Here is a 56,103-nt window from a genome sequence, read left to right on the forward strand (position 1 = left end):
TTTGCTGACGGCAGAAATGAAAAGACCGGGAATTATCCCGGCCTTCAGCATCTGACGCCTTAGGGGCGAAAACAATCAGCGACTACGGAAGACAATGCGGCCTTTGCTCAGGTCGTACGGGGTCAGCTCAACAGTCACTTTGTCGCCCGTCAGAATGCGGATGTAGTTTTTACGCATTTTACCGGAGATATGCGCGGTTACCACGTGACCGTTTTCCAGTTCTACGCGGAACATAGTGTTAGGCAACGTTTCAAGTACGGTGCCCTGCATTTCAATATTGTCTTCTTTGGCCATCTAGTCCTCTGGGGTATCACTACCGTAGTTTTGAACCGGCAAGATAATGCCGAAGTTCATCATGTAAGTAAAGTTTTACGTATCTACCCTGAATCATTCACCTTGCCGCAAGGCGCATAGTCAGCGCAGCGGCTACGGAAATATGACGGGTATGAATCGCCGAAGTAGTTTTGGCGCATTGCCCGGGACACACACGGCCATGCCGCGTGACAGGCGCAAACGTAAAGGGGAGTGACAGAACGATGGGCGTTATCTGACTCTTATTATTCCCAAACGGCGGCGGGGCAACAGGCAGAAGCTACTCTACCGCGCAATTATACCATCCTGACGCAAAATGTGCTGAAAACATTTTATTATCCGCCAGGAAATAGCATCCGCGGCACCCAAAATCGCTCGGGCAGTCGGTAGCCGCGTAATACCGACAGATAGTCCAGATAATCGCGGCGGGGAATATCCACTGCGCCTAATGACGCGGTATGGTTGTTCAGTACCTGGCAGTCAATTAATTTACCGCCGCTGTGCGCAAAGTCCTGGCAAAATACCAGCAGCGCGGTTTTGGAGGCATTTTCTGCCCGGCTAAACATCGATTCGCCGCAAAACAGCGCTCCCTGCGCTACGCCGTACATTCCTCCCACCAGGGTATTCTCCTGCCAGACTTCAATGGAGTGGGCATGACCCAGCTCATGCAGCTGGTGATAGGCGCGAACGATACTGCTGGTTATCCAGGTGCCTTCGTCACGATCGCTGGCGCAGCCCTCAATCACTTCGCCAAAGGCGTGGTTGAGCGTGACCCGGTAGGGCGAACGCTGATGAAAGCGCTTCATGCTGCGGCTAAGATGGAAGTGCTCTGGCCAAAGTACCGCCCGGGGGTCGGGCGACCACCAGAGGATCGGGTCGCCAGGGGAAAACCAGGGAAAAATACCACGCTGATAGGCCATCAGCAGCCGCGCGGGGCTCAGATCGCCGCCGAGCGCCAGCAGGCCATTAGGTTCTCGCAAGGCGCCTTCCGGAGAGGGGAAGGCGATAGAGTGCCGGGAGAGCTGAACCAGACGCATTTTAACCTCAATACGCATCAGCAAAAATTAGATAATAGAATAGCCTACAGACGCTGTTTAAACTGGAAGTACCGGCCCTGTTTAGCGAGCAGCTCCGCGTGACTACCTTGCTCAATTATCTGGCCGTTGTCCATGACTATTATCTGATTAAAACCCGCCAGGCCCCGCAGGCGATGGGTCACCATCAGCACGGTTTTGTCGCGCATGACATCTGCCAGCAGATGCAGGATCTGGCTTTCGGTGGCCGCATCCAGACCTTCTGTCGGTTCATCGAGCAGCATCAGCGGCGCATCGTGGAGCAGCGCGCGGGCAATGGCCAGTCGGCGCAGTTCGCCGCCGGAGAGCTGACGCCCGCCTTCGCCCAGCCAGCCGTTAAGACCACCATCTTGCAGCAGTTTTTCGAGGCCCACCTTCTCAAGGGTAGCGCTGAGATGAGCGTCATCCGCTTCAGGCGCCGCCAGCAGCAGGTTGTCGCGCAGGGTGGCGCTGAACAGGTGCACGCGCTGCGGCACTACGCTCATTGCCTGCCGCAGAGTGGCTTCGCTGAGGCCGGAGAGCGGCTGATTGTTGAGCAGAATCTCTCCCTGTGACGGGTCCCAGGCGCGGGTAAGCAACTGCAACAGCGTCGATTTTCCGCAGCCGGTCCGGCCAAGAATGGCGATGTGCTCTCCGGCGGCAATCTGCAGGGAAATATTCTCCAGGGCAGGGGAGGGCTGCTGAGGATAGCGGAAGGTGACCTCCTGAAGCGTTAGGGCCACCTGCGCTGGCGGACTGGCTTCATCTTCGACAAAGGTGACCTCCGGCTGCTGGTCGGTAATCTGCGAGATCCGCCGCGCGGAGGCCATCACCTGGCCTAAATGCTGGAAAGCGCCAGTGACTGGCGCCAGGGCTTCAAAAGCCGCCAGCGCGCAGAATACGAATAGCGCGATCAGCGCCCCGGGCTGACTATTGCCGCCGACGCCGTCTGAGGCCAGCCAGAGCATGGCCACCACGGCGATGCCACCGATTAACAGCATTACCGCCTGCGAAACCGCGGTCAGCTCGGCCTGGCGCCGCTGTGCATCCTGCCAGCTCAGCTCGGTCTTTTCCATTTGTGCGCGGTAGCGGTCGCTGGCGTTAAATACCATCAGCTCCGCCTGACCCTGCAGCCAGGCGGTGAGCTGTTGGCGATACTGGCCGCGCAGCTGCGTCATACTTTCGCCGGCTGGCTTACCTGCGCGATAGAACAGCGGCGGCATAACCAGCAGAGTCGCCAGCATGATACCGCCGAGCGTCAGCGCGAGGGGGACGTCGAGCAGACTTAATCCGCAGGTGACGACCACAATCACCACCAGCGCGCCGACCAGCGGCGAAATGACCCGCAGGTAGAGATGATCCAGGGTGTCAACGTCGGCCACCACCCGGTTGAGCAGCTCACCCTGGCGAAAGCGCGCCAGCCCCGCCGGAGAGAGGGGGAGCAGTTTGCTGAAGGTGAAAACGCGCAGGTGCTGCAGCACGCGAAAGGTAGCGTCGTGGCTGACCAGGCGCTCAAAGTAGCGCCCGGCGGTACGGATAATTGCCGCGCCGCGAACGCCCGCGGCAGGCAGCATATAGTTAAAACTGTAGATCCCGGCGACGCCCACCACCGCTGAAGCGGAGAGGAACCAGCCGGAGAGCGTCAGCAGGCCGATGCTGGCCAGCAGGGTCACAATGGCCAGCACGACGCCAAGCAGCAGCATCCATTTATGGCGCTTATAGAGCGCCAGATAGGGTAAAAGTGCGCGCATTTAAATCTCCTCCTGACGATGGGCCAGCAGCGCCGAGAAGACCCCACCAGCACGGGCCAGCGTGGCGTAGTCGCCTTGTTCGATAATCTGTCCGTCCTGCATCACCCAGACGTCGTCCCAGTCGGCCAGCCCCTCAAGCTGATGGGTGACCAGCAGCGTGGTTTGCTCACTGGAAGCGTGGATCAGGGCCTGCATGACTCGCTGTTCGCTATGGGCGTCAAGGCTGGCGGCAGGTTCATCCAGCAGCAGCAGGCGGCACGGCACCAACAGCGCGCGGGCGACCGCGATACGCTGCGCCTGGCCTACCGACAGACGCCCCGCCTGATCGCCTACGGCGGTATGGATCCCCTGCGGCAGCAGGGCGATAAACTCGCTGACCCAGGCCTTGTCCAGCGCCAGCCTAAGCTGTGCTTCGCTAGCTTCGGGCCACGCCAGCAGCACGTTTTCCCGCAGCGTGGCGGCAGGTAACTGCGGATTCTGTCCTACCCAGCTCAGCAGGCGGCGCCAGCGCTCAGCGTCCAGCTCGCGCAGCTCTACGCCGTTGACCATCAGCGACCCCTCATAGGGCAGAAAGCCGAGCAGTGTATTCAGCAAAGAGCTTTTCCCGGATCCGCTCTGGCCGACCAGCACCACGCGAGCGCCGGCGGGCAGCGCAAAATTAAGCGGCCCCGCCAGAACTTTACCTTCCGGAGATTTGATCACCAGGTCGCGCGCTTCCACGCTAATCAGATCGTTGTCATTTAACGTTTTCTCGCCACGCTCTACCTGGGTCAGCGGCGTTTCCATAAACGTTTTCAGGCTGTCTGCGGCGCCCACGGCCTGAGCTTTGGCATGGTAGAAGGTACCCAGGTCACGTAACGGCTGGAAAAATTCCGGGGCGAGGATCAGCGTCAGGAATCCGGCCATCAGCGTGACGCCCGCGCCATAGTGGCCGAAGTTCAGCTCGCCAAGGTAAGAAAAGCCAAAATACACCGCTACCAGCGCAATGGAGAGGGAGGTGAAAAACTCCAGAACCCCGGAGGAGAGGAAGGCCAGACGCAGGACTTCCATGGTGCGTTGGCGAAAATCCTGCGAGGCGTCGCGAATATTATCGGTTTCTGCCTGACCGCGATGAAAAATACGCAGGGTTTCCATGCCGCGCAGGCGGTCGAGGAAGTGGCCGCTGAGGCGGGCCAGCGCCTGGAAGTTACGCCGGTTGGCGTCGGCGGCGCCCATCCCGACCAGCGCCATGAAAAGCGGGATCAGCGGGGCGGTGCCGAGAAGGATCAGCGCGGCGGCCCAGTTAATCGGAAAAATAGTAATAACGATCAGCAGCGGTACGCAGGCCGCCAGCGTCATCTGGGGCAGGTAGCGGGCATAATAGTCGTGCATGTCGTCGATTTGCTCAAGAATAAGCGTTGCCCAGCTGCCGGCCGGTTTGCCCTGGATCCACGCCGGGCCTGCCTGCTGGAGGCGGTCAAGAACCTGGCGGCGAATTTCATAGCGAATATGCTGCCCGGCCTGAAAGCCGACCCGCTCACGCAGCCAGACCACCCAGGCGCGTAGTACAAAGATCAGCACCAGCAGCGTGAGCGGCAGCAGCAGGGCGGTCGCTGGAATATTCTCCATCACCATCCGGTGCAGGATCCGCGCCAGGAACCAGGCCTGCGCCACGATCAGCAGACCGCTCGCCACGCCAAGCAGGCGGGAAATCATCAACCAGCGACGGGAGATAATGCTTTGCTGTTTTAACCAGCGGGTTAACTCTTGTTGACGGGTTTTATTCATTGCGCGCTTTGCAGGTGTCGTTATCGGAGTATTGGGCACGGCAATGTTACATCGCAGCAAAAATAAAGGCGACTTTTCGTCGCCTTCTTTACCTTTGTTACTGACTTGTAAAGATTATTTGCAAGCGTCAGCCAAACCGTCGAGGTAACGCTCCGCATCCAGCGCCGCCATGCAGCCGGTGCCCGCAGAAGTGATGGCCTGACGATAGATATGGTCCATGACATCGCCGGCGGCGAACACGCCCGGGATGCTGGTCTGGGTCGCATTGCCGTGGATACCGGACTGCACTTTGATGTAGCCGTTCTCCAGCTCCAGCTGGCCCTCAAAGATGGCGGTGTTCGGGCTGTGGCCGATGGCGACAAATAAACCAGCCACTTCCAGGGACTCGACATTGTCGCTGTTTTTGGTATCGCGCAGGCGCAGGCCGCTGACGCCCATCTGGTCGCCGGTCACCTCTTCGAGGGTACGATCGGTATGCAGCACGATGTTGCCGCTTGCCACTTTATCCATCAGGCGTTTGATGAGGATTTTTTCCGCACGGAAGGAATCGCGACGGTGGATCAGGTGTACCTCAGAGGCGATATTCGACAGATACAGAGCCTCTTCCACTGCGGTGTTGCCGCCGCCGATCACCGCCACTTTCTGGTTGCGATAGAAGAATCCGTCGCAGGTAGCGCACGCGGAAACGCCGCGGCCTTTGAAGGCTTCTTCGGAAGGCAGGCCCAGGTAACGGGCGGAAGCGCCGGTGGCGATGATCAGCGCGTCACAGGTGTACTCGCCGCTGTCGCCTGTCAGACGGAACGGGCGGTTTTGCAAATCGACGCGGCTGATATGGTCGAAAATGATCTCGGTTTCAAATTTTGCGGCATGCTCGTGCATGCGCTCCATCAGCAGCGGACCGGTGAGATCGTTCGGATCGCCTGGCCAGTTTTCCACTTCCGTCGTGGTGGTCAGCTGACCGCCTTTTTCCATCCCGGTGATCAGCACCGGCTGCAGGTTGGCGCGTGCGGCATAGACCGCCGCGGTGTATCCCGCAGGTCCAGAACCAAGGATAAGCAGTTTACTGTGTTTGGCTGTGCCCATGAGATCCCCATAATAATTGGCATACATTGTGCTGGGATTGTAGGGAATTTGTTGTCGTAAAAAAAGAGCACAGCGATTTTGTTAACGATGTGTGCAATAGAAGCTGCCAATGAATTGGTGATTTTCCCGGCAAGGAATATAACTATTTCTACTGTCGGCGGGACAATTATAAGACGAAAAAATGAGAATCAACCAGGGCGGATGATGAATATCTGGCATCTTGTACTAAAAATCGATGTTTTGCTTTGACAATCACCTGTGCTTTTGCGAAAACATTCAAGGAAGAAGAAAAGCAGTATTTAGCGTGCGGCGAATTTTCATGCACGCAAATGCCATTTTTATCCGGGTTAACGAAATCTACGCATGGTGTGGACAGACGCCATGCGTGATGTCGGTGACTGCCGTCAGGCAACGGGCTTCTCACGTACCCCTGGGTTACCCAATGTCGTACGGGTGATAACAGGATGGGCTCTGGCAGTGAAGGCTCAGAGCCGGAACAGGAGTAGGGAAGGAATACAGAGAGACAATAATAATGGTAGATAGCAAGAAGCGCCCTGGCAAAGATCTCGACCGCATTGATCGTAACATCCTGAATGAATTGCAGAAAGATGGGCGAATTTCTAACGTCGAGCTTTCTAAACGGGTGGGACTTTCTCCGACGCCTTGCCTTGAGCGTGTGCGTCGTCTTGAAAGACAGGGTTTTATTCAGGGCTATACGGCGCTGCTCAACCCGCATTATCTGGATGCATCACTTCTGGTATTTGTTGAGATTACTCTGAATCGTGGCGCACCGGATGTGTTTGAGCAATTTAACGCCGCAGTGCAAAAACTTGAAGAAATTCAAGAGTGTCATCTGGTTTCCGGTGATTTCGACTATCTGTTGAAAACCCGTGTACCGGATATGTCAGCGTATCGTAAATTACTGGGCGAGACCTTGCTGCGCCTGCCGGGCGTTAACGACACCCGTACCTACGTGGTAATGGAAGAAGTCAAGCAAAGTAATCGTCTGGTTATTAAGACGCGCTAACACGGAACAGGTGCAAACTCGACGTAGTTTGATTACACTCCTGTTAATCCATACAGCAACAGTGCCGGGGAGACCCGGCGCTGTTGTCCGTTTTAGCAGCAGGCAGGAAACAGCCTGATACCTGGAGAGCCTTTCTTGAGCCAGGAATACACCGAAGACAAAGAAGTCAAACTAACCAAACTCAGCAGCGGGCGCCGACTCCTTGAGGCGATGCTCATCCTTTGCTCCCTCTTCGCCATCTGGCTGATGGCGGCACTACTGAGCTTTAACCCCTCGGACCCCAGCTGGTCGCAAACGGCATGGCATGAGCCTATTCATAATTTAGGCGGCGCCCCCGGCGCGTGGCTTGCCGATACCCTCTTTTTCATTTTTGGCGTCATGGCCTACACCATCCCGGTGATCATCATCGGCGGATGCTGGTTTGCCTGGCGGCATCAGGAAAACGACGAATACATTGATTATTTTGCCGTTTCCCTTCGCCTCATCGGTGCGTTAGCCCTGATCCTGACCTCCTGTGGTCTGGCGGCGATTAACGCCGATGATATCTGGTACTTCGCCTCCGGCGGGGTGATCGGCAGCCTGCTGAGCACCACGCTGCAACCCCTACTGCACAGCAGCGGCGGCACCATCGCCCTGTTGTGTATCTGGGCGGCCGGGCTGACGCTGTTCACCGGCTGGTCGTGGGTCAGCATTGCGGAAAAGCTGGGCGGCGGCATCCTGTCCGTTCTCACCTTTGCCAGCAACCGTACCCGTCGGGATGATACCTGGGTCGATGAAGGCGAATACGAAGACGACGAGGAAGAGTACGACGACGAAGAGGCGGCCAGGCCGCAGGAATCGCGTCGCGCCCGTATCTTACGCAGCGCGCTGGCGCGGCGTAAGCGTCTGGCCGAGAAGTTTACCAACCCTATGGGGCGTAAAACCGACGCTGCGCTTTTCTCCGGCAAACGGATGGATGACGGCGAAGAGGTGGTGCAATACAGCGCCAGCGGGGCGCCTGTTGCCGCCGACGATGTACTGTTTTCCGGCGCCAGCGCCGCGCGTCCCGCAGAGGATGATGTGCTGTTCTCCGGCGCCAGCGCCGTGCGCCCGGGCGATTTCGACCCTTACGATCCGTTGTTGAATGGCCACAGTATCGCTGAGCCGGTAAGCGCAGCGGCGGCGGCTACTGCCGCGCCGCAGGCGTGGGCAGAATCACCGGTGGGCCATCACGGCGCTGCGCCAGCTTATCAGCCGGAAGCCAGCTATCCGCCGCAGCAGGCGTATCAGCCTGAACCCGCTCCGTTCCAGCAGGCTGCTTATCAGCCGCCAGCGGGGCAAACCGCACCGCAGGCGTATCAGCCTGAGCCAGCGCCGTATCAACAGCCGGTTTACGATCCGCGTGCCGGTCAACCTGCGCCGCAGGCCTATCAGCCTGAGCCAGCGCCGTATCAGCAGCCGGCTTACGATCCGNATGCCGGTCAACCTGCGCCGCAGGCCTATCAGCCTGAGCCAGCGCCGTATCAGCAGCCGGCTTACGATCCGNATGCCGGTCAACCTGCNCCGCAGGCCTATCAGCCTGAGCCAGCGCCGTATCAGCAGCCGGCTTACGATCCGTATGCCGGTCAACCTGCGCCGCAGGCCTATCAGCCTGAGCCAGCGCCGTATCAGCAGCCAACTTACGATCCCTATGCCGGTCAGCCTGCGCCTCAGACCTATCAGCAGCCGGCTTACGATCCGAATGCCGGTCAGCCCGCGCCGCAGACCTACCAGCAGCCGGCTTACGACCCGCATGCCGGCCAGCCCGCGCCGCAGCCGTATCAGCCGGAGCCAGCGGCGTATCAGCCGCAAAGCGCGCCAGTTCCCCCACCGGAGCCAGAGCCCGAGGTTGTGCAGGAGGAAGTGAAACGTCCGCCGCTCTATTATTTCGAGGAAGTGGAAGAGAAGCGGGCGCGCGAACGCGAGCTGTTGGCCTCGTGGTATCAGCCAATTCCTGAGCCGGAAAGTCCGATTGCCACTAAACCGCTGACGCCGCCGACCACTGCGTCCAAACCGCCAGTGGAGACAACCGTAGTCTCTGCGGTAGCGGCTGGGGTGCATCAGGCTACCGCCGCCAGCGGCGGCGCGGCGGCAGCAACCTCGTCCACTGCCGCATCCGCTGCGGCTACGCCATTGTTCAGCCCGGCGTCCAGCGGCCCACGGGTTCAGGTGAAAGAGGGCATCGGTCCAAAACTACCGCGGCCCAATCGCGTGCGTGTTCCTACGCGTCGGGAACTGGCCTCCTACGGCATCAAGCTACCGTCGCAGCGGGAGGCGGAACAGCGCGCGCGGCAGGCGGAGCGCGATCCGCATTATGATGATGAGCTGCTCTCGGATGAGGAAGCGGATGCTATGGAGCAGGATGAACTGGCTCGCCAGTTCGCCGCCACCCAGCAGCAGCGCTACGGTCATCGCTGGGAAGACGATAACGCGACTGATGACGATGAGGCCGACGCCGCGGCGGAAGCGGAGCTGGCGCGTCAGTTTGCCGCTACCCAGCAGCAGCGGTACGCTACCGAGCAGCCGCCGGGCGCCAACCCGTTCTCGCCGGCAGATTATGAATTCTCGCCGATGAAAACGTTGGTCAATGACGGCCCGAGCGAACCGCTGTTTACGCCGACGCCGGAAGTCCAGCCGCAGCAGCCGGCCCAGCGCTATCAACAACCGGCGGCCGCTCCGCAGCAGGGTTATCAAGCTGCGCAGCATCAGCCGATACACCATCAGCCTGTGCCGCCGCAGCCGCAGTCCTATCCGACTGCGTCGCAGCCCGTGCAGCCGCAACAACCGGTTGCCCCTCAGGGGCATCAGCCTGCCGCCCCTGCGCCGCAGGAGAGCCTGATCCACCCGCTGCTGATGCGCAATGGCGATAGTCGACCGCTGCAAAAGCCGACCACGCCACTGCCGTCGCTGGATCTGCTTACCCCGCCGCCGAGTGAAGTCGAGCCGGTGGATACCTTTGCTCTCGAGCAGATGGCACGCCTGGTGGAAGCGCGACTCGCCGATTTCCGCATTAAAGCGGATGTGGTGAACTACTCACCGGGGCCGGTGATCACCCGCTTCGAACTGAATCTGGCGCCTGGCGTTAAGGCCGCACGGATCTCTAACCTGTCACGGGACCTGGCGCGATCGCTGTCAACGGTCGCCGTGCGCGTGGTGGAGGTGATCCCGGGCAAACCGTATGTCGGGCTTGAGCTGCCGAATAAAAAACGCCAGACCGTCTACCTGCGTGAAGTGCTCGACAACGCCAAGTTCCGTGATAACCCATCTCCGCTCACCGTGGTGCTGGGCAAAGACATCGCTGGCGATCCGGTAGTAGCCGATCTGGCGAAAATGCCGCATCTGCTGGTGGCCGGTACCACCGGTTCCGGTAAGTCTGTTGGCGTCAACGCCATGATCCTCAGCATGCTCTACAAGGCGCAGCCGGAAGATGTGCGTTTCATTATGATCGACCCGAAAATGCTCGAGCTGTCGGTCTACGAAGGAATTCCGCACCTGCTGACGGAAGTGGTCACCGACATGAAAGACGCCGCCAATGCGCTGCGCTGGAGCGTCAATGAGATGGAGCGCCGCTACAAGCTGATGTCGGCGCTGGGCGTGCGTAACCTCGCGGGCTACAACGAGAAGATCGCCGAAGCCGCGCGCATGGGACGTCCGATCCCGGATCCGTACTGGAAGCCTGGCGACAGCATGGACGCCGTACATCCGGTGCTGGAAAAACTGCCGTACATCGTGGTGCTGGTGGATGAATTCGCCGATCTGATGATGACCGTCGGCAAAAAGGTGGAAGAGCTGATCGCTCGCCTGGCGCAGAAAGCGCGCGCGGCGGGGATCCACCTGGTGCTGGCGACACAGCGTCCGTCGGTAGATGTTATTACCGGCCTGATAAAGGCCAACATCCCGACGCGCATCGCCTTTACCGTGTCGAGTAAAATTGACTCACGTACCATTCTCGATCAGGGCGGCGCGGAATCGCTGCTGGGTATGGGGGATATGCTTTACTCCGGGCCGAACTCTACCACGCCGGTGCGTGTCCACGGGGCGTTTGTGCGCGACCAGGAAGTCCACGCCGTGGTTCAGGACTGGAAAGCCCGCGGTCGCCCGCAATATGTGGATGGCATTACCTCCGACAGCGAAAGCGAAGGCGGCGGTGGCGGCTTCGACGGCGGGGAAGAGCTGGATCCGTTGTTCGATCAGGCAGTCAACTTTGTGACCGAGAAGCGCAAAGCGTCGATTTCCGGGGTTCAGCGTCAGTTCCGCATCGGCTATAACCGTGCCGCGCGTATTATCGAACAGATGGAAGCGCAGGGTATCGTCAGCGAGCAGGGCCATAACGGTAACCGCGAAGTGCTGGCGCCGCCGCCCTTTGAATGAGTGCAAAGTTGGGTAAATAAGCGCAAAATCAGCCAATTCTTCTGTCCCACCGCCGCCGGCGGTCCTACAGTAGGGGCAGAAGAGGCTCCCGCGTCGGGAGTGACGCACATTAAGGAAGAACAATGAAAAAACTCGCAATCACCTGTGCATTACTGTCTGGTATGGTCGTCAGCCAGGTCTGGGCAGATGCGGCCAGCGACTTAAAAAGCCGTCTTGATAAAGTGAGCAGCTTCCATGCCAGCTTCACGCAAAAAGTTACCGACGGCAGCGGTAACGCCGTGCAGGACGGGCAGGGAGACCTGTGGGTGAAACGCCCGAACCTGTTTAACTGGCATATGACCCAGCCGGATGAGAGCGTCCTCGTTTCGGATGGTAAAACGCTGTGGTTCTATAATCCGTTCGTCGAGCAGGCCACGGCGACCTGGCTGAAAGACGCCACCAGCAACACGCCGTTTATGCTGATTGCCCGCAACCAGTCCAGCGACTGGCAGCAATATAATATCAAGCAAAATGGCGATGATTTTGTGCTGACGCCAAAAAGCGGCAGCGGCAACCTCAAGCAGTTCACGATCAACGTCGGTCGGGACGGCACTATCCATCAGTTCAGCGCCGTCGAGCAGGATGATCAGCGCAGCAGCTATCAGCTGAAATCGCAGCAGAACGGCGCCGTCGACGCAGCTAAGTTCACCTTTACGCCGCCGAAAGGGGTGACGGTGGACGATCAACGTAAGTAGAGGCGAAAGTGAGCAATCTGTCGCTCGATTTTTCCGACAACGCGTTTCAACCTCTGGCCGCTCGCATGCGGCCAGAAAATTTAGCGCAGTATATTGGCCAGCAGCACCTGCTGGCGCCGGGTAAACCCCTGCCGCGGGCCATTGAGGCCGGGCACCTGCATTCGATGATCCTCTGGGGGCCGCCGGGTACCGGCAAGACCACTCTGGCGGAAGTGATTGCCCGCTACGCCAGCGCCGATGTCGAACGGATCTCAGCGGTAACCTCCGGGGTGAAAGAGATTCGCGAGGCTATTGAGCGCGCGCGGCAAAATCGCAACGCCGGCCGGCGGACCATCCTGTTTGTTGACGAAGTGCATCGCTTTAATAAAAGCCAGCAGGATGCCTTTCTGCCGCATATTGAAGACGGCACCATCACTTTTATTGGCGCGACCACCGAAAACCCCTCCTTTGAGCTTAACTCGGCGCTGCTCTCCCGCGCCCGCGTCTACTTACTGAAATCGCTCACCACCGACGATATCGAGCGGGTGCTTGACCAGGCGATGAACGATAAAACCCGCGGCTACGGCGGCCAGGATATCGTTTTGCCGGATGAGACCCGCAGGGCCATTGCCGAGCTAGTGAACGGCGACGCGCGGCGAGCGCTGAATACCCTGGAAATGATGGCCGATATGGCCGAAAGCGATGACTCGGGCAAGCGGGTGCTGAAGGCGGAACTGCTGACCGAGATCGCTGGCGAGCGCAGCGCGCGCTTTGATAATAAAGGCGACCGGTTCTACGATTTGATTTCCGCCCTGCATAAGTCGGTGCGCGGTAGCGCGCCGGATGCGGCACTTTACTGGTACGCGCGGATCATCACCGCCGGCGGCGATCCGCTGTACGTTGCTCGCCGCTGTCTGGCGATTGCCTCGGAAGATGTCGGCAACGCCGACCCGCGGGCGATGCAGGTCGCCATTTCGGCGTGGGACTGCTTTACCCGCGTCGGGCCGGCGGAAGGCGAACGGGCGATTGCCCAGGCCATTGTCTATCTGGCCTGCGCGCCGAAGAGCAACGCGGTGTACACCGCCTTCAAAGCGGCGCTGGCCGACGCGCGGGATCGTCCTGACTACGACGTTCCGGTGCATCTGCGCAATGCGCCGACGAAGCTGATGAAAGAGATGGGCTACGGCCAGGAGTATCGTTACGCTCATGACGAACCCAACGCCTACGCCGCCGGCGAGCAGTACTTCCCGCAGGAAATGGCGCAAACGCGCTATTATCACCCGACAAACCGGGGGCTTGAGGGCAAAATTGGCGAAAAGCTCGCCTGGCTCGCTGAACAGGATCAAAATAGCCCGATAAAACGCTACCGCTAATTGAGGCGTTGCGGTAAGGTTATTACACTATTTCCGTGGTCGTAGTCTGCGGCCACTTTTCTTTTTTAATTCGATAAGCACAGGATAAGCATGCTCGATCCCAATCTGCTGCGTACCGAGCCAGACGCAGTCGCAGAAAAACTGGCACGCCGGGGCTTTAAGCTGGATGTAGATAAACTTCGCGCGCTTGAAGAGCGTCGTAAAGTTCTGCAGGTGCAAACGGAAAACCTGCAGGCGGAGCGTAACTCCCGATCGAAATCCATTGGCCAGGCGAAAGCGCGCGGGGAAGACATCGAGCCATTACGCCTGGAAGTTAACAAGCTTGGCGAACAACTGGATGCTGCAAAATCCGAGCTGGAAACGCTGCTGGCGGAAATTCGCGATATCGCGCTGGCGATCCCGAATATTCCTCATGATGATGTGCCGGTTGGTCGCGACGAAAACGACAACGTTGAAGTTAGCCGCTGGGGTACGCCGCGTCAGTTCGATTTTGAGGTGCGCGATCATGTGACGCTGGGTGAAATGCACGGGGGGCTGGATTTTGCCGCCGCCGTTAAGCTCACCGGCTCGCGCTTCGTGGTGATGAAAGGGCAGCTGGCCCGTCTGCACCGCGCCCTGGCGCAGTTCATGCTGGATCTGCACACCGAACAGCATGGCTACAGCGAAAACTATGTCCCGTACCTGGTGAACCAGGACACCCTGTATGGCACTGGCCAGCTGCCGAAATTCGCCGGCGACCTGTTCCATACCCGTCCGCTGGAAGAAGAGGCTGACAGCAGCAACTACGCGCTGATCCCGACGGCGGAAGTGCCGCTGACCAACCTGGTGCGCGATGAAATCATCGACGAAGACGATCTGCCGATCAAAATGACCGCCCATACGCCGTGCTTCCGCTCTGAAGCCGGTTCCTATGGCCGCGACACCCGCGGTCTGATCCGTATGCACCAGTTCGATAAAGTTGAAATGGTGCAGATCGTCCGCCCGGAAGACTCTATGGCCGCGCTGGAAGAGATGACCGGTCACGCCGAGAAAGTGCTGCAGCTGCTGGGCCTGCCGTACCGTAAGGTCGCGTTGTGCACCGGCGATATGGGCTTCAGCGCCTGCAAAACCTATGACCTCGAAGTATGGGTTCCGGCGCAAAACACTTATCGTGAGATCTCCTCCTGCTCCAACGTCTGGGATTTCCAGGCGCGTCGTATGCAGGCTCGCTGCCGCAGCAAGTCCGATAAGAAGACCCGTCTCGTTCATACCCTGAATGGTTCTGGCCTGGCAGTAGGTCGTACGCTGGTGGCGCTGATGGAAAACTATCAGCAGGCTGATGGCCGTATCGAGATCCCGGAAGTGATGCGCCCGTATATGCGCGGCCTCGAATATATCGGCTAAACTTCTCACTCCTTCTTTTAAAAGCGCCTGCGGGCGCTTTTTTTACGCCCTTATTGATACCGGGCAATAATCCTTGCCGCGAATGCAGTGATACTCCCTTTGGGTTAAACCAGCATAAAAAACCAATAATATCGCAAAGCATTATATATATGTCTATATAACGCTTGTCAGTTTATTGTGAGCAACCAAAGCGAGTATCCATGAAAATTAAAGCCCCTGATGCTTTACTGGCTGCTGAGGTAAGCCGCCGTGGTCTGATGAAAACCACGGCAATAGGCGGCCTGGCGCTGGCCAGCAACGCACTAACGTTACCCTTTACCCGACTGTCGCATGCTGCCGATACGCCGGCGCCCGCCAGTGAGAAGGTGGTCTGGAGCGCCTGCACCGTCAACTGCGGTAGCCGTTGCCCGCTGCGCATGCACGTGGTGGATGGCGCGATTAAATACGTCGAAACCGATAATACCGGTGACGATAACTATGACGGTTTGCACCAGGTCCGCGCCTGCCTGCGTGGGCGTTCAATGCGCCGCCGGGTCTATAATCCGGACCGTCTGAAGTACCCGATGAAGCGCGTTGGTAAACGCGGTGAGGGCAAGTTCGAGCAAATCAGCTGGGAAGAGGCGTTGGATACCATCGCCAGCAATATGCAGCGGCTGATTAAAGAGTACGGCAATGAATCCATCTATCTGAACTACGGCACCGGCACGCTCGGCGGGACGCTGACCCGCTCCTGGCCGCCGGGGAAAACGCTGATTGCCCGTCTGATGAACTGCTGCGGTGGCTATCTCAACCATTATGGCGACTATTCATCAGCGCAGATTGCTGCCGGTCTGAATTACACCTACGGCGGCTGGGCGGACGGCAACAGCCCATCGGATATTGAAAACAGTCAGCTGGTGGTGCTGTTCGGCAATAACCCCGGCGAAACGCGGATGAGCGGCGGCGGGGTGACGTACTACCTTGAACAGGCGCGGCAGAAATCCAATGCCCGGATGATAATCATCGATCCGCGCTATACCGACACCGGCGCCGGGCGTGAAGATGAATGGATCCCGATTCGTCCTGGGACCGATGCGGCACTGGTTTCGGGCCTCGCGTGGGTGATGATCACCGAGAATCTGGTCGATCAGCCGTTCCTCGATAAATACTGCGTAGGATACGACGAGAAAACGCTGCCCGCCGGTGCGCCAGCCAATGGTCATTACAAAGCTTACATTCTTGGCCAGGGCACTGACGGTATCGCCAAAACGCCGGAGTGGGCCTCGACGATTACCGGTATTCCGCGCGAACGCATTGTTAAACTGGCGCGCGAAATTGCCACCGCCAAACCGGCCTATATTAGCCAGGGCTGGGGTCCGCAGCGTCACGCCAACGGTGAGATCGCCACCCGCGCCATCTCAATGCTCGCCATTCTGACGGGTAACGTCGGGATCAACGGCGGCAATAGCGGGGCGCGCGAGGGCTCGTATAGTCTGCCTTTTGAGCGTATGCCGACGCTGGAGAATCCGGTTGAGACCAGTATCTCGATGTTTATGTGGACCGATGCGATTGAGCGCGGCCCGGAAATGACCGCTCTGCGCGACGGCGTACGCGGTAAAGATAAGCTCGACGTGCCGATCAAAATGATCTGGAACTATGCGGGCAACTGTCTGATTAACCAGCATTCTGAGATCAACCGGACCCACGAAATCCTGCAGGACGACAAGAAATGCGAGATGATTGTGGTCATTGACTGCCATATGACCTCCTCGGCGAAATACGCTGATATTCTGCTGCCGGACTGTACCGCCTCCGAGCAGATGGATTTCGCGCTGGATNCCTCCTGCGGCAACATGTCCTACGTTATCTTTGCCGATCAGGCCATCAAGCCGCGCTTTGAATGCAAAACCATCTATGAGATGACCAGCGAACTGGCAAAGCGTCTGGGCGTCGAAGAGCAGTTTACCGAGGGCCGTACCCAGGAAGGCTGGATGCGCTATCTGTATGAGCAGTCGCGCAAAGCGATTCCCGACCTGCCGGATTTCGACACCTTCCGTCAGCAGGGCATCTATAAGCAGCGCGATCCGCAAGGTCATCATGTGGCCTACAAAGCCTTCCGTGAGGATCCGCAGGCTAATCCGCTGACCACGCCTTCGGGCAAGATCGAAATTTACTCGCAGGATCTGGCGAAAATCGCGGCCACCTGGGAGCTGCCGGAAGGGGATGTTATCGATCCGCTGCCGATCTACACCCCGGGTTTCGAAAACTACAACGATCCGCTGACAGCGAAATACCCGCTACAGCTCACCGGCTTCCACTATAAATCTCGCGTCCACTCGACCTACGGCAACGTCGATGTGCTGAAGGCCGCCTGTCGGCAGGAGATGTGGATTAACCCGATCGATGCCCGCAAGCGCGGCATTGCCAACGGCGATCGTATTCGCATCTTCAACGATCGGGGTGAAGTGCATATCGAAGCGAAGGTGACGCCGCGCATGATGCCGGGCGTCGTCGCGCTGGGGGAAGGGGCCTGGTACAACCCGGACGCCTCGCGTGTGGATCAGGCGGGCAGCATCAACGTGCTGACCACCCAGCGTCCGTCGCCGCTGGCGAAGGGAAACCCGTCGCATACCAACCTCGTTCAGGTTGAGAAGCTGTAAGGAGTAACCGATGACAACTCAGTATGGATTTTTTATTGATTCCGCCCGTTGCACCGGTTGCAAAACCTGCGAACTGGCCTGTAAGGACTACAAGAACCTGACCCCGGAGGTCAGCTTTCGCCGCATCTATGAATATGCCGGCGGCGACTGGCAGGAGGACAACGGCGTCTGGCAGCAGAACGTGTTTGCCTATTACCTCTCCATCGCCTGTAACCACTGNGAAGATCCGGCCTGCACCAAGGTCTGTCCGAGCGGCGCGATGCATAAGCGCGAAGACGGTTTTGTGGTGGTCAACGAAGAGGTATGCATTGGCTGCCGCTACTGCCATATGGCCTGCCCGTACGGCGCCCCGCAGTATAACGCCGACAAAGGCCATATGACCAANTGCGATGGCTGTCACGAGCGCGTCGCCGAGGGGAAAAAGCCGATCTGCGTCGAGTCCTGCCCGCTGCGGGCGTTGGATTTCGGGCCGATTGCCGAACTGCGCGCTAAGCACGGCCAGCTGGCCGCGGTAGCGCCGCTGNCGTCGGCGCACTTTACCCGGCCGAGTATCGTTATCAAACCTAACGCCAATGCCCGGCCGTGTGGCGATACCACCGGTTACCTGGCGAACCCGAAGGAGGTGTGAGATGGGAAACGGATGGCATGAATGGCCGCTGATGGTCTTTACGGTATTCGGCCAGTGCGTCGTAGGCGGCTTTATTGTTCTGGCGCTGGCGCTGATGACAGGCAAGCTTTCCCGTGAGCAGGAGCAGCGCGTGGTGGGCAGCATGCTCGGACTGTGGGTATTGATGGGGATCGGGTTTATTGCCTCGACGATGCACCTTGGCTCGCCGCTGCGGGCCTTTAATTCGCTGAATCGCGTGGGAGCCTCGTCGCTGAGTAATGAAATAGCCAGCGGGGCGATCTTCTTCGCCGTCGGCGGAATTGGCTGGCTGCTGGCCGTGTGCAAAAAGCTGCCTGCCGGCCTGCGGAGCCTGTGGCTGGTGGTGACCATGGTGCTGGGCGTGATTTTCGTGTGGATGATGGTGCGGGTGTACAACACCATCGACACGGTGCCGACCTGGTACACCGTTTGGACACCGCTGAGCTTCTTCCTGACGCTGTTTATCGGCGGTCCACTGCTGGGCTACCTGCTGCTGCGCGTCGCAGGCGTCGATGGTTGGGCGCTGCGCCTGCTGCCGGTGGTTAGTTTGCTGGCGCTGCTGGTCAGTATTATGGTGGTCGTGATGCAGGGAAGTGAACTTGCCACCATCCGCAGCTCAGTTCAGCAGGCCTCCGCCCTGGTGCCGGATTACGGGTTGCTTATGGCCTGGCGCGTGGTGCTGCTGGCGCTGGCCCTGGCCTGCTGGTGCGTGCCGCAGATTCGCGGCCGCAAACCGGCGGTCTCGCTGCTCGGCCTGGCCTTTGTTCTGATACTGGCGGGAGAGATGATCGGCCGCGGCGTATTCTATGGCCTGCATATGACCGTTGGGATGGCTGTCGCCAGTTAACTACCTCCATCATGCCGGTGCCTAACCACCGGCATGATGAAAACGTGCTGTCGATAGATGAAATTTTTCAACTGAAATTAACTTCGGCATTTATTAATAAACCAGCAAAAACAATAGCGTATTATCTGTTGTCTCACCTTTTTCCATCCTCTGGATAAAAAACTTCTATCGTAGCCGACAAAACCGCGTCACGCCTGATTTCAGGTGGATTGACAATGTTTTTAGCAGTGGCATGATGCGCTCGCGATCTGAACATTCCTCACGGTTTTTACCCATGACCATCTACACCCGGCCAGTGCAAATGCTGCTCTGTGGCCTGCTTTTATTGACCCTGGCGATAGCGGTGCTGAATACGCTCGTCCCGCTCTGGCTCGCCCATGAAAACATGCCAACCTGGCAGGTCGGCATGGTGGGGTCATCCTATTTTACCGGCAACCTGGCCGGTACGTTGCTGGCCGGCTGGGTGATCAAGCGCCTGGGGTTTAACCGTAGCTATTATCTCGCATCGTTAATTTTCGCCGTCGGCTGCGTAGGGCTGGGGATCACCGTTGGCTTCTGGACATGGCTGAGCTGGCGTTTTATCGCCGGCGTAGGTTGCGCGATGATCTGGGTGGTGGTGGAAAGCGCGCTGGTTTGCAGCGGCACTTCCCGCAGTCGCGGTCGTCTGCTGGCGGCGTACATGATGGTCTATTACGTCGGTACCGTACTGGGCCAGCTGATGGTCAGTAAATTACCCACCGATTTAATGAGCGTCCTGCCGTGGGTGACCGGCCTGGCGCTGGCGGCGATCCTGCCGTTGCTGTTTACCCGCATTATGGGGCAGGCAGAAGAACCGCATGAAACGGTACGTATCTGGCCGATGCTGAAGCTGCGCCAGGCGCGCCACGGGGTCAATGGCTGTATTATTTCGGGGATTGTCCTCGGCTCGCTGTATGGCCTGATGCCGCTGTGGCTGAACCATCAGGGCGTCAGCGACTCCGGCATCGGCTTCTGGATGGCGGTGATGGTGAGTGCGGGGATCCTCGGCCAGTGGCCGGTAGGGCGCCTGGCAGACCGCTACGGTCGCCTGCTGGTGCTGCGGGTACAGGTCTTTGTGGTCATTCTGGGATGTCTGGCGATGCTTAGTCAGGCGGCAATGGCCCCGGCGCTGTTTGTGCTTGGGGCATCTGGTTTCACGCTGTATCCGGTGGCGATGGCCTGGGCCTGTGAAAAAGTGGAGCACCATCAGCTGGTGGCGATGAATCAGGCGCTGCTGATGAGCTATACCATCGGCAGCCTGCTGGGCCCGACCCTGACGGCGATGCTGATGCAGAACTTCTCAGACAACCTGCTGTTTATCATGATCGCCAGCGTGTCGTTTATCTATCTGCTGACCCTGCTGCGCAAAGCCGGGCATCATCCGACGCCGGTGGCGCACGCCTGACCCTGCAACGCGCAGCGCATGCTGCGCATCATCTGCTGCAATCGCATAGGCTTTCTGCCGCAGAGAGGACAAGTCGTTTTTCATGAGAATGAAACGGCGGGGCGGACACAGCTTCCCACGCCGTTGCAGGCCGGCATAAGCGCATCACCGGCCCGGGCGGGATTAGTACATTACTTTGTGACCATACTGCTCAAGGATGCCTTTTACCCGCTCCATGGTCTCTTTCTTCGGCGGATGGACGCCGTCCAGCTTGTACTCTTCGCCCATCGCTACCCATTTGTGTTTACCCAGCTCATGGTAGGGCAGCAGCTCGATTTTTTCGACATTGCCCATATCGCGGGTAAATTCGCCCAGGCGGTGCGCGGAATCATCATCGTCTGACCAGCCGGGAACCACCACGTAGCGGATCCAGACATTGATATTCTTCTTCGCCAGATACTGGGCGAATTCCAGCGTACGATGGTTAGAGACGCCGACCAGGTTCTGGTGAATCTCATCGTTCATCTGCTTGAGATCCAGCATCACCAGGTCTGTTACCTCCAGCAGCTCGTCGATAACCGGATCGTAGCGACGTACGAAGCCGTTGGTATCCAGGCAGGTGTGGATGCCTTCTTTCTTACACGCGCGGAACCAGTCGCGAACAAACTCCGCCTGCAGGATCGCCTCACCGCCCGAGGCGGTGACGCCGCCGCCGGAAGCATTCATAAAGTGACGATAGGTCACCACCTCTTTCATTAATTCTTCAACGGTGATTTCTTTGCCGCCGTGGGTATCCCAGGTGTCACGGTTATGGCAGTACAGGCAGCGCATCAGGCAGCCCTGGAAAAAGGTAATAAAGCGGATGCCCGGGCCATCAACGGTGCCACAGGATTCAAAGGAGTGAATGCGACCAATAACTGACATTGCGGTGTTTTCTCCAGATGTGGCCCATCCGGGGCCGTGTTGGTGCGCAGCTCCGCGGCTGCGTCGAGTCTGTTTTGACAGGTACCCAAAGTATAGATAACTGGCAAAGCAGGCTGGGGCGGGGAATGCTTGTTAAAAAGGCCCCACTGATGTGGGGCCTTTATTGTACGCCTTTTCAGTCAGACAGGGAATTACATGGTCTGAGTGAAGGTACGGGTAATAACATCCTGCTGCTGTTCTTTGGTCAGGGAGTTAAAACGTACGGCGTAGCCAGATACACGGATGGTCAGCTGCGGATATTTTTCCGGGTTTTCCATCGCGTCGAGCAGCATTTCGCGGTTCATGACGTTCACGTTCAGGTGCTGACCACCTTCGATGGACGCTTCGTGATGGAAGTAACCATCCATCAGACCCGCCAGGTTGGTCTTACGAACTTCGTCGTCTTTACCCAGCGCGTTCGGCACGATAGAGAAGGTATAAGAGATACCATCTTTCGCGTAAGCAAACGGCAGTTTAGCGACGGAGGTCAGAGAGGCTACTGCGCCTTTCTGGTCACGGCCGTGCATCGGGTTAGCACCTGGACCGAACGGCGCGCCAGCGCGACGACCGTCTGGGGTATTACCGGTTTTCTTACCGTACACCACGTTAGAGGTGATGGTCAGAACAGACTGAGTCGGGATAGCGTTGCGGTAGGTGTGCAGTTTCTGAATTTTCTTCATGAAACGTTCAACCAGGTCAACGGCCATGTCATCGACGCGAGGGTCGTTGTTACCAAACTGCGGGTATTCGCCTTCGATTTCGAAGTCGATAGCCAGACCGTCTTCGTCACGAATCGGTTTAACTTTCGCATATTTGATAGCAGACAGGGAGTCAGCAGCAACGGACAGACCAGCGATACCACACGCCATGGTGCGGATAACGTCACGGTCGTGCAGCGCCATCAGAGAGGCTTCGTAGCTGTACTTGTCGTGCATGTAGTGGATGATGTTCAGCGCGGTGACGTACTGTTTAGCCAGCCAGTCCATGAAGTGATCCATGCGATCCATTACTTCGTCGAAGTTCAGGACGTCGCCTTTGATCGGTTCAGATTTCGGACCAACCTGCATTTTCAGTTTTTCATCCACGCCGCCGTTGATAGCGTACAGCATGGTTTTCGCGAGGTTAGCGCGAGCGCCGAAGAACTGCATTTGCTTACCAACAACCATCGGGCTTACGCAGCATGCGATAGCGTAGTCGTCGTTGTTGAAGTCCGGACGCATCAGGTCATCGTTCTCATACTGCAGAGAAGAGGTATCGATGGACACTTTAGCGGCGAATTTCTTGAAGCTCAGCGGCAGTTTTTCAGACCACAGGATAGTAATGTTCGGCTCCGGAGACGGCCCCATGGTGTACAGGGTGTTCAGGAAGCGGAAGCTGTTTTTGGTCACCAGAGTACGGCCGTCAACGCCCATACCGCCGATGGATTCCGTTGCCCAAATCGGGTCGCCGGAGAACAGTTCATCATATTCCGGGGTACGCAGGAAGCGAACCATACGCAGTTTCATGACCAGGTGGTCAACCATTTCCTGCGCGTCTTGCTCGGTGATTTTACCCGCCTGCAGGTCACGCTCGATGTAGATATCCAGGAAGCTGGAGGTACGACCGAAGGACATTGCCGCGCCGTTCTGAGATTTCACGGCAGCCAGGTAACCGAAGTAGGTCCACTGAATCGCTTCCTGAGCGGTGGTCGCCGGACCGGAGATGTCATAGCCATATTTAGCGGCCATCTCTTTGATCTGGCCCAGTGCGCGGTGTTGTTCAGCGATTTCTTCACGCAGACGGATGGTCGCTTCCAGGTCTTCGCCGCTTTCCAGTTTCGCTTGCAGAGAGTTGAACTGGGCGAATTTGTCTTTCATCAGGAAGTCGATACCGTACAGCGCAACGCGACGGTAGTCACCGATGATACGACCACGACCGTAAGCATCCGGCAGACCCGTCAGCACGCCGGATTTACGGCAGCGCAGGATGTCCGGGGTATAGACGTCGAAAACGCCCTGGTTGTGAGTTTTACGGTACTCTGTGAAGATTTTTTTCAGCATCGGGTCCAGCTCGCGATTATACGCTTTGCAGGAACCTTCAACCATTTTGATACCACCGAACGGGATGATCGCACGTTTCAGCGGCGCTTCGGTCTGCAGACCAACGATTTTTTCCAGACCTTTCTCGATATAGCCCGCGTCGTGAGAGGTGATGGTGGAAGCCAGGGCAGTGTCAAAATCAACAGGCGCGTGAGTGCGGTTTTCCTGTTTTACACCTTCCATTACGGTGTCCCACAGCTTGGTGGTCGCTTCAGTCGCGCCAGCCAGGAAGGATTCGTCGCCTTCATATGGGGTGTAGTTTTTCTGAATAAAGTCACGGACGTTGACTTCATTCTGCCAGTCACCTTTCGTAAAACCTTCCCAGGCTGTGGCTAACTTTTCATTAAGCTCGGACATGTAACACCTACCTTCTTAAGTGGATTTTTTATTTACTGCCTGAAACAACCCTTAGTGATGGTCGTTGCCACGCAGGTAAATGACCCAGTATGTCAACCCGACCAGCAGACCCCCGCCGATAATGTTCCCGATAGTTACCGGAATCAGGTTATCAGTGATGAAGTTCATAACGGTCAAGTGAGAGAAACTTTCCGGAGTCGAACCGATGGCGGTCCAGAATTCCGGGCTTGCAAAGTTGCGGATTACGATACCCATCGGGATCATAAACATGTTGGCGATGCTGTGCTCAAAGCCGCTGGCAACGAACATCGCTACCGGCAGGACCATGATCATCGCTTTATCCATCAGGCTACGACCGGAATAGCTCATCCATACGGCGAGACAAACCATCAGGTTAGCGAGGATACCCAGGCTCACGGCCTCCACAAAAGTATGGTGCATTTTGTGGTCGGCGGTCTGCAGAACGTTTAGCCCCCAGCCGCCGTTGGCAGTCATATATTCGCCTGATAACCACATCAGCAGCACAAACAGCAGCGCGCCCACCAGGTTACCAAAATAGACGTTGAGCCAGTTTTTTGCCAGTTGCCCCCAGGTAATTCGACCGCTGGCTTTGGCCACCACGATCAGTACCGTAGAGGTAAAGAGGTCAGCGCCGCAGATAACGCACAGAATCAGACCCAGAGAAAAACAGATCCCACCGATAAGTTTGGCAATCCCATAAGGCATCGCGGCAGTGCCGGTGGTCGCGGTGATATAGAATACGAAAGCGATGGAGATGAAAACGCCAGCGGTGATCGCCAGATAAAACGTCTTCATCGGATGCTTCGTTGCTTTATAGACACCTGCTTCTTCGGCGACTTTCGCCATCGCGGCAGGGAGCAAAAGATCAAAAGGGTTGTCAGCTTTCACACTAACTCTCTCTTTATATAAGTTGGCGGTGAGATACTAACAAAGCATTATAGAAGGGAAATTGATATAGATCATATCTCACCGGAACTATATGCCTTTTTAGTGTGTGGTTTTTATTGAAATTATCAGTAAGCCAATGAAATGTATAGAGAAAATAATTTTTAAATTTTATAGATAATGTTGAATTTTTTCTTTTTTACCCCCNTTTTTGAGTTNATTAAAATGGAGTATTTTTATTAAATTTAACAATTGATAAATGATGAAATGGCGTTATTTAACATTAATTAACTTTACAACTACAAATTATAGGAGGCGCTTTCTCAGGGTTAAATAACGGAGCCGCTGAGGGCTCCGTTGTAAGCATGAACGATGGCGCAAGCTGGGCTTATTTTGCCCAAAACGCCGCTTTCGCCCGCTGCAGTTTTTCATAGGCTTTCAGCAGCGACTGATGGGCCGGGAAGGCCTGCAGATCGCTATCGACCGCCTGGAGACCATAGAACGGCGCTTCCCCGCTCAGCGCCGCGCTGGCGGCTTCGACCGCGTCGGCGCCGTACATACGGATGAAGGCGTTCAGGTACTGCAGCGGCTGACGCTCTTCTTCCTGGCTCAGCAGCAGCAGGGTTTGCAGACAGCGATAGTAGTTCGCGCGCTCCGCGCTGAAGACCGAAGCATTAAATTCCATGGTCCACTCGGTCCAGATCAGCGCCTGTTCCAGATCGCCGCCGGCCAGGGCCAGCATCGCTTTCAGCTCGCCGACGCGCAGGGTATACCAGCCGTTGTCTTTTCCGGTGGCGAGCCCCAGCAGTTCGCGAACGCGGGTGAAATCATCCAGACCCTCATCGTCCATCTGCTCGATCAGCGCCAGGTAATCTTCTTTATCCCACTCGCTGCCCGGCAGGGACAGAATGGTGTCCCGCAGATGAGCGCCCATGCTGTTGTTCGCCAGCCACAGGTCTTCCGCCGGGTATATGTCCGACATCCCCGGGACGATGATACGGCAGGCGTAAACGCCCAGGTGCTCGTAGTCGGCGATGTACACTTCTTTATCTTCGGCCTTGAAGATGGCCATCAGGGTGGCGAACTCTTCTTCGGTAGTACCAGAGAAGCTCCAGTCAACGAATGGATAGTCGGCGTCCTGCTTGAACATATCCCAGGAGATCAGGCCGCTGGAGTCGATAAAGTGGGTTTCGAGGTTCGTGTGCTCGGCGACCTCTTCGTCATCGAAGGTTGGCGGCGTGAAGACATCGAGGTCTTTCAGGCTGCGGCCCTGCAGCAGTTCGGTGACGGTTCGCTCCAGCGCCACGCCAAAGTCCGGGTGGGCGCCGAAGGAGGCGAAGCAGGTGCCGTTAGCCGGGTTAAACAGCACGACGCAGATAACCGGATATTTGCCGCCGAGCGAGCCATCATAGGCAAAGATCGGGAAACCTTCAGCTTCCAGTTTGGCGATCGATTCCACGACGCCCGGATAGCGCGCCATGACTTCCGCCGGGATCTCCGGCAGGCTGATGCTTTCAGCGATGATGCGGTTTTTAATGTGACGTTCAAAGACCTCTGACAGACCCTGTACCCGCGCTTCGTTGCGGGTGTTACCGGCGGACATGCCGTTGGAGACGTACAGGTTGCCGACAATATTCATCGGAATATAGACGGTTTCGCCGTCGGACTGGCGGGTAAAAGGCAGACCGCACACGCCGCGCTCATCGTTACCCGACTGCAGATCCACCAGCATACTGGCCGTTAACTGATCGTCAGGATCGTAGAACGCGCGCAGGCGGGCATCCAGCAGACCTTCCGGGACTTCATCATCCTCAGTCAGCGGGAACCACTTTTCGTTCGGGTAGTGAACAAACGGGCCGTTAGCGATAGTGTCGCCTAACCAGAAGTCGGCGAAGAAATAGTTAGTGGACAGACGTTCGAAATATTCGCCCAGCGCGGAGGCCAGGGCTGCCTTTTTGGTGGCGCCTTTACCATTGGTAAAGCACAGCGCGCACGCTTTATCGCGAATGTGAACGGACCACACGTGCGGCACCGGGTTCAGCCACGAGGCCTCTTCGATATCAAATCCGAGGTCGAGCAATTTCTGCTGGAAGCGAGCGATGGAATCTTCCAGGGCGGCATCTTTGCCGGGAATAAACGTTTGGGTCATGGCGATCACTTTTGTCGTACGGAAAGCGCGCAATGATACGGCTTTTATCTGACAGGTGCTATCTCCATCATCTGGCTATGCTTAGAGGCATCTTTAATACACAGGGAGATGGAAAATGAAAGCCTTTGACTGGCAGCGGATGGCGCTCGATAAAGTACCGGTGGAATTCCTGGCGGAGGTGGCGTTGCGCAGCCTCTATACCTTCGTTCTGGTCTTTATTTTCCTCAAGATTACCGGACGGCGCGGCGTGCGGCAGATGTCGCTGTTCGAGGTGCTGATTATTTTGACCCTCGGCTCGGCGGCGGGTGACGTGGCGTTTTATGACGATGTGCCGCTGCTGCCGGTGCTGGTGGTCTTCGTTACGCTGGCGCTACTGTATCGCGGCATTATGTGGCTGATGGGGCATAGCGAAAAGCTGGAGGATCTACTGGAGGGGAAACCTATCGTAGTGGTGGAAGAGGGACAGTTGGCCTGGGAGAAGCTGCATGCGGAAAACATGACCGAATTCGAATTTTTTATGGAGCTGCGGGTCAACAGCGTCGAGCAGCTTGGCCAGGTCCGGCTGGCAATCCTCGAAACCAACGGGCAGATCAGCGTGTTTTATTATCCCGATGAAGAGGTGAGGGCCGGATTATCGATCCTTCCAGCGCATTGTACCACACGCTATACCACCATTCCGCAAGAGGGGATCTATGCCTGCGTGCGCTGCAGCATCGTAATGGCGATGCAGGCGGGAGAAAAACGAATATGTCCGCGCTGCGCAAATGCAGAATGGTCGAAGGCCAGCCGGGCGAAACGGCTTACCTGACAGCAAATATGTCGGTTTTATTACGTCAAGCCGATAGATTCTGTTGTGTGACGGCGGCCGCGTTTTACCGTCGGCGAGTTTTAGCCATTGCGGACCTTGTCACTGAATGATAAAACCGATAGCCACAGGAATAACTTATGCCCGCGGCGGTTCGCGGGCAAAACAACATAGCAACGTGGTGAGGGGAAATGGCTCAGGTCTATAACTTCAGTTCGGGCCCGGCAATGCTGCCGGCGGAAGTACTCAAACTGGCGCAGCAGGAACTGTGCGACTGGCACGGTCTGGGGACGTCGGTCATGGAGATCAGTCACCGTGGTAAGGAGTTTATCCAGGTGGCAGAAGAGGCAGAACAGGACTTCCGCGCTCTGCTGAACATCCCTTCCAACTATAAAGTTTTATTCTGCCACGGCGGCGGCCGCGGCCAGTTCGCCGGGATCCCGCTGAACATCCTCGGCGATAAAAAGGTCGCTGACTATGTGGACGCCGGCTACTGGGCGGCCAGCGCGGTCAAAGAGGCGAAGAAATACTGCACGCCGAACGTTATCGACGCGAAAATCACCGTCGACGGCAAGCGCGCTGTGAAGCCGATGAGCGAGTGGCAGCTGACCCCGGGGGCGGCCTATCTGCACTACTGCCCGAACGAAACCATTGACGGTATCGCGATTGATGAGACGCCGAACTTCGGCGACGACGTCATCGTGACCGCCGATTTCTCCTCCACCATTCTTTCCCGCGAAATTGACGTCAACCGCTTCGGCGTAATCTACGCCGGCGCGCAGAAGAATATCGGTCCGGCTGGGCTGACGCTGGTCATCGTGCGTGAAGATCTGCTGGGCAAAGCCAGCGTGGCCTGCCCGTCAATTCTTGACTACACCGTGTTAAGCGAGAATGACTCGATGTTTAACACACCGCCGACGTTCGCATGGTATCTGGCTGGACTGGTGTTTAAGTGGCTGAAACAGCAGGGCGGGGTTGCCGCGATGGATAAAATCAACCAGCAGAAAGCCGAACTGCTCTACGGCGTGATCGATAACAGCGGCTTCTATCGTAACGATGTGGCGCAGGCCAACCGTTCGCGTATGAACGTACCGTTCCAGCTGGCGGACAGCGCCCTGGACAAACTGTTCCTCGAAGAGTCGTTTGCTGCCGGGCTGCACGCGCTGAAGGGCCACCGGGTGGTGGGCGGCATGCGTGCTTCCATCTACAACGCCATGCCGCTGGACGGCGTGAAGGCGTTAACCGACTTTATGCTGGACTTCGAACGCCGCCACGGTTAATCGCCTGTTTCTTTCTTCCTCCCCGCGGCCTGTCTGCGGGGTTTTTATTCTGTTTGTTTGAGAGTGAAGTTTGATGGAATCCCTGACGTTACAACCCATCGCACGCGTAGAGGGCACCGTGAACCTGCCAGGTTCGAAAAGCGTCTCCAACCGCGCGCTGCTGCTGGCTGCCCTGGCCCGCGGCACGACGGTGCTGACCAACCTGCTGGACAGCGACGATGTGCGCCATATGCTGAATGCCCTGAGTGCGCTGGGGGTTCAATATACCCTGTCTGCCGACCGCACCCGCTGCGAAGTGACCGGCAACGGCGGCCCGTTGCGCTCTGCCGCGGCGCTGGAGCTGTTCCTTGGCAACGCCGGTACCGCGATGCGTCCGCTGGCGGCGGCTCTGTGCCTTGGCAGCAACGATATCGTGCTGACCGGCGAACCGCGGATGAAAGAGCGTCCGATCGGCCATCTGGTGGATGCCCTGCGTCAGGGCGGCGCTCAGATCGACTATCTGGAGCAGGAAAATTATCCACCGCTGCGCCTGCGCGGCGGTTTTCAGGGCGGCAACGTCGAGGTTGACGGCAGCGTCTCCAGCCAGTTCCTGACCGCGCTGCTGATGACCGCGCCGCTGGCGCCGCAGGATACCGTCATCGTCATTAAGGGCGATCTGGTGTCGAAACCCTATATCGACATTACGCTGCACCTGATGAAAACCTTCGGCGTTGAGGTGGACAATCAGTCTTATCAGCGATTTGTGGTGCGCGGCAAGCAGCAGTATCAGTCGCCGGGAGATTACCTGGTGGAAGGCGATGCTTCCTCGGCCTCGTATTTCCTCGCCGCTGGCGCCATTAAGGGCGGCACGGTAAAAGTCACCGGTATCGGCCGCAACAGCGTACAGGGCGACATTCGTTTCGCCGACGTACTGGAGAAAATGGGCGCCACCGTCACCTGGGGCGACGATTTCATCGCCTGCACCCACGGCGAGCTCAAGGCGGTCGATATGGATATGAACCATATCCCGGACGCCGCGATGACCATCGCCACCGCCGCGCTGTTCGCGCAAGGGACCACTACCCTGCGCAATATCTACAACTGGCGGGTCAAGGAGACGGACCGTCTGTTCGCCATGGCGACCGAGCTGCGTAAAGTGGGCGCCGAGGTGGAAGAGGGGGAAGATTATATCCGCATCACCCCGCCGGCAAAGTTGAAGTACGCAGAAATCGGCACCTATAACGACCACCGGATGGCGATGTGCTTCTCGCTGGTAGCGCTGTCTGATACGCCGGTGACCATCCTTGATCCCAAATGTACGGCCAAAACGTTCCCTGACTACTTTGAGCAGCTGGCGCGGATCAGTACCCTCGCCTGAGTAAAACTATGTCATCCCGCGGGCTGATGTCCTGTCAGCCCGCTATAATTGCGCAAAACTTCTGCTTTTCATTTCCTGTAGTCCGTAATTTACAAGCAATGCTCACTTTCCGGCGTATTGATGCGTATAATGCGCGGCGTTTATATTCCATGCGCCTTGCTGAAGGAGAAAAAGATGACGGCGAATATTNCGGTAATCACCATTGATGGGCCTGGCGGTGCGGGTAAAGGTACGTTGTGCAAGGCAATGGCGGAAGCGCTGGGCTGGCATCTGTTAGATTCAGGCGCGATCTACCGCGTTCTGGCGCTGGCGGCGCTGCATCATCATGTCGACGTGGAGTCCGAAGAGGCGCTGGTGCCCCTGGCTGCCCATCTTGACGTGCGTTTTATTTCTACTGACGGCAACCTGGAAGTGGTGCTGGAAGGGGAAGATGTCAGTAGCGAAATTCGCACTCAGGAGGTCGCGAACGCGGCCTCGAAAGTGGCGGCTTTTCCGCGCGTTCGCGAAGCGCTGCTGCGCCGCCAGCGCGCCTTCCGCGAACTGCCAGGGCTTATCGCCGACGGTCGCGATATGGGAACGGTAGTTTTCCCGGACGCGCCGGTGAAAATTTTCCTCGATGCCTCGGCCGACGAGCGGGCGCATCGCCGCATGCGGCAGTTGCAGGAAAAGGGCTTTGATGTTAACTTTGAACGTCTTTTGTCCGAGATAAAAGAGCGTGACGATCGCGACCGAAATCGCGCCGTGGCGCCGCTTGTCCCGGCTGCCGATGCATTAGTTCTCGATTCAACCGAACTAAACATTGAGCAAGTGATTGAAAAAGCGCTACAATATGCGCGCGAAAAATTGGCCGTTGCGTAGGCCTTAACCGGTAACGCGCCGAAGCCTCCGAATTATAGCAGTACCCCGCGGCAATGGATGGTCAGCGGGTATGTGAAACAACCCCATCCGGCACGGAGCCAGGTGGACGTTAATATTAACCTGAAGATTAAACATGACTGAATCTTTTGCTCAACTGTTTGAAGAATCCTTAAAAGAAATCGAAACCCGCCCGGGTTCCATCGTTCGTGGTGTTGTTGTTGCTATCGACAAAGACGTAGTACTGGTTGACGCCGGTCTGAAATCTGAGTCCGCCATCCCGGCTGAGCAGTTCAAAAACGCCCAGGGCGAGCTGGAAATCCAGGTTGGTGACGAAGTTGACGTTGCTCTGGATGCAGTAGAAGACGGCTTCGGTGAAACTCTGCTGTCCCGTGAGAAAGCTAAACGTCACGAAGCTTGGATCACGCTGGAAAAAGCTTACGAAGACGCTGAAACTGTTACCGGTGTTATCAACGGCAAAGTTAAAGGTGGCTTCACTGTTGAGCTGAACGGTATTCGTGCGTTCCTGCCGGGTTCCCTGGTAGACGTTCGTCCGGTGCGCGACACGCTGCACCTGGAAGGCAAAGAGCTTGAGTTCAAAGTCATCAAGCTGGACCAGAAGCGTAACAACGTTGTTGTTTCTCGTCGTGCCGTTATCGAATCCGAAAACAGCGCAGAGCGCGATCAGCTGCTGGAAAACCTGCAGGAAGGCATGGAAGTCAAAGGTATCGTTAAGAACCTCACTGACTACGGTGCATTCGTTGATCTGGGCGGCGTTGACGGCCTGCTGCACATCACCGATATGGCCTGGAAACGCGTTAAGCATCCGAGCGAAATCGTAAACGTTGGCGACGAAATCACTGTTAAAGTGCTGAAGTTCGACCGCGAGCGTACCCGTGTATCCCTGGGCCTGAAACAGCTGGGCGAAGATCCGTGGGTAGCTATCGCTAAACGTTATCCGGAAGGTACCAAACTGACCGGTCGCGTGACCAACCTGACCGACTACGGCTGCTTCGTTGAAATCGAAGAGGGCGTTGAAGGCCTGGTTCACGTTTCCGAAATGGATTGGACCAACAAAAACATCCACCCGTCCAAAGTTGTTAACGTTGGCGACGTTGTGGAAGTAATGGTTCTGGATATCGACGAAGAGCGTCGTCGTATCTCCCTGGGTCTGAAGCAGTGCAAATCTAACCCATGGCAGCAGTTCGCGGAAACCCACAACAAGGGCGACCGTGTTGAAGGTAAAATCAAGTCTATCACTGACTTCGGTATCTTCATCGGCCTGGACGGCGGCATCGACGGCCTGGTTCACCTGTCTGACATCTCCTGGAACGTTGCAGGCGAAGAAGCAGTTCGTGAATACAAAAAAGGCGACGAAATCGCAGCAGTTGTTCTGCAGGTTGACGCAGAGCGTGAGCGTATCTCCCTGGGCGTTAAACAGCTCGCGGAAGATCCGTTCAACAACTACGTTGCTCTGAACAAGAAAGGCGCTATCGTTGTTGGTAAAGTGACTGCAGTTGACGCTAAAGGCGCAACCGTAGAACTGGCTGACGGCGTAGAAGGTTACCTGCGTGCTTCTGAAGCATCCCGTGACCGCGTTGAAGACGCAACTCTGGTTCTGAGCGTTGGCGACGAAGTTGAAGCGAAATTCACCGGCGTGGATCGTAAGAACCGCGTAGTGAGCCTGTCTGTACGTGCGAAAGACGAAGCGGAAGAAAAAGACGCTATCGCTACCGTGAACAAGCAGGAAGACGCGAACTTCTCCAACAACGCTATGGCTGAAGCGTTCAAAGCAGCGAAAGGCGAGTAATCTTTGTCATTCAGGTAATAACAACCTGAATAGCGACGAGTTTACTTGACAGATTGCAGGATTCGTCCTGTAATCAAGCACAAAGGGCGGCTACGGCCGCCCTTGTTTAAGCTGTTAGCTAATTTTTGCCTTGAAGGAAACCGGAGGAATAATGACCAAGTCAGAATTGATTGAAAGACTTGCCAGCCAGCAATCTCACATTCCGGCGAAAGCGGTGGAAGATGCTGTTAAAGAAATGCTGGAACATATGGCCTCAACGCTTGCTCAAGGTGAGCGCATTGAAATCCGCGGTTTCGGCAGCTTTTCTCTGCACTATCGAGCACCTCGCACCGGACGTAACCCGAAAACTGGTGATAAAGTCGAACTGGAAGGTAAGTACGTTCCGCACTTTAAGCCCGGGAAAGAATTACGTGACCGCGCCAATATTTATGAAGGGTGAGTTGCACGACGTGCAGCCTGCCTGACGATAAAGAAAGCACCTTCGGGTGCTTTTTTTGTGCCCGCCATTTACGGCCATCCTCACAAAAAAAGCGTGCCCGGCTGCAAGCGAGGCGATTGTCTGGAATGCGCCGCGCAAGCCTGAATTCGCCGCCAGGACGCCAGCACCGCTTTGCGTAACACTGCCCACTCACAGGGAGGTGTTTATGCGTCTACCATGGCTTGCCGGATGCGCCATCATTGCAATGCTGCCGCTTCTCTGGCTACCCGTCTTGCCGGGCCCGTACAGTCTGGCGGGCGCGAGCGCACTGGCGCTGGCGCTGATTCGTCTGCATGGAAGGGCCGTCGCCGGAGTGGCGATGACGCTTCTGCTGGTGGTCTGGGGAGTATTGAGCGCGCATCAGGCGCTGTGGCCGACCCGGCACCTTACCGGCGCCATCCGGCAAGCGGAAGTGATCCTTAGCGAGACGGATGGCCAGACCTTGCACCGTGGACAAATGGTGCGCCTGCGGGGCCGCTATCTGTTTCCCCCGGTAGGCGTAACGCTGTACGGGGAACTTGCACCTGCGCCAGCCTGTGCGGGTCAACACTGGCTGATGACGCTGCGCCTGCGCCCGGTGCACGGGCAGCTCAATGACGGGGGCTTCGACAGCCAGCGCTATGCGCTGGCGCAGCACCGACCGCTGAGCGGAGGGATCGTCGCCGCTTCCGCGCTGGATGCCCGCTGCAGTCTGCGCGCCCGCTATCTGACGTCGCTGACCCGGCGACTGCAGACTTATCCCTGGCGCGCGGTGATGTTGGGATTAGGAATGGGGGAGCGGCTGTCTCTGCCGACGGAGATAAAGGTCCTGATGCAGAACACGGGCACTTCCCATCTGATGGCTATCTCGGGTCTGCATATCGCTCTCGCGGCTTCTCTTATCATGCTGTTGCTGCGCGGCGTGCAGTATATTCTCCCGGGCCGCTGGATTGGCTGGCGGTTGCCCCTTGTCGCCGGGCTGGCGGGCGCCGTCGGCTATGCCTGGCTGACCGGTATGCAGCCGCCGGCCCTGCGCACTTGCTTAGGGCTTGCGGTCTGTTGTGCTTTACGTTTGTCGGGTCAACGCTGGACGGCGTGGCAGGTGTGGCTCTGCTGTCTGGGAGCGATACTGGTTGCCGACCCGCTGGCGGTCCTGTCGCAAAGCCTGTGGCTATCTGCCTTCGCCGTGGCGGGGCTGATCTTCTGGTTCCAGTGGCTCCCGTTGCCTGCCGGCCGCTGGCGCTGGCCGTGGAAGACCATAATTGCTCTTGTTCATTTGCAGGCTGGCGTGACGCTGCTGCTGCTGCCGCTGCAGTTGTTGCTATTCCATGGAGTCAGCCTGACGTCGATGGCGGCTAATTTGCTGGCGGTACCGTTAGTCACCCTGTTGGCGGTGCCGCTTATTCTGACCGCGATGCTGGTGCATCTCTCGGGGCCGGATATAGTGGAGTCGCTACTCTGGCTGGCGGCCGATCGCGTGCTGGCGCTACTGTTTTGGGGATTACGACGTTTACCGGACGGCTGGTTGACGCTGGATGCTCGCTGGCTGTGGATCAGTATCCTGCCGTGGCTGTTGGTGATGGGCTGGCGTTTTCAGAGCTGGCGGCATTCACCGGCGCTGTGTCTCAGCGTGCTGTTTTTACTGACGCGGCCATTCAGCCGACAACCGCCTGCGGACGAATGGCGGGTGACGATGCTGGATGTCGGACAGGGGCTGGCGATGGTGATCGAGCGTCACGGTAAGGCATTGCTTTACGATACCGGGCCGGCTTGGCCGCAGGGTGATAGCGGTCAACAGGTGATTATCCCGTGGCTGCGCTGGCACCATCTGCAGCTGCAAGGGATTATGCTGAGCCATGAACATCTGGATCATCGCGGCGGCCTTGATTCAGTGCTGCAGGCATGGCCGCAGGCGTGGGTGCGCAGCCCGTTAGGCTGGGCGCATCATCTGCCGTGTCATCGCGGTGAGCGCTGGCAATGGCAGGGACTCAACTTCCAGGCCCTGTGGCCGCTGCCGGGCAGCACGGCAAAGGGTAACAATCATTCCTGTGTGGTGCGGATCGATGATGGTCGCTCCAGCATCCTGCTCACCGGCGATATAGAACGTCAGGCGGAGCAGGCGATGATCAGCCGTTACTGGCGGCATCTGACGTCTACACTTATTCAGGTTCCCCACCACGGCAGCAATACCTCCTCCAGCGCGCTGCTGGTCCGCCGGGTGGATGGCGCGGCCGCGCTGGCCTCCGCTTCGCGCTACAATGCGTGGCGGATGCCCTCGTACAAGGTGGTTCAGCGCTACCGCCAGCGGGGTTATCGCTGGTTCGCCACGCCGCAGCAGGGGCAGATAACGGTGGTTTTTTCCGCAGAAGGGTGGCAAATCCATAGCTTACGGGATCAAGTTTTACCGCGTTGGTATCATCAGTGGTTTGGCGCGCCCGCCGATAACGGGTAGAATATGCGGCTATTTCAACACAAGCTGGTTTATTGAATGCAGAACGATAAAGATCTCTCCACGTGGCAGACCTTCCGCCGACTTTGGCCGATTATCGCGCCGTTTAAAGCCGGGCTAATCGTAGCGGCGGTGGCGTTGGTGCTTAACGCGGGCAGTGACACCTTCATGTTATCGCTTCTTAAACCGTTATTGGATGATGGTTTTGGTAAAACGGATCGCTCAGTGCTGCTATGGATGCCGCTGGTGGTTATCGGCCTGATGGTGCTGCGTGGGATCACCAGCTACATCTCGAGCTATTGTATTTCCTGGGTTTCCGGCAAAGTGGTGATGACCATGCGTCGTCGCCTGTTCGGCCACATGATGGGTATGCCGGTGGCCTTCTTTGACAAGCAGTCTACCGGAACGCTGCTGTCACGCATCACCTATGATTCTGAGCAGGTCGCCTCCTCCTCTTCCAGCGCGCTGATCACCGTGGTCCGCGAAGGGGCATCGATTATCGGTCTGTTCGTGATGATGTTCTATTACAGCTGGCAGCTGTCGCTGATCCTGATCGTACTGGCGCCGATTGTGTCGGTGGCGATCCGCGTGGTCTCCAAGCGTTTTCGCAATATCAGTAAGAATATGCAGAACACGATGGGGCAGGTCACCACCAGCGCCGAGCAGATGCTGAAAGGGCACAAAGAGGTGCTGATGTTTGGCGGCCAGGAAGTGGAAACCAAACGTTTTGATAAAGTCAGCAATAAAATGCGTCTGCAGGGGATGAAGATGGTTTCCGCCTCGTCTATCTCCGACCCGATCATTCAGCTTATCGCCTCCCTGGCGCTGGCCTTTGTCCTGTATGCCGCCAGCTTCCCGAGCGTGATGGACACCCTGACCGCCGGGACCATTACCGTGGTCTTCTCCTCGATGATTGCGCTGATGCGTCCGCTGAAGTCGCTGACCAACGTCAATGCCCAGTTCCAGCGCGGGATGGCGGCGTGCCAGACGCTGTTTGCGATCCTCGATTCCGAGCAGGAAAAAGACGAAGGTACGCGGGTCATTGAGCGGGCGAAAGGCAATCTCAAGTTCGAGAACGTCACCTTTACCTACCCGGGTCGCGAAGTGGCCGCGCTGCGCAATATCAATCTCGATATCCCGGAAGGGAAAACCGTGGCGCTGGTGGGGCGCTCAGGGTCGGGTAAATCGACCATTGCCAGCCTGATCACCCGCTTCTACGATGTCGACGAGGGGCAGATCCTGCTGGATGGCCACGACCTGCGCGAGTACAAGCTGAGCTCGCTGCGCGACCAGGTGGCGCTGGTTTCACAAAACGTGCATCTGTTCAACGATACCGTCGCCAACAATATCGCCTATGCCCGTACCGAAGAGTACAGCCGCGAGCAGATTGAAGAGGCCGCGCGTATGGCCTACGCCATGGATTTCATTAACAAGATGGATAATGGTCTGGATACCATCATCGGCGAGAATGGCGTGATGCTGTCCGGCGGCCAGCGCCAGCGTATTGCTATTGCCCGCGCGCTGCTGCGTAACAGCCCGATCCTGATCCTCGATGAAGCCACCTCGGCGCTGGATACCGAGTCCGAGCGTGCCATTCAGGCGGCGCTGGATGAGCTGCAGAAAAACCGTACCTCGCTGGTTATCGCTCACCGTCTGTCGACCATTGAGCAGGCTGATGAAATCGTGGTGGTTGAAGACGGGCGGATCGTGGAGCGCGGAACGCACCATGATCTGCTGGAGCATAAGGGCGTGTACGCCCAGCTGCATAAGATGCAATTCGGCGAATGATCGCGCGCATCTGGTCCGGGGAATCGCCGCTGTGGCGCCTGCTGCTGCCGCTCTCCTGGCTGTATGGCCTGGTGAGCGGGGTGATTCGCCTCAGCTATCAGCTGGGGTGGCAAAAAGCCTGGCGCGCGCCGGTGCCGGTGGTGGTGGTTGGTAACCTGACCGCCGGCGGCAATGGCAAAACGCCGGTGGTGATCTGGCTGGTGGAGCAGCTGCAGCAGCGCGGTATTCGCGTTGGCGTCGTGTCTCGCGGCTACGGCGGTAAAGCCGACCGCTATCCGCTGGTGTTGGACGACAGGACCAGTACGGCGCAGGCGGGTGATGAACCGGTGTTGATCCATCAGCGTACCGGTGCCCCGGTCGCTGTCGCTCCGCTGCGCAGCGACGCGGTAAAAGCATTGCTCAGCGCGCACGATCTGCAGATGATTGTGACCGACGATGGTTTACAGCACTATAAGCTCGCGCGGGACAGAGAAATTGTCGTTATTGACGGCGTGCGCCGCTTTGGCAACGGCTGGTGGCTGCCTGCCGGGCCGATGCGCGAGCGGGCGTCGCGCTTGCAAAGCGTTGATGCGGTTATCGTTAACGGCGGCGTGGCGCGTCCGGGTGAGATCCCGATGCGGCTGCGCCCAGGGATGGCGGTTAACCTGCTTACCGGCGAACGTCGCGATGTCTCCACCTTCACGAACGTAGTGGCGATGGCCGGCATCGGCCATCCGCCGCGCTTCTTCGCCACCCTCGAAAGCTGCGGCGTCCAGCCGGTCAAAACCGTGGCGCTGGCGGACCATCAGGCGCTGAGCCAGGCTGATGTCGCCGCCCTGGTGACCGCCGATCAGACGCTGCTGATGACCGAGAAAGATGCCGTGAAATGTCGCGATTTCGCCGCTGCAAACTGGTGGTATTTACCGGTCGACGCCATAATGGCCGATGAACGCGCACAGCGGTTGCTTGCGGACTTAGCGACGTTGGCGCAACGTTAACTGACGCGCCGGCTTTGCTCGCCGCTGTGCTGGAATTCCTGACGGAGAACCTGCATGTCGGTATTGCAACTATCGCTTAACGAGGCGCGCCACCTCCATCTCGCGGCGCAGGGGTTGTTAAAGAAGCCCCGACGTCGCGCTCGCCCGAAAGACATTCTTTCCACCATCCAGCAGATGTCGCTGCTGCAAATCGATACCATCAACGTGGTGGCCCGCAGCCCCTACCTGGTGCTGTTCAGCCGTCTTGGCAGCTATCCGCAGCACTGGCTGGATGAGTCGCTGCGCAACGGCGAGCTAATGGAATACTGGGCGCATGAAGCCTGCTTTCTGCCGCGCAGCGATTTCGCCCTGGTGCGCCATCGCATGTTGAATCCCGACAATATGGGCTGGAAATACCATCGCGCGTGGATGGAGGAGCATGCCGGGAGTATTGCCGAGCTGGTGGCGCATATCGGACAAAACGGCCCGGTTCGCTCGGCGGATTTTACCCACCCGCGCAAAGGCGCCAGCGGCTGGTGGGAGTGGAAACCGCATAAGCGCCACCTGGAAGGGCTGTTTACCGCCGGCGAAGTGATGGTGGTGGAGCGGCGCAATTTTCACCGCGTGTATGATCTAACCCGGCGGGTGATGCCGGACTGGGACGACGAGCGCGACGCGCTCTCCCGCGAAGACGCAGAGGCCATTATGTTGCGCAATAGCGCCCGTAGTCTCGGCATCTTCCGCGCCCAGTGGCTGGCCGATTACTATCGCTTGCGCCAGCCGTCGCTACCGGGTCTGCTGGCGGCCTGGCAGGAAGAGGGGCTGGTGGTGCCGGTTAACGTGGAAGCACTCGGCGAGATGTGGCTGCATCACGAGGCGCTGGCGCAGCTGGAGACCGCGCCCGGCGGTAAGCTGACCGCCAGCCATAGCGCCGTGCTCTCGCCCTTCGACCCGGTGGTCTGGGATCGGAAACGCGCTGAGCAGCTGTTCAACTTCAGCTATCGCCTGGAGTGTTATACCCCGGCGCCGAAGCGTCAGTATGGCTACTTCGTACTGCCTCTGCTGCACCAGGGAAAACTGGTCGGGCGGATGGACAGTAAAATACATCGCAAAAGCCGGGAGCTGGAGATCTTCGCTCTATGGCTGGAGGAGGGGGTGAAGATCACCCGTGGTCTGGAGCAGGGGCTGCGCCGGGCGATTAACGACTTCGCACACTGGCAATCGGCAGAGCGGATCCTTTGCCGACGCCTGCCGGAAGGGCTGTTTGTCGGCCAGGAGCAGGGGTGGGAAATCGACGCCGATTGATCCCGGCGCCTGCCTTCCTGTGATATGCTGCTGAGAAATCTATCCGGTCCATCAGGAGGAAACATGGATCACCGTTTACTTGAAATCATCGCCTGCCCGGTCTGTAACGGCAAGCTGTATTACAGTCAGGATAAGCAAGAACTTATTTGCAAACTTGATAGCCTGGCGTTTCCGCTGCGCGACGGTATCCCGGTGCTGCTGGAGACAGAGGCGCGTCCGCTGGCGCTAGAAGAGAGTCACTCATGAGTTTCGTGGTCATTATTCCTGCGCGTTTCGCCTCCACGCGCCTGCCGGGAAAACCACTGCAGGACATTAATGGTAAGCCGATGATTGTCCATGTGCTGGAGCGCGCTCGCGAATCCGGCGCGGATCGTATTATTGTCGCCACCGATCACGAAGATGTCGCCCGGGCGGTTGAAGCCGCCGGCGGCGAGGTCTGTATGACCCGCGCCGACCATCAGTCCGGCACCGAACGGCTGGCGGAAGTGGTGGAAAAGTGCGCGTTCAGCGATGACACCATTATCGTCAATATTCAGGGCGATGAGCCGATGATCCCCCCGGCGATTGTCCGCCAGGTGGCGGAGAATCTGGCTGCCAGCAGCAGCGGAATGGCGACGCTGGCGGTACCGATCCATGATGCGGAAGAGGCGTTTAACCCGAATGCGGTGAAAGTGGTGATGGATGCCAAGGGTTACGCGCTCTATTTCTCCCGCGCGACTATTCCCTGGGATCGCGATCGCTTTGCCCAATCCCGCGAGACCATCGGTGACTCCCTGCTGCGTCACATCGGCATCTATGGCTATCGCGCCGGCTTTATCCGCCGCTATGTCAGCTGGGCGCCGAGCCCGCTGGAGCAGATTGAAATGCTCGAGCAGCTGCGAGTGCTGTGGTATGGCGAGAAAATCCATGTCGCCGTNGCGGCGGAAGTGCCCGGCACCGGCGTGGATACCCCGGAAGATCTGGAGCGCGTCCGCGCTGAGCTGCGTTAGTCCTCTGTCCCCTCCTTGCTGGAGGGGATATCCCCGTCGGTTTTTTGCTTTTTTTACCCCTTTTTGATCTTATCCGATGACAACCCAGGTGCGGGCGCTCATTATGAAACCAGTAGTGTTCATAGGGGTAATCGACAATGGAACAGTTGCGAACCGAACTCAGTCATCTTCTTGGCGAAAAGCTAAGCCGGGTGGAGTGTGTCAGTGAACAAGCCGCTACGGCGCTGTGGTTCCTGTACGATGCGCAGGGAAACCCGATGCCGCTGCTGGCGCGAAGTTTCACCACGCCCGGCGTGGCGCGGCAGCTGGCATGGAAGATCTCGACCCTGGCGCGTAATGGTACGGTGCGTATGCCGGTGGTTTATGGCGTCATGACGCACGAAGAACATCCCGGACCAGATGTGCTGCTGCTTGAGCGCCTGCGCGGCGTACCGGTGGAGGCGCCGACGCGCACCCCGGCGCGCTGGGAGCAACTGCAGGAGCAAATCGTCGAGGCGCTGCTGGCGTGGCATCGGCAGGACAGTGGCGGCTGCGTGGGAATGGTCGACAATACCCAGGAAAACCTGTGGCCGAACTGGTACCGCCAGCGGGTAGAGATATTGTGGAGCACCCTGAACCTGTATCAGGACACCGGTCTCACCATGCAGGATAAGCGCCTTTTGTTCCGCTCCCGCGAGTGCCTTCCGGAGCTGTTCCGCGATTTCAATGATAATGCTGTGCTGGTGCATGGCAACTTCACTCTGCGCAGCATGCTAAAAGATCCGCGCAGCGATCAGCTGCTGGCGATGGTGGGGCCGGGGATGATGCTGTGGGCGCCACGCGAGTATGAACTGTTCCGCCTTGCTGAAGGCGGCCAGGCGGAACAGCTGCTGTGGCGCTACCTGCAGCAGGCGCCAGTTTCCGAGGCCTTTGTCTGGCGGCGCTGGCTTTATCTGCTGTGGGATGAGGTGGATAGTCTGGTCAACACCGGGCGCTTTGATCGCGCCCGTTTTGACCTCGCTGCAAAATCACTCCTGCCCTGGCTCGCCTGAGCTGCCTTTCAGCCATTGCCAGACGCGACCAAGGGTTTCATAGCCGACCCGGTCGCTGTGCATCAGCCACACTGGAGAAGGAATGGCCCGCTCCCACGGATTGAGCGGCGAGGTCACCGCCAGCTGATTGGCCGGCGCGGGAAGCGGATCCAGGCCGGCATGGCGAAAGAATATCATCGCCCGCGGAAGGTGTGACGCCGAGGTGACCAGCAGGAAGGGCGCGTCGCCGATGGCGCGCTTCACCGCCAGCGCTTCCTCTTCTGTATCTTTCGGCCGATCGAGCACAATGATATCGCTGCGAGGTACGCCAAGGCTCTCCGCCACTCTCGCCCCGGCTTCCGCTGTGCTGACGGGGTTCGTTTTCGCCGCCGCGCCGGTAAAGATCATTTTCGAACCGGGATTCGCCTGCCACAGGCGGATGCCCTCCGTCAGGCGCGGCAGGCTGTTATTGATAAGATTAGAGCTTGGCGCCCACTCCGGATTCCAGGTATAGCCGCCGCCCAGCACCACCACGTAGTTCACCGGCTGCTCGCCGCGCCAGGTGGGGTAGGTATCTTCAATCGGTTTCAGCAGGCTGTCGGCCACGGGCTGCAGGCTCAGCAGCGTCAGCAGCAGCCAGCCGAGGCTCACGCATAGCTTTCCGGTACGCTGAAAGCGGCTGAACCATAACAGCGCGATCCCGATACCGATCAGCAACAGTAAGGCGGGTAGCGGCAACAGCAGGCCGCCGACGATCTTTTTTAGCGTGAAAAGCATGCCAGATGGTTCCTTTTTTAACCATATAACCAAAGTTATGTTCGGATCTTATAACAGATCGCTTCATTCTCGGCGCGGGTATGACAAAATAGCGGTTTTGTGTTGGCTTGTGGAGTCACTCGTGCAGGATCGCAATTTCGATGACATTGCTGAAAAGTTTTCGCGCAATATTTACGGCACCACAAAAGGCCAGTTGCGTCAGGCGATCCTCTGGCAGGATCTGGAACCGCTGTTGGCGCAGCTGGGGCCGGGACCGCTGAGGGTGCTGGATGCCGGCGGCGGCGAAGGGCAAACGGCCATCAAAGTCGCGCAACTGGGCCATCACGTGACGCTCTGCGATCTCTCCGCTGAGATGGTGGCTCGCGCCCGCCAGGCGGCCGCCGATAAAGGTGTGATCGACAACATGCATTTTGTACAATGCGCGGCTCAGGATATTGCGCAGCATTTGGAAAGCCCGGTCGATCTGGTACTGTTTCATGCGGTGCTGGAGTGGGTGGCGGAGCCCCAGGAAATACTGCATACCCTGTGGTCGACGCTGCGTGCTGGCGGTGGACTGTCATTGATGTTCTACAATGCTAACGGCCTGTTGATGCACAATATGGTTGCCGGTAATTTTGATTACGTTCAACTGGGCATGCCAAAAAAGAAAAAACGCACGCTGTCGCCGGATTATCCGCGTGAACCACAGCAGGTTTATCACTGGCTGGAAGAGATTGGCTGGCAGATCGTCAGCAAAACCGGCGTGCGGGTGTTTCATGATTATCTGCGTGAAAAACGCCAACAGCATGACAGCTATGCGGCGCTGCTGGCGCTGGAGACGCGCTACTGTCGTCAGGAGCCGTATCTCAGCCTGGGCCGTTATATTCATGTCACCGCGCTTAAGAGCCAGGCTCATAGCCGCAGATGCAAGGATAAAGTATGAGTGAATTTTCCCAGACAGTCCCCGAACTGGTTGCCTGGGCCAGAAAAAATGATTTTTCAATCTCGCTACCGGTCGACAGACTCTCTTTCCTGCTGGCGATCGCCACTCTGAATGGTGAACGACTGGAAGGGGAAATGAGCGAGGGTGAACTGGTGGATGCGTTCCGCCACGTCAGTGATGCGTTTGAGCAGACCAGCGAAACCATCAGCCAGCGCGCCAATAACGCGATCAACGATTTGGTGCGCCAGCGTCTGCTGAACCGCTTTACCAGCGAAATTACCGAAGGCAATGCGATCTATCGCCTGACGCCGTTGGGGATTGGGATCACCGATTATTATATCCGTCAGCGCGAATTCTCGACGCTGCGTCTCTCGATGCAGCTGTCGATCGTCGCCGGCGAGCTGAAGCGCGCGGCGGACGCCGCGGAAGAGGGCGGTGATGAATTCCACTGGCATCGCAACGTTTTTGCGCCGCTGAAGTATTCCGTAGCGGAAATTTTCGACAGCATCGACCTGACGCAGCGCATTATGGATGAGCAGCAGCAGCTGGTGAAAGACGATATCGCGCAGTTGTTGAATAAAGACTGGCGCGCGGCGATTTCCAGCTGTGAACTGCTGCTGTCGGAAACCTCCGGCACCCTGCGCGAACTGCAGGATACGCTGGATGCGGCAGGGGATAAGCTGCAGGCGAACCTGCTGCGCATTCAGGACTCGACCATGGCGCGCGACGATCTCCATTTTGTCGATCGGCTGGTGTTCGATCTGCAAAGCAAGCTCGACCGCATCGTCAGCTGGGGTCAGCAGGCGATTGACCTGTGGATCGGCTACGACCGCCATGTGCACAAGTTTATCCGTACCGCTATCGATATGGATAAGAACCGCGTCTTCGCCCAGCGTCTGCGCCAGTCGGTACAGACCTATTTTGATGAACCGTGGGCGCTAACTTACGCCAACGCCGACCGCCTGCTGGATATGCGCGATGAAGAGATGGCCCTGCGCGATGAAGAGGTCACCGGCGAGCTGCCGGCGGACCTCGAATTTGAAGAGTTTAACGAAATTCGCGAGCAGCTGGCGGCGCTGATCGAAGCGCAGCTGGCGGTCTATAAAGAGAAAGGAATACCGCTGGATCTCGGCCTGGTGGCGCGGGAGTTCCTGGCGCAGTATCCGCGCGGGCGTCACTTCGACGTGGCGCGGATCGTCGTGGATCAGGCGGTACAGCTGGGCGTCGCCCAGGCAGATTTCACCGGACTGCCGGCAAAATGGCAGCCGATTAATGATTACGGAGCCAAGGTACAGGCGCATGTCATTGACAAATATTGAACAAGTGATGCCGGTTAAGCTGGCGCAGGCGTTGGCCAATCCGTTATTTCCGGCGCTGGACAGCGCCCTGCGCGCGGGCCGTCATATCGGTCTCGACGAGCTGGATAATCACGCATTTTTGATGGATTTTCAGGATTACCTGGAAGAGTTTTACGCTCGCTATAACGTCGAGCTGATCCGCGCGCCGGAGGGATTCTTCTACCTGCGCCCGCGGTCCACCACGCTGATTTCGCGCTCGGTACTGTCCGAGCTGGATATGATGGTGGGCAAAATTCTTTGCTATCTCTATCTCAGCCCGGAGCGCCTGGCGAACGAAGGGATTTTTACCCAGCAGGAGCTCTATGACGAGCTGCTGACCCTGGCCGATGAATCCAGGCTGCTGAAGCTGGTGAACAACCGTTCCACCGGTTCGGATCTGGACCGCCAGAAGCTGCAGGAAAAAATGCGGGCCTCGCTTAACCGCTTACGCCGTCTGGGGATGGTGTGGTTTATGGGCCACGATAGCAGCAAGTTTCGCATTACCGAATCGGTATTCCGCTTTGGCGCCGATGTGCGCGCCGGCGACGACCCGCGCGAAGCGCAGCGCCGTCTGATCCGCGACGGGGAAGCGATGGCCCTGGAAAATCACCTGCAGCTCAATGATGAGAATGAAGAAAACCAGCCGGATAGCGGGGAGGAAGAGTAATGATTGAACGCGGTAAGTTTCGCTCGCTAACGCTGGTTAACTGGAACGGCTTCTTTGCCCGGACCTTTGATCTTGATGAACTGGTGACCACCCTCTCCGGGGGGAACGGCGCGGGTAAGTCCACGACCATGGCGGCCTTCGTCACGGCGCTGATCCCGGATTTAACCCTGCTGCACTTCCGTAACACCACCGAAGCGGGGGCCACCAGCGGCTCACGCGATAAAGGCCTGCACGGTAAGCTGCGCGCCGGGGTGTGTTACTCGGTACTCGATGTGATCAACTCCCGCCACCAGCGCGTGGTGGTCGGCGTGCGCCTGCAGCAGGTCGCCGGGCGCGATCGTAAAGTCGATATTAAACCTTTCGCCATTCAGGGACTGCCGACCTCTATCCTGCCGACCCAGCTGTTGACCGAAACGCTGAACGAGCGCCAGGCGCGCGTCGTGAGCCTCAACGAGCTGAAAGATAAACTCGAGGCGATGGAAGGGGTCCAGTTTAAACAGTTCAACTCGATCACCGAATATCACTCGCTAATGTTCGATCTGGGCGTGGTGGCGCGTCGCCTGCGTTCCGCCTCCGATCGTAGCAAGTACTACCGCCTGATTGAGGCCTCGCTGTACGGCGGGATCTCCAGCACCATTACCCGCTCGCTGCGCGACTACCTGCTGCCGGAAAACAGCGGCGTGCGTAAAGCGTTCCAGGATATGGAAGCGGCGCTGCGGGAAAACCGCATGACGCTGGAAGCCATTCGCGTTACCCAGTCCGACCGCGATCTGTTTAAACACCTGATCAGCGAAGCCACCAACTACGTGGCGGCGGACTATATGCGTCACGCCAACGAGAGGCGCATTCACCTGGATAAGGCGCTGGAGTATCGCCGCGATCTCTTCACCTCGCGTTCGCAGCTGGCGGCTGAGCAGTATAAGCACGTCGACATGGCGCGCGAACTGCAGGAGCATAACGGCGCGGAGGGCGATCTGGAAGCCGATTACCAGGCCGCCAGCGATCACCTGAACCTGGTGCAGACTGCGCTGCGTCAGCAGGAAAAAATCGAGCGCTACGAAGCGGATCTCGACGAGCTGCAGATCCGTCTGGAAGAGCAGAATGAAGTGGTGGCGGAAGCCGTCGATCGTCAGGAAGAGAACGAAGCCCGCGCTGAGGCCGCCGAGCTGGAAGTGGATGAGCTGAAAAGCCAACTCGCCGACTATCAGCAGGCGCTCGATGTGCAGCAGACCCGCGCCATTCAGTATAACCAGGCGCTGCAGGCGCTGGAGCGCGCGAAGGCGCTGTGCCATCTGCCGGATCTGACCCCGGAGAGCGCCGACGAGTGGCTGGAAACCTTCCAGGCGAAAGAGCAGGAAGCGACGGAGAAAATGCTGTCGCTGGAACAGAAAATGAGCGTGGCGCAAACCGCGCACAGCCAGTTTGAACAGGCTTACCAGTTGGTGGCGGCGATTAACGGCCCGCTGGCGCGCAATGAAGCCTGGGACGTAGCGCGCGAATTGCTGCGCGACGGCGTGAACCAGCGCCACCAGGCCGAGCAGGCGCAGGGGCTGCGCAGCCGCCTCAACGAGCTTGAACAGCGCCTGCGCGAGCAGCAGGACGCTGAGCGTCAGCTGGCCGAGTTCTGCAAACGCCAGGGTAAACGCTACGATATCGACGATCTGGAAACGCTGCATCAGGAGCTGGAAGCGCGCATCGCGTCGCTGGCCGACAGCGTCTCCAATGCTCAGGAGCAGCGCATGGCGCTGCGTCAGGAGCTGGAGCAACTGCAGTCGCGTACCCAGACGCTGATGCGTCGGGCGCCGGTCTGGCTGGCGGCGCAGAACAGCCTTAACCAGCTGTGCGAGCAAAGCGGCGAGCAGTTTGCGTCCGGCCAGGAGGTCACCGAATACCTGCAGCAGCTGCTGGAGCGTGAACGAGAGGCTATCGTTGAACGTGACGAGGTCGGCGCCCGCAAGCGCGCCATCGACGAAGAAATCGAGCGTCTTAGCCAGCCGGGCGGTTCGGAAGATCCGCGCCTCAACGCCCTGGCGGAACGGTTCGGCGGCGTTCTGCTGTCCGAGATCTACGATGATGTTAGCCTCGACGATGCGCCTTACTTCTCCGCGCTGTACGGTCCGTCGCGCCATGCGATCGTGGTACCGGATCTGTCGCGGGTAGCCGAGCAGCTTGAGGGACTGGAAGATTGCCCGGAAGATCTCTATCTGATCGAAGGCGATCCGCAATCCTTTGACGACAGCGTATTCAGCGTCGACGAGCTGGAAAAAGCGGTGGTGGTGAAGATTGCCGATCGCCAGTGGCGTTATTCGCGCTTCCCGTCGCTGCCGCTGTTTGGCCGCGCGGCACGTGAAAACCGCATTGAAACCCTGCATGCCGAGCGTGAATCGCTGTCAGAGCGTTTTGCGACCCTGTCGTTCGATGTGCAGAAAACCCAGCGCCTGCACCAGGCCTTCAGCCGCTTTATCGGCAGCCATCTGGCGGTGGCTTTCGAGGACGATCCGGAAGAAGAGATCCGCAAACTCAACAGCCGCCGCGGCGAGCTGGAGCGTGCGCTGAGCGCCCATGAAAGCGATAACCAACAGAACCGTGTGCAGTACGAGCAGGCGAAAGAGGGCGTGTCGGCGCTCAACCGCCTGCTGCCGCGCTTGAACCTGCTGGCGGATGATACGCTGGCCGACCGCGTGGACGAGATCCAGGAACGTCTGGACGAAGCGCAGGAGGCCGCGCGCTTTATTCAGCAGCACGGTAACCAGCTGGCGAAGCTGGAGCCTATTGTTTCGGTGCTGCAGAGCGATCCGGAGCAGTTTGAGCAGCTGAAAGAAGATTACGCCTATGCGCAGCAAACCCAGCGCGATGCGCGTCAGCAGGCTTTTGCCCTGGCGGAAGTTGTGCAGCGCAGGGCCCACTTCAGCTACTCCGATTCGGCGGAAATGCTCAGCGGCAACAGCGATCTCAACGAGAAGCTGCGCCAGCGTCTGGAGCAGGCGGAGTCCGAACGCAGCCGCGCGCGCGACGCGATGCGTGCCCATGCGGCGCAGCTTAGTCAGTACAATCAGGTGCTGGCCTCGCTGAAGAGCTCGTATGACACCAAGAAAGAGCTGCTCAACGATCTGTATAAAGAGTTGCAGGACATTGGCGTGCGCGCCGACGCCGGCGCGGAAGAGCGTGCTCGCGCGCGTCGCGATGAACTGCACATGCAGCTGAGCAATAACCGCTCCCGACGCAATCAGCTGGAGAAAGCGTTGACCTTCTGCGAAGCGGAAATGGACAACCTGACCCGTAAACTGCGCAAGCTGGAGCGCGATTACTGCGAAATGCGCGAGCAGGTGGTGACCGCCAAGGCGGGCTGGTGCGCGGTGATGCGTCTGGTGAAAGACAACGGCGTCGAACGTCGTCTGCATCGCCGCGAGCTGGCCTATCTCTCCGCCGATGAGCTGCGCTCAATGTCGGATAAGGCGCTGGGGGCGCTGCGTCTGGCGGTCGCCGATAACGAACATCTGCGTGACGTGCTGCGTATCTCGGAAGATCCGAAGCGTCCGGAGCGCAAAATTCAGTTCTTCGTTGCCGTATACCAGCATCTGCGCGAGCGTATTCGTCAGGATATTATTCGCACCGATGATCCGGTGGAAGCGATCGAGCAGATGGAGATCGAGCTCAGCCGCCTGACCGAAGAGCTGACCAACCGTGAACAGAAGCTGGCGATCAGTTCCCGCAGCGTGGCCAACATTATTCGCAAAACCATTCAGCGCGAGCAGAACCGTATCCGGATGCTCAACCAGGGTCTGCAGAGCGTCTCCTTCGGCCAGGTCAACAGCGTGCGTCTGAACGTCAATGTGCGTGAGACCCACTCGATGCTGCTCGACGTGCTCTCCGAGCAGCATGAGCAGCACCAGGATCTGTTTAACAGCAATCGTCTGACCTTCTCTGAGGCGCTGGCCAAGCTCTATCAGCGTCTCAACCCACAGATCGACATGGGGCAGCGCACGCCGCAAACCATCGGTGAAGAGCTGCTCGACTACCGCAACTATCTGGAGATGGAAGTGGAAGTTAACCGCGGCTCCGACGGCTGGCTGCGCGCGGAGTCCGGCGCGCTGTCTACCGGGGAAGCTATCGGTACCGGGATGTCGATTCTGGTGATGGTGGTGCAGAGTTGGGAAGATGAATCCCGTCGCCTGCGCGGCAAGGATATCTCGCCTTGCCGTCTGCTGTTTCTCGATGAAGCGGCGCGTCTTGACGCCCGCTCCATCGCCACCCTGTTCGAGCTGTGCGAACGTCTGGAGATGCAGCTGATTATCGCAGCGCCGGAGAACATCAGTCCGGAAAAAGGCACTACCTATAAACTGGTGCGTAAGGTGTTCAATAATCACGAACATGTGCACGTCGTGGGGCTGCGCGGGTTTGCCGCGCCGCTGCCGGAAGCGCTGCCGGGAACGGCCGACGCCTCCTGACGATGCAGCTCACTACTGGCGGGTAAGCGCTGAAAAGGGCAACGTTAAGTTGCCCTTTTTGCTATCCAGCTTGCTATGCCAGGGTGGTATAATCTTTAAGCTTCTTTACATTAGGTAAGGCAAAAGCCTTTTCGTCTTTATATACTGTGTTAAAGCCCACGAATTTGTGGGCGGCAATGTGTGACAACAGGGGGCAAGGGATGTTGCTTAAGAAACGGTATGGTCGTCCATTGTCAGCGCTCAGTCTGAGCCTGGCAATGGCATTTGCTCCGCTGTTCAATGTCCAGGCCGCAGAGCCTGAAGTCGTACCAGGTGATAGCTCCGCTACGCCTGGAGAGCTTTCCGTCGCGCTGTCGCAAAGCGACGGGCAATCGCCGGCGGTCGCGAAGCTGGCCGGTGAGCAGCCGCTGTCGATGGAAGCCGCGGCGAACAGTCGCGCCCAGATCGAAGCGCTATTGCCGGCTGGCTACAAACCCGTCTTTATGAATCCGCTGGTCTCGCTATACGCCGCCAGGGATATGAAACCGATGTGGGAAAACCGCGAGGCGGTGCAGGCGTTCCAGCAGCAGCTGGCGGAGATCGCCATCGCCGGTTTTCAGCCGCAGTTTACCACCTGGGTCAGTCTGCTGACCGATCCTGCCGTCAGCGGTATGGCGCGCGATGTGGTGTTGTCTGATGCCATGATGGGCTATCTGCACTTTATCAGCGGCATCCCCACCCAGGGGACCCGCTGGTTATATAGCTCGACACCGTACAAGATGGCGACCCCGCCGCTGTCGGTGATTAACCAGTGGCAGCTGGCGCTGGATAATGGCTCCCTGCCGGCGTTTATCGCCGGCCTGGCGCCGCGTCATCCGCAGTATGAGGCCATGCACCAGTCGCTGCTGGCGCTGGTGGCTGATTCACGTCCATGGCCGCAGATGACCGGCAGCGGCTCGCTGCGTCCGGGAGAATGGAGCAATGATATCGGCGCGCTGCGCGAGATCCTCCAGCGTACCGGGATGCTGGAAAATTCCGCCAATATCGTTCTGCCCGGGGACGTGGTGAGTCCTTCGGCGAAGAAAAAGAGCAAGCCCGCGGCGCGCGGTGTGTACGATCGCCAGCTGGTGGAGGGCGTTAAGCGCTTTCAGGCCATGCAGGGGCTGGGGGCGGATGGGGTCATCGGCCAATCCACCCGTGACTGGCTCAATGTCTCATCGGCGCAGCGCGCTGGCGTGCTGGCGCTGAACATTCAGCGTCTACGTCTGCTGCCAGGCAAACTATCGACCGGTATCATGGTGAATATTCCCGCGTTTTCGCTGGTCTATTACCAGGACGGCAGTCAGGTGCTGGCCTCGCGGGTGATCGTCGGACGTCCGGACCGCAAGACGCCGATGATGAGCAGCGCGCTGAACAACGTAGTGGTCAATCCGCCGTGGAACGTACCGCCCACCCTGGCGCGCAAAGATATTCTGCCGAAGGTGCGTAATAATCCTGGCTATCTGGAGCAGCATGGCTACACCGTGATGCGCGGCTGGAACAGTAAAGAGACCATCGATCCTTACCGGGTTGACTGGTCAACCATCACCGAGAACAATTTACCGTTCCGTTTTCAGCAGGCGCCTGGGGCACGTAATTCACTGGGGCGTTACAAGTTTAATATGCCGAGTTCGGATGCTATCTATCTGCACGATACGCCGAACCATAATCTGTTTCAGAAGGATGTCCGTGCGCTCAGTTCCGGCTGCGTCAGGGTCAATAAAGCCTCGGAGCTGGCCAATATGCTGCTGCAGGACGCGGGCTGGAATGACACGCGCATTTCCGACGCCCTGAAGCAGGGGGATACGCGCTATGTCAATATTCGGCAAAATATACCGGTGAATTTATATTACTTAACGGCGTTTGTGGACGCTGATGGACGTACACAATATCGAACAGATATTTACAATTACGATATCACCGCGCGATCCAGCGCACAAATTCTGACGAAAGCGGAACAATTAATCAGGTAAATGAAGTAGTTCAATGGATTTTGTTGTCCTAGCACTGGGTAATAAAGGGCGCTGCACCTCTGCAGCGCCCGATTTTCCTGGGGTGAGGCTGCCTTGACGTTGGCAATAATGCCCGGTAAGGTGCCTTTCGTGCGCCAGAAGTGCATATACATATCATTCCGCTCAATGCGTAGCGCGGTTAGCGCGAACGCTCTCCTTTGCCGGGCAACATCTCGGTCGTGGCGAGCGATAGCGAGCTGATCCTGGCATCGCGCAAAGCGGAAAAAGTATATAACGATTCATTGACTGTAGACCTGATTATCATGGACAAATTTGACGCTAATCGCCGCAGATTGCTGGCGTTGGGTGGCGCTGCGCTGGGTGCTGCCGCCATTCTCCCTGCGCCGGCATTTGCCACCCTCTCGACCCCCCGTCCGCGTATTTTGACGCTGAATAACCTGCATACCGGTGAATCGCTCAGGGCGGAGTTTTTCGATGGCAGAGGCTATATTCAGGATGAATTAGCAAGACTTAACCATTTTTTCCGTGACTATCGCGCGAATAAAATTAAGTCCATCGATCCAAATCTGTTCGATCATCTTTATCGGTTGCAGGGACTACTTGGCACCAACAAACCTGTCCAGCTTATCTCTGGCTATCGTTCCCTCGATACCAACGATGAGCTTCGCGCACGAAGCCGTGGTGTAGCGAAACACAGCTATCACACCAAGGGGCAGGCGATGGATTTCCATATTGAAGGTATTTCGTTAAGCAATATTCGCAAAGCGGCGTTATCTATGCGCGCAGGTGGTGTAGGATATTACCCACGTAGTAACTTTGTGCATATTGATACCGGTCCCGTAAGGCACTGGTAACGAAAGGAGCGTCATGAACTATCGTATTATTCCGGTTACCGCGTTCGCGCAGAACTGTTCTCTTATCTGGTGCGGGCAAACCCGGCTGGCGGCGCTGGTCGATCCTGGCGGCGATGCTGAACGTATCAAAGCGGTGGTGGCGGAGGCTGGCGTCACGCTGATGCAGATCCTGCTGACGCATGGCCACCTCGATCACGTTGGCGCCGCGGCTGAACTGGCGCAGCATTATGGCGTACCGGTTATTGGTCCGGAAAAAGAGGATGAGTTCTGGCTGGAAGGATTACCGGCGCAAAGCCGGATGTTCGGCCTGGAGGATTGCCAACCGCTGCGTCCGGATCGCTGGCTTAATGAAGGCGATGTGGTCAATGTGGGGAATGTGGCGCTGCAGGTGCTGCACTGCCCGGGCCATACGCCGGGCCATGTGGTCTTTTTTGATGACGCCTCCCGACTGCTGATCTCCGGAGACGTGATTTTCAAAGGCGGGGTGGGACGCAGCGATTTTCCGCGCGGCGACCATGGGCAGCTGATTGCGGCTATCAAGGAAAAGCTGTTGCCGCTGGGCGATGATGTGACCTTTATTCCCGGCCATGGTCCGTTGTCGACGCTGGGTGAGGAACGCCGTAATAACCCGTTTCTGCAGGATGAGATGCCGGTCTGGTAACAGACATGACGCGAACACATAAAAAAGGCCGCATTCGCGGCCTTTTTCTTTATACCGAATACTATCGCTTACAGTACGGCGACGATGGCTTCGCACAGCGGCGCCATATTGTCAGGCGTCATCCCGGCCACGTTGATACGTCCGGAAGCTACCGCATAGATGGCGAACTCTTCACGCAGGCGCAGCACCTGCTCTTTAGTCAGGCCGCTGAATGAGAACATGCCGTTCTGCTGGCTGATAAAGCTGAAGTCGCGGCTCGCGCCTTTCTCCTGCAGGGTATTGACGAACAGCAGACGCATACGCTGGATGCGCTGGCGCATATCGGTCAGTTCCTGCTCCCAGATTGCCCGTAGCGCATCGTTGCTCAGAATGGTGGCGACCACGGAGGCGCCGTGCGCAGGCGGGTTGGAGTAGTTGGCGCGGATCACCGACTTCATCTGACTGAAGGCGCGGTCTACAGTCTCCTGATCCGCGGCGACCAGAGTGCAGGCGCCGACGCGCTCGTTGTACAGGCCAAAGTTTTTCGAGTAGGAGCTGGCGACCAGCAGCTCTTTATGTAGAGCAGCAAAAGCGCGTAGCCCTTCAGCATCTTCTTCCAGACCGCGGGCGAAGCCCTGGTAGGCGAAATCGAACAGCGGTAGCCAGCCTTTTTCCACCGACAGCTGCGCCAGCTGCTGCCACTGATCGAGCGTCGGATCGATACCGGTCGGGTTGTGGCAGCAGCCGTGGAACAGTACCACGTCGCCCGCCTGGGCTTCGTTCAGGCTGGCCAGCAGACCATCAAAGTCCAGCGCGTGGTTAGCCGCGTCATAGTAAGCGTATTCGCGCACTTCCAGCCCGGCAGAGGTGAATACGCTTTTATGGTTCGGCCAGCTCGGATTACTTACCCACACACGTTTCACGTCGGTGTTTTTGGCGAGGAAGTCTGCGGCGACACGCAGCGCACCGGTACCGCCCGGTGTCTGCGCGGTGCGGGCGCGTTTATCAGCGATAATCGCATTGCCTTTACCGAACAGCAGCTCCTGGGTGCAGCGACCAAATTCAGGAATACCATCGATGCCCAGATAGTTTTTAGTCGTTTCATTTTCCAGCAGATACTGCTCTGCTTTTTTGACGCTGGTCAGAACGGGCGTTTTACCGGTTTCATCCTTGTAAACACCAATTCCGAGGTTAATTTTTTCAGGGCGGTCATCGGCACGAAACAGATCGGCCAGACCTAAAATCGGGTCGGCTGGGGCGGCGGTAATGTTCTCAAACATGACGAGGTTCCATTGTGATTACTGAAGGGAAATCCGCTATCAGGTTAACGGGAGAATAACGAATTGCCAACCGTTTGCGACAAAAAGCGCGAAGGTTTTCGAAAGAGACGATCTTTGTCTCACGAATACAGAAAAGCAGGACCGAAGTCCTGCTTTGAAGGCATATCACGAAGGGGTGTACTGCAGATTAGAACTGGTAAACGATACCCACGGCCGCCTGGTCGTCAGTGGCGACACCAGCCGCTTTGGTGTAATCGTTGTCGTCCAGCTGGTTGAATTTATACGCAGCGTAGACGTTCATGTTCTTGTTAAAGTAGTACCAGGTACCCACTTCGATGTATTTAACCAGATCCGCATCGCCGCCGGAGAAGCCAGCACGCGACTGCAGGTCCTTGNNNTTTGGTCTGTACGTAGCCGATGGACGGACGCAGGCCGAAGTCAAACTGATACTGTACAACTGCTTCAAAGTTCTGAGTTTTACCAGCGAAGTGGTTATCTTCTTCCGGAGTCATGTTGTAAGTCTGGGAGTACATGACGGCCGCATAGATGTTGTTAGCGTCATATTTTGCAGAGGTCGCCCAGGCTTCGGCTTTGTCGCCATTGCCGTCAGCTTTCTGATCGACGCTACGGTTAGAGCTGGAGTAGCCTGCAGACAGTGCGATACCGTTGTCGAACGCGTAGGTGGCTGCGGTGCTGAAGCCGTCGCCATTCTGCTTGCGAATCGCACGGTCATGGTCGTTTTTACCCTGGTACTGCAGCGCGAAGCTCAGACCGTCAACCAGACCGAAGAAGTCGGAGTTACGGTAGGTTGCGACGCCGTTGGTACGACCGGTCATGTAGTTGTCGGTATAGTTCCAGCCGTCACCGCCCCATTTAACCAGCATATCGGTTGCCGCTTCGACGTCGTAGATCGCGCCGTAGTTACGGCCATAGTCGAATGAACCGTATTCGCCCGCTTTCAGGCCCGCGAACGCCAGACGGGTTTTTGTGGTCTGGGAACCTTCAACATTGGACGCGTCCATGTTGTATTCCCACTGGCCGTAGCCGATCAGCTGATCGTTGATCTGAGTTTCGCCTTTCAGGCCGATACGGGCATAGGTGGTATCGTCGCTGCTGGTGTCGCCATTGGTGGTCCAGACGTGCTCGCCGACCATTTTTCCATAGAAGTCCAGTTTGTTGCCGTTTTTGTTATAGATTTCTGCAGCGTTGGCTGCACCGGCTACCAGCAGGGCAGGGATCACCACTGCCAGAATATTGCGCTTCATCATTATTTATTACCCTCATTAATA

General features: G+C 57.8%; 40 protein-coding genes and 1 pseudogene. 29 read left to right on the forward strand and 12 right to left on the reverse strand.

Annotation, left to right across the window (positions count from 1 at the left end):
* Positions 1-75: 75 nt before the first annotated feature.
* The 5 genes from infA to trxB all read right to left on the reverse strand — a co-directional run bounded on the left by infA (position 76) and on the right by trxB (position 5,965).
* The gene (gene infA, locus VZP09_RS04715; protein ID WP_001040187.1) at positions 76-294 is read right to left on the reverse strand and encodes a translation initiation factor IF-1; all 219 of its coding nucleotides are present in this window, start codon (positions 292-294) and stop codon (positions 76-78) included.
* A 353-nt stretch (positions 295-647) separates the two neighbouring features.
* The gene (gene aat / locus VZP09_RS04720; RefSeq protein ID WP_064277379.1) at positions 648-1,349 is read right to left on the reverse strand and encodes a leucyl/phenylalanyl-tRNA--protein transferase; all 702 of its coding nucleotides are present in this window, start codon (positions 1,347-1,349) and stop codon (positions 648-650) included.
* Positions 1,350-1,393: 44 nt separating this feature from the next.
* Positions 1,394-3,115 carry a heme ABC transporter ATP-binding protein/permease CydC gene (gene cydC / locus VZP09_RS04725; RefSeq protein WP_032414725.1) on the reverse strand — a complete coding sequence of 574 codons (1,722 nt, stop codon included), beginning with the start codon at positions 3,113-3,115 and terminating at the stop codon, positions 1,394-1,396.
* Positions 3,116-4,882 carry a heme ABC transporter permease/ATP-binding protein CydD gene (cydD, locus tag VZP09_RS04730; RefSeq protein WP_021441488.1) on the reverse strand — a complete coding sequence of 589 codons (1,767 nt, stop codon included), beginning with the start codon at positions 4,880-4,882 and terminating at the stop codon, positions 3,116-3,118.
* Between the two features lie 114 nt (positions 4,883-4,996).
* Positions 4,997-5,965, reverse strand: coding sequence for a thioredoxin-disulfide reductase (gene trxB, locus VZP09_RS04735; protein WP_002898019.1), 969 nt, complete (start codon positions 5,963-5,965; stop codon positions 4,997-4,999).
* Positions 5,966-6,497: 532 nt separating this feature from the next.
* Here trxB and lrp point away from each other — a divergent pair.
* The 9 genes from lrp (at position 6,498) to VZP09_RS04780 (ending at position 20,405) form a co-directional block, all read left to right on the forward strand.
* On the forward strand, positions 6,498-6,992 hold the full coding sequence (lrp, locus tag VZP09_RS04740) for a leucine-responsive transcriptional regulator Lrp (RefSeq protein ID WP_000228469.1): 495 nt from the start codon (positions 6,498-6,500) through the stop codon (positions 6,990-6,992).
* A gap of 135 nt (positions 6,993-7,127) precedes the next feature.
* A complete protein-coding gene (ftsK, locus tag VZP09_RS04745) occupies positions 7,128-11,381 on the forward strand; it encodes a DNA translocase FtsK (protein ID WP_328794932.1) in 4,254 nt (1,417 codons plus the stop codon).
* Positions 11,382-11,503: 122 nt separating this feature from the next.
* On the forward strand, positions 11,504-12,115 hold the full coding sequence (gene lolA, locus VZP09_RS04750; protein ID WP_002898132.1) for an outer membrane lipoprotein chaperone LolA: 612 nt from the start codon (positions 11,504-11,506) through the stop codon (positions 12,113-12,115).
* An 8-nt stretch (positions 12,116-12,123) separates the two neighbouring features.
* Positions 12,124-13,467, forward strand: a complete 1,344-nt coding sequence (rarA, locus tag VZP09_RS04755; RefSeq protein WP_004179165.1) for a replication-associated recombination protein RarA — start codon at positions 12,124-12,126, stop codon at positions 13,465-13,467.
* A 90-nt stretch (positions 13,468-13,557) separates the two neighbouring features.
* Positions 13,558-14,850 (forward strand): serine--tRNA ligase, encoded by a 1,293-nt coding sequence (serS, locus tag VZP09_RS04760; protein WP_021313336.1) that lies wholly within the window; start codon positions 13,558-13,560, stop codon positions 14,848-14,850.
* Between the two features lie 200 nt (positions 14,851-15,050).
* Positions 15,051-17,489, forward strand: a complete 2,439-nt coding sequence (gene dmsA, locus VZP09_RS04765; protein ID WP_328794933.1) for a dimethylsulfoxide reductase subunit A — start codon at positions 15,051-15,053, stop codon at positions 17,487-17,489.
* 10 nt (positions 17,490-17,499) lie between these two features.
* Positions 17,500-18,117, forward strand: a complete 618-nt coding sequence (locus tag VZP09_RS04770) for a DMSO/selenate family reductase complex B subunit (protein WP_328794934.1) — start codon at positions 17,500-17,502, stop codon at positions 18,115-18,117.
* 1 nt (position 18,118) lies between these two features.
* Complete coding sequence (locus tag VZP09_RS04775) at positions 18,119-18,982, forward strand: dimethyl sulfoxide reductase anchor subunit family protein (protein ID WP_004183542.1); 864 nt, start codon at positions 18,119-18,121, stop codon at positions 18,980-18,982.
* Between the two features lie 274 nt (positions 18,983-19,256).
* Positions 19,257-20,405 (forward strand): MFS transporter, encoded by a 1,149-nt coding sequence (locus VZP09_RS04780; RefSeq protein ID WP_004150843.1) that lies wholly within the window; start codon positions 19,257-19,259, stop codon positions 20,403-20,405.
* Positions 20,406-20,567: 162 nt separating this feature from the next.
* Here VZP09_RS04780 and pflA read toward each other — a convergent pair whose 3' ends face one another.
* The 4 genes from pflA to ycaO all read right to left on the reverse strand — a co-directional run bounded on the left by pflA (position 20,568) and on the right by ycaO (position 26,837).
* Positions 20,568-21,308 carry a pyruvate formate lyase 1-activating protein gene (gene pflA, locus VZP09_RS04785; RefSeq protein WP_002898145.1) on the reverse strand — a complete coding sequence of 247 codons (741 nt, stop codon included), beginning with the start codon at positions 21,306-21,308 and terminating at the stop codon, positions 20,568-20,570.
* A 191-nt stretch (positions 21,309-21,499) separates the two neighbouring features.
* The gene (pflB, locus tag VZP09_RS04790) at positions 21,500-23,782 is read right to left on the reverse strand and encodes a formate C-acetyltransferase (protein ID WP_023328691.1); all 2,283 of its coding nucleotides are present in this window, start codon (positions 23,780-23,782) and stop codon (positions 21,500-21,502) included.
* Positions 23,783-23,833: 51 nt separating this feature from the next.
* A complete protein-coding gene (focA, locus tag VZP09_RS04795) occupies positions 23,834-24,691 on the reverse strand; it encodes a formate transporter FocA (RefSeq protein ID WP_002898150.1) in 858 nt (285 codons plus the stop codon).
* Positions 24,692-25,076: 385 nt separating this feature from the next.
* Positions 25,077-26,837: a 30S ribosomal protein S12 methylthiotransferase accessory factor YcaO gene (gene ycaO / locus VZP09_RS04800; RefSeq protein ID WP_032415649.1), complete on the reverse strand. Its 1,761-nt coding sequence runs from the start codon at positions 26,835-26,837 to the stop codon at positions 25,077-25,079.
* Positions 26,838-26,952: 115 nt separating this feature from the next.
* Between ycaO and VZP09_RS04805 the strand changes: the two genes are divergently transcribed.
* The 13 genes from VZP09_RS04805 to VZP09_RS04865 all read left to right on the forward strand — a co-directional run bounded on the left by VZP09_RS04805 (position 26,953) and on the right by VZP09_RS04865 (position 41,919).
* A complete protein-coding gene (locus VZP09_RS04805; protein ID WP_002898152.1) occupies positions 26,953-27,645 on the forward strand; it encodes a DUF421 domain-containing protein in 693 nt (230 codons plus the stop codon).
* Positions 27,646-27,833: 188 nt separating this feature from the next.
* Complete coding sequence (serC, locus tag VZP09_RS04810; protein ID WP_002898155.1) at positions 27,834-28,922, forward strand: 3-phosphoserine/phosphohydroxythreonine transaminase; 1,089 nt, start codon at positions 27,834-27,836, stop codon at positions 28,920-28,922.
* Positions 28,923-28,995: 73 nt separating this feature from the next.
* On the forward strand, positions 28,996-30,279 hold the full coding sequence (gene aroA, locus VZP09_RS04815) for a 3-phosphoshikimate 1-carboxyvinyltransferase (protein WP_002898157.1): 1,284 nt from the start codon (positions 28,996-28,998) through the stop codon (positions 30,277-30,279).
* Between the two features lie 174 nt (positions 30,280-30,453).
* Complete coding sequence (gene cmk / locus VZP09_RS04820) at positions 30,454-31,137, forward strand: (d)CMP kinase (RefSeq protein WP_328794935.1); 684 nt, start codon at positions 30,454-30,456, stop codon at positions 31,135-31,137.
* Positions 31,138-31,270: 133 nt separating this feature from the next.
* Entirely contained in the window at positions 31,271-32,944 is a 1,674-nt protein-coding gene (gene rpsA, locus VZP09_RS04825; RefSeq protein WP_002898162.1) for a 30S ribosomal protein S1, read from the forward strand.
* Between the two features lie 151 nt (positions 32,945-33,095).
* A complete protein-coding gene (gene ihfB, locus VZP09_RS04830; RefSeq protein ID WP_002898165.1) occupies positions 33,096-33,383 on the forward strand; it encodes an integration host factor subunit beta in 288 nt (95 codons plus the stop codon).
* Between the two features lie 205 nt (positions 33,384-33,588).
* Entirely contained in the window at positions 33,589-35,853 is a 2,265-nt protein-coding gene (locus tag VZP09_RS04835; RefSeq protein WP_021312911.1) for a ComEC family protein, read from the forward strand.
* A 36-nt stretch (positions 35,854-35,889) separates the two neighbouring features.
* Positions 35,890-37,638 (forward strand): lipid A ABC transporter ATP-binding protein/permease MsbA, encoded by a 1,749-nt coding sequence (gene msbA, locus VZP09_RS04840; RefSeq protein ID WP_002898170.1) that lies wholly within the window; start codon positions 35,890-35,892, stop codon positions 37,636-37,638.
* Positions 37,635-38,615 (forward strand): tetraacyldisaccharide 4'-kinase, encoded by a 981-nt coding sequence (gene lpxK / locus VZP09_RS04845; RefSeq protein WP_002898174.1) that lies wholly within the window; start codon positions 37,635-37,637, stop codon positions 38,613-38,615. Before msbA ends, lpxK begins: the two co-directional genes overlap by 4 nt.
* A 54-nt stretch (positions 38,616-38,669) precedes the next feature.
* Positions 38,670-39,899 (forward strand): winged helix-turn-helix domain-containing protein, encoded by a 1,230-nt coding sequence (locus VZP09_RS04850; RefSeq protein ID WP_032414729.1) that lies wholly within the window; start codon positions 38,670-38,672, stop codon positions 39,897-39,899.
* 63 nt (positions 39,900-39,962) lie between these two features.
* On the forward strand, positions 39,963-40,145 hold the full coding sequence (gene ycaR / locus VZP09_RS04855) for a protein YcaR (protein WP_002898177.1): 183 nt from the start codon (positions 39,963-39,965) through the stop codon (positions 40,143-40,145).
* On the forward strand, positions 40,142-40,888 hold the full coding sequence (gene kdsB, locus VZP09_RS04860; protein ID WP_002898180.1) for a 3-deoxy-manno-octulosonate cytidylyltransferase: 747 nt from the start codon (positions 40,142-40,144) through the stop codon (positions 40,886-40,888). Before ycaR ends, kdsB begins: the two co-directional genes overlap by 4 nt.
* Positions 40,889-41,025: 137 nt before the next feature.
* Entirely contained in the window at positions 41,026-41,919 is an 894-nt protein-coding gene (locus VZP09_RS04865; RefSeq protein WP_002898182.1) for a YcbJ family phosphotransferase, read from the forward strand.
* Here the strand turns inward: VZP09_RS04865 and elyC are convergent.
* Entirely contained in the window at positions 41,896-42,675 is a 780-nt protein-coding gene (gene elyC / locus VZP09_RS04870) for an envelope biogenesis factor ElyC (protein ID WP_004141786.1), read from the reverse strand. The genes VZP09_RS04865 and elyC overlap by 24 nt on opposite strands.
* 121 nt (positions 42,676-42,796) lie before the next feature.
* Between elyC and cmoM the strand changes: the two genes are divergently transcribed.
* From cmoM to VZP09_RS04905, 7 genes are all read left to right on the forward strand, one after another.
* The gene (gene cmoM / locus VZP09_RS04875; protein ID WP_002898187.1) at positions 42,797-43,597 is read left to right on the forward strand and encodes a tRNA uridine 5-oxyacetic acid(34) methyltransferase CmoM; all 801 of its coding nucleotides are present in this window, start codon (positions 42,797-42,799) and stop codon (positions 43,595-43,597) included.
* Positions 43,594-44,916, forward strand: a complete 1,323-nt coding sequence (mukF, locus tag VZP09_RS04880) for a chromosome partition protein MukF (RefSeq protein ID WP_002898189.1) — start codon at positions 43,594-43,596, stop codon at positions 44,914-44,916. The genes cmoM and mukF overlap by 4 nt, the downstream gene beginning before the upstream one ends.
* Complete coding sequence (mukE, locus tag VZP09_RS04885; protein ID WP_004150840.1) at positions 44,897-45,601, forward strand: chromosome partition protein MukE; 705 nt, start codon at positions 44,897-44,899, stop codon at positions 45,599-45,601. The genes mukF and mukE overlap by 20 nt, the downstream gene beginning before the upstream one ends.
* Positions 45,601-50,049 carry a chromosome partition protein MukB gene (gene mukB / locus VZP09_RS04890; protein ID WP_032414730.1) on the forward strand — a complete coding sequence of 1,483 codons (4,449 nt, stop codon included), beginning with the start codon at positions 45,601-45,603 and terminating at the stop codon, positions 50,047-50,049. The genes mukE and mukB overlap by 1 nt, the downstream gene beginning before the upstream one ends.
* Positions 50,050-50,249: 200 nt before the next feature.
* Entirely contained in the window at positions 50,250-52,040 is a 1,791-nt protein-coding gene (gene ldtD / locus VZP09_RS04895) for a L,D-transpeptidase (protein ID WP_004211429.1), read from the forward strand.
* A 302-nt stretch (positions 52,041-52,342) separates the two neighbouring features.
* The gene (locus VZP09_RS04900; RefSeq protein WP_002898198.1) at positions 52,343-52,894 is read left to right on the forward strand and encodes a YcbK family protein; all 552 of its coding nucleotides are present in this window, start codon (positions 52,343-52,345) and stop codon (positions 52,892-52,894) included.
* 13 nt (positions 52,895-52,907) lie between these two features.
* Positions 52,908-53,555: an MBL fold metallo-hydrolase gene (locus VZP09_RS04905; protein ID WP_002898200.1), complete on the forward strand. Its 648-nt coding sequence runs from the start codon at positions 52,908-52,910 to the stop codon at positions 53,553-53,555.
* 68 nt (positions 53,556-53,623) lie between these two features.
* On the opposite strand, the gene VZP09_RS04910 is transcribed toward VZP09_RS04905, so the two are convergent.
* Entirely contained in the window at positions 53,624-54,814 is a 1,191-nt protein-coding gene (locus VZP09_RS04910) for an amino acid aminotransferase (protein WP_002898202.1), read from the reverse strand.
* Positions 54,815-55,001: 187 nt separating this feature from the next.
* Positions 55,002-56,082 (reverse strand): annotated as a pseudogene (gene ompK35, locus VZP09_RS04915) (porin OmpK35).
* Positions 56,083-56,103: the final 21 nt, after the last annotated feature.

This window comes from Klebsiella sp. EMBS2024 (assembly GCF_036233805.1).
Taxonomy (GTDB): Bacteria; Pseudomonadota; Gammaproteobacteria; order Enterobacterales; family Enterobacteriaceae; genus Klebsiella; species Klebsiella pneumoniae.

Bases quoted from the DNA above. Each gene is read 5' to 3' on its own strand.
- lrp (WP_000228469.1), top strand. From the start codon at position 6,498: ATGGTAGATAGCAAGAAGCGCCCTGGCAAAGATCTCGACCGCATTGAT.
- VZP09_RS04910 (WP_002898202.1), bottom strand. From the start codon at position 54,814: ATGTTTGAGAACATTACCGCCGCCCCAGCCGACCCGATTTTAGGTCTG.
- mukF (WP_002898189.1), top strand. From the start codon at position 43,594: ATGAGTGAATTTTCCCAGACAGTCCCCGAACTGGTTGCCTGGGCCAGA.
- VZP09_RS04775 (WP_004183542.1), top strand. From the start codon at position 18,119: ATGGGAAACGGATGGCATGAATGGCCGCTGATGGTCTTTACGGTATTC.
- pflB (WP_023328691.1), bottom strand. From the start codon at position 23,782: ATGTCCGAGCTTAATGAAAAGTTAGCCACAGCCTGGGAAGGTTTTACG.
- VZP09_RS04850 (WP_032414729.1), top strand. From the start codon at position 38,670: ATGTCGGTATTGCAACTATCGCTTAACGAGGCGCGCCACCTCCATCTC.
- lolA (WP_002898132.1), top strand. From the start codon at position 11,504: ATGAAAAAACTCGCAATCACCTGTGCATTACTGTCTGGTATGGTCGTC.
- VZP09_RS04905 (WP_002898200.1), top strand. From the start codon at position 52,908: ATGAACTATCGTATTATTCCGGTTACCGCGTTCGCGCAGAACTGTTCT.
- ycaR (WP_002898177.1), top strand. From the start codon at position 39,963: ATGGATCACCGTTTACTTGAAATCATCGCCTGCCCGGTCTGTAACGGC.
- msbA (WP_002898170.1), top strand. From the start codon at position 35,890: ATGCAGAACGATAAAGATCTCTCCACGTGGCAGACCTTCCGCCGACTT.
- aat (WP_064277379.1), bottom strand. From the start codon at position 1,349: ATGCGTCTGGTTCAGCTCTCCCGGCACTCTATCGCCTTCCCCTCTCCG.
- ldtD (WP_004211429.1), top strand. From the start codon at position 50,250: ATGTTGCTTAAGAAACGGTATGGTCGTCCATTGTCAGCGCTCAGTCTG.
- cydD (WP_021441488.1), bottom strand. From the start codon at position 4,882: ATGAATAAAACCCGTCAACAAGAGTTAACCCGCTGGTTAAAACAGCAA.
- VZP09_RS04835 (WP_021312911.1), top strand. From the start codon at position 33,589: ATGCGTCTACCATGGCTTGCCGGATGCGCCATCATTGCAATGCTGCCG.
- mukE (WP_004150840.1), top strand. From the start codon at position 44,897: ATGTCATTGACAAATATTGAACAAGTGATGCCGGTTAAGCTGGCGCAG.
- pflA (WP_002898145.1), bottom strand. From the start codon at position 21,308: ATGTCAGTTATTGGTCGCATTCACTCCTTTGAATCCTGTGGCACCGTT.
- ycaO (WP_032415649.1), bottom strand. From the start codon at position 26,837: ATGACCCAAACGTTTATTCCCGGCAAAGATGCCGCCCTGGAAGATTCC.
- VZP09_RS04865 (WP_002898182.1), top strand. From the start codon at position 41,026: ATGGAACAGTTGCGAACCGAACTCAGTCATCTTCTTGGCGAAAAGCTA.
- infA (WP_001040187.1), bottom strand. From the start codon at position 294: ATGGCCAAAGAAGACAATATTGAAATGCAGGGCACCGTACTTGAAACG.
- aroA (WP_002898157.1), top strand. From the start codon at position 28,996: ATGGAATCCCTGACGTTACAACCCATCGCACGCGTAGAGGGCACCGTG.
- serC (WP_002898155.1), top strand. From the start codon at position 27,834: ATGGCTCAGGTCTATAACTTCAGTTCGGGCCCGGCAATGCTGCCGGCG.
- cydC (WP_032414725.1), bottom strand. From the start codon at position 3,115: ATGCGCGCACTTTTACCCTATCTGGCGCTCTATAAGCGCCATAAATGG.
- elyC (WP_004141786.1), bottom strand. From the start codon at position 42,675: ATGCTTTTCACGCTAAAAAAGATCGTCGGCGGCCTGCTGTTGCCGCTA.
- VZP09_RS04780 (WP_004150843.1), top strand. From the start codon at position 19,257: ATGACCATCTACACCCGGCCAGTGCAAATGCTGCTCTGTGGCCTGCTT.
- VZP09_RS04805 (WP_002898152.1), top strand. From the start codon at position 26,953: ATGAAAGCCTTTGACTGGCAGCGGATGGCGCTCGATAAAGTACCGGTG.
- mukB (WP_032414730.1), top strand. From the start codon at position 45,601: ATGATTGAACGCGGTAAGTTTCGCTCGCTAACGCTGGTTAACTGGAAC.
- rpsA (WP_002898162.1), top strand. From the start codon at position 31,271: ATGACTGAATCTTTTGCTCAACTGTTTGAAGAATCCTTAAAAGAAATC.
- trxB (WP_002898019.1), bottom strand. From the start codon at position 5,965: ATGGGCACAGCCAAACACAGTAAACTGCTTATCCTTGGTTCTGGACCT.
- VZP09_RS04900 (WP_002898198.1), top strand. From the start codon at position 52,343: ATGGACAAATTTGACGCTAATCGCCGCAGATTGCTGGCGTTGGGTGGC.
- serS (WP_021313336.1), top strand. From the start codon at position 13,558: ATGCTCGATCCCAATCTGCTGCGTACCGAGCCAGACGCAGTCGCAGAA.
- ihfB (WP_002898165.1), top strand. From the start codon at position 33,096: ATGACCAAGTCAGAATTGATTGAAAGACTTGCCAGCCAGCAATCTCAC.
- lpxK (WP_002898174.1), top strand. From the start codon at position 37,635: ATGATCGCGCGCATCTGGTCCGGGGAATCGCCGCTGTGGCGCCTGCTG.